Origin of the sequence: Nonomuraea sp. JJY05 (assembly GCF_043496855.1) — a bacterium.
Classification (GTDB): Bacteria; Actinomycetota; Actinomycetes; order Streptosporangiales; family Streptosporangiaceae; genus Nonomuraea.
Genome location: NZ_JBIEIS010000066.1, coordinates 1 through 55,124, shown reverse-complemented (window position 1 = coordinate 55,124; position 55,124 = coordinate 1). Strand labels below are relative to the sequence as shown.

At 68.6% G+C, this 55,124-nt stretch carries 61 protein-coding genes and 1 pseudogene; 27 read left to right on the top strand and 35 right to left on the bottom strand.

The features are described from left to right. Positions 1–142: 142 nt before the first annotated feature. Together ACFKCF_RS56205 and ACFKCF_RS56200 are read right to left on the bottom strand one after the other, a co-directional pair. The gene (locus ACFKCF_RS56205) at positions 143–727 is read right to left on the bottom strand and encodes a dihydrofolate reductase family protein (protein ID WP_394505022.1); all 585 of its coding nucleotides are present in this window, start codon (positions 725–727) and stop codon (positions 143–145) included. Between the two features lie 46 nt (positions 728–773). Beyond that, positions 774–995, bottom strand: coding sequence for a family 1 glycosylhydrolase (locus ACFKCF_RS56200; protein WP_394505032.1), 222 nt, complete (start codon positions 993–995; stop codon positions 774–776). A gap of 29 nt (positions 996–1,024) precedes the next feature. On the opposite strand from ACFKCF_RS56200, the gene ACFKCF_RS56195 reads away from it, so the two are divergent. Further along, positions 1,025–1,312 (top strand): hypothetical protein, encoded by a 288-nt coding sequence (locus ACFKCF_RS56195; RefSeq protein WP_394505020.1) that lies wholly within the window; start codon positions 1,025–1,027, stop codon positions 1,310–1,312. A 21-nt stretch (positions 1,313–1,333) separates the two neighbouring features. On the opposite strand, the gene ACFKCF_RS56190 is transcribed toward ACFKCF_RS56195, so the two are convergent. Further along, positions 1,334–1,954 carry a TetR/AcrR family transcriptional regulator gene (locus tag ACFKCF_RS56190; RefSeq protein WP_394505019.1) on the bottom strand — a complete coding sequence of 207 codons (621 nt, stop codon included), beginning with the start codon at positions 1,952–1,954 and terminating at the stop codon, positions 1,334–1,336. 194 nt (positions 1,955–2,148) lie between these two features. On the opposite strand from ACFKCF_RS56190, the gene ACFKCF_RS56185 reads away from it, so the two are divergent. The 4 genes from ACFKCF_RS56185 (at position 2,149) to ACFKCF_RS56170 (ending at position 5,528) form a co-directional block, all read left to right on the top strand. Next, a complete protein-coding gene (locus ACFKCF_RS56185) occupies positions 2,149–2,346 on the top strand; it encodes a ferredoxin (protein ID WP_355207470.1) in 198 nt (65 codons plus the stop codon). Then, positions 2,343–3,545, top strand: coding sequence for an NAD(P)/FAD-dependent oxidoreductase (locus ACFKCF_RS56180; RefSeq protein WP_394505017.1), 1,203 nt, complete (start codon positions 2,343–2,345; stop codon positions 3,543–3,545). Before ACFKCF_RS56185 ends, ACFKCF_RS56180 begins: the two co-directional genes overlap by 4 nt. 136 nt (positions 3,546–3,681) lie before the next feature. Next, a complete protein-coding gene (locus ACFKCF_RS56175; RefSeq protein ID WP_394505015.1) occupies positions 3,682–4,893 on the top strand; it encodes a cytochrome P450 in 1,212 nt (403 codons plus the stop codon). A 206-nt stretch (positions 4,894–5,099) separates the two neighbouring features. Beyond that, positions 5,100–5,528 (top strand): alpha/beta hydrolase fold domain-containing protein, encoded by a 429-nt coding sequence (locus tag ACFKCF_RS56170; protein WP_394505031.1) that lies wholly within the window; start codon positions 5,100–5,102, stop codon positions 5,526–5,528. 618 nt (positions 5,529–6,146) lie between these two features. Here the strand turns inward: ACFKCF_RS56170 and ACFKCF_RS56165 are convergent. The 8 genes from ACFKCF_RS56165 to ACFKCF_RS56130 all read right to left on the bottom strand — a co-directional run bounded on the left by ACFKCF_RS56165 (position 6,147) and on the right by ACFKCF_RS56130 (position 13,114). Beyond that, complete coding sequence (locus ACFKCF_RS56165) at positions 6,147–6,428, bottom strand: YciI family protein (protein WP_185072663.1); 282 nt, start codon at positions 6,426–6,428, stop codon at positions 6,147–6,149. A 105-nt stretch (positions 6,429–6,533) separates the two neighbouring features. Then, a complete protein-coding gene (locus tag ACFKCF_RS56160) occupies positions 6,534–7,442 on the bottom strand; it encodes an amidohydrolase family protein (RefSeq protein WP_394505013.1) in 909 nt (302 codons plus the stop codon). Between the two features lie 5 nt (positions 7,443–7,447). Beyond that, the gene (locus ACFKCF_RS56155) at positions 7,448–8,563 is read right to left on the bottom strand and encodes a VWA domain-containing protein (RefSeq protein WP_394505011.1); all 1,116 of its coding nucleotides are present in this window, start codon (positions 8,561–8,563) and stop codon (positions 7,448–7,450) included. After that, positions 8,556–9,440, bottom strand: coding sequence for an AAA family ATPase (locus ACFKCF_RS56150; protein WP_394505009.1), 885 nt, complete (start codon positions 9,438–9,440; stop codon positions 8,556–8,558). The genes ACFKCF_RS56155 and ACFKCF_RS56150 overlap by 8 nt, the downstream gene beginning before the upstream one ends. Continuing rightward, positions 9,403–10,419, bottom strand: a complete 1,017-nt coding sequence (locus tag ACFKCF_RS56145) for a xanthine dehydrogenase family protein molybdopterin-binding subunit (protein WP_394505007.1) — start codon at positions 10,417–10,419, stop codon at positions 9,403–9,405. The genes ACFKCF_RS56150 and ACFKCF_RS56145 overlap by 38 nt, the downstream gene beginning before the upstream one ends. A 3-nt stretch (positions 10,420–10,422) precedes the next feature. Beyond that, positions 10,423–11,802, bottom strand: coding sequence for a xanthine dehydrogenase family protein molybdopterin-binding subunit (locus ACFKCF_RS56140; RefSeq protein WP_394505006.1), 1,380 nt, complete (start codon positions 11,800–11,802; stop codon positions 10,423–10,425). After that, complete coding sequence (locus tag ACFKCF_RS56135; RefSeq protein WP_394505004.1) at positions 11,802–12,305, bottom strand: (2Fe-2S)-binding protein; 504 nt, start codon at positions 12,303–12,305, stop codon at positions 11,802–11,804. The genes ACFKCF_RS56140 and ACFKCF_RS56135 overlap by 1 nt, the downstream gene beginning before the upstream one ends. Positions 12,306–12,316: 11 nt before the next feature. Further along, complete coding sequence (locus ACFKCF_RS56130) at positions 12,317–13,114, bottom strand: FAD binding domain-containing protein (RefSeq protein WP_394505002.1); 798 nt, start codon at positions 13,112–13,114, stop codon at positions 12,317–12,319. A 90-nt stretch (positions 13,115–13,204) separates the two neighbouring features. Here ACFKCF_RS56130 and ACFKCF_RS56125 point away from each other — a divergent pair, with 90 nt between their 5' ends. Together ACFKCF_RS56125 and ACFKCF_RS56120 are read left to right on the top strand one after the other, a co-directional pair. Beyond that, positions 13,205–13,876: a GntR family transcriptional regulator gene (locus ACFKCF_RS56125; RefSeq protein ID WP_394505000.1), complete on the top strand. Its 672-nt coding sequence runs from the start codon at positions 13,205–13,207 to the stop codon at positions 13,874–13,876. Between the two features lie 367 nt (positions 13,877–14,243). Beyond that, positions 14,244–14,390 carry a hypothetical protein gene (locus ACFKCF_RS56120; RefSeq protein WP_394504998.1) on the top strand — a complete coding sequence of 49 codons (147 nt, stop codon included), beginning with the start codon at positions 14,244–14,246 and terminating at the stop codon, positions 14,388–14,390. A gap of 337 nt (positions 14,391–14,727) precedes the next feature. Here ACFKCF_RS56120 and ACFKCF_RS56115 read toward each other — a convergent pair whose 3' ends face one another. Then, on the bottom strand, positions 14,728–15,099 hold the full coding sequence (locus ACFKCF_RS56115) for a carboxymuconolactone decarboxylase family protein (protein ID WP_394504997.1): 372 nt from the start codon (positions 15,097–15,099) through the stop codon (positions 14,728–14,730). A gap of 141 nt (positions 15,100–15,240) precedes the next feature. Between ACFKCF_RS56115 and ACFKCF_RS56110 the strand changes: the two genes are divergently transcribed. Further along, entirely contained in the window at positions 15,241–16,134 is an 894-nt protein-coding gene (locus ACFKCF_RS56110) for a LysR family transcriptional regulator (protein WP_394504995.1), read from the top strand. Positions 16,135–16,262: 128 nt separating this feature from the next. Here the strand turns inward: ACFKCF_RS56110 and ACFKCF_RS56105 are convergent, their stop codons facing one another. After that, positions 16,263–17,216: an aldo/keto reductase gene (locus ACFKCF_RS56105; protein WP_394504993.1), complete on the bottom strand. Its 954-nt coding sequence runs from the start codon at positions 17,214–17,216 to the stop codon at positions 16,263–16,265. 172 nt (positions 17,217–17,388) lie between these two features. On the opposite strand from ACFKCF_RS56105, the gene ACFKCF_RS56100 reads away from it, so the two are divergent. From ACFKCF_RS56100 to ACFKCF_RS56090, 3 genes and pseudogenes are all read left to right on the top strand, one after another. Further along, entirely contained in the window at positions 17,389–18,288 is a 900-nt protein-coding gene (locus tag ACFKCF_RS56100) for a helix-turn-helix transcriptional regulator (RefSeq protein ID WP_394504991.1), read from the top strand. Positions 18,289–18,933: 645 nt separating this feature from the next. Next, positions 18,934–19,233, top strand: a pseudogene (locus ACFKCF_RS56095) (transposase); the annotation flags it as partial. A gap of 127 nt (positions 19,234–19,360) precedes the next feature. Beyond that, complete coding sequence (locus ACFKCF_RS56090) at positions 19,361–19,849, top strand: YhjD/YihY/BrkB family envelope integrity protein (protein WP_394504989.1); 489 nt, start codon at positions 19,361–19,363, stop codon at positions 19,847–19,849. A 546-nt stretch (positions 19,850–20,395) separates the two neighbouring features. On the opposite strand, the gene ACFKCF_RS56085 is transcribed toward ACFKCF_RS56090, so the two are convergent. From ACFKCF_RS56085 to ACFKCF_RS56075, 3 genes are all read right to left on the bottom strand, one after another. Continuing rightward, positions 20,396–21,214, bottom strand: coding sequence for an alpha/beta fold hydrolase (locus ACFKCF_RS56085; protein ID WP_394505030.1), 819 nt, complete (start codon positions 21,212–21,214; stop codon positions 20,396–20,398). Between the two features lie 22 nt (positions 21,215–21,236). Then, complete coding sequence (locus ACFKCF_RS56080; RefSeq protein WP_138666282.1) at positions 21,237–21,806, bottom strand: DJ-1/PfpI family protein; 570 nt, start codon at positions 21,804–21,806, stop codon at positions 21,237–21,239. 87 nt (positions 21,807–21,893) lie between these two features. Then, positions 21,894–22,637, bottom strand: a complete 744-nt coding sequence (locus tag ACFKCF_RS56075; RefSeq protein WP_394504987.1) for a GntR family transcriptional regulator — start codon at positions 22,635–22,637, stop codon at positions 21,894–21,896. Positions 22,638–23,078: 441 nt separating this feature from the next. Here ACFKCF_RS56075 and ACFKCF_RS56070 point away from each other — a divergent pair, with 441 nt between their 5' ends. The 9 genes from ACFKCF_RS56070 to ACFKCF_RS56030 all read left to right on the top strand — a co-directional run bounded on the left by ACFKCF_RS56070 (position 23,079) and on the right by ACFKCF_RS56030 (position 31,911). Then, positions 23,079–24,446 carry an extracellular solute-binding protein gene (locus tag ACFKCF_RS56070; RefSeq protein WP_394504984.1) on the top strand — a complete coding sequence of 456 codons (1,368 nt, stop codon included), beginning with the start codon at positions 23,079–23,081 and terminating at the stop codon, positions 24,444–24,446. A gap of 80 nt (positions 24,447–24,526) precedes the next feature. Then, complete coding sequence (locus ACFKCF_RS56065; RefSeq protein WP_349453489.1) at positions 24,527–25,393, top strand: sugar ABC transporter permease; 867 nt, start codon at positions 24,527–24,529, stop codon at positions 25,391–25,393. After that, positions 25,393–26,304: a carbohydrate ABC transporter permease gene (locus ACFKCF_RS56060; RefSeq protein ID WP_394504983.1), complete on the top strand. Its 912-nt coding sequence runs from the start codon at positions 25,393–25,395 to the stop codon at positions 26,302–26,304. Before ACFKCF_RS56065 ends, ACFKCF_RS56060 begins: the two co-directional genes overlap by 1 nt. Next, positions 26,304–27,371 (top strand): ABC transporter ATP-binding protein, encoded by a 1,068-nt coding sequence (locus ACFKCF_RS56055; protein ID WP_394504981.1) that lies wholly within the window; start codon positions 26,304–26,306, stop codon positions 27,369–27,371. The genes ACFKCF_RS56060 and ACFKCF_RS56055 overlap by 1 nt, the downstream gene beginning before the upstream one ends. Further along, entirely contained in the window at positions 27,371–28,447 is a 1,077-nt protein-coding gene (locus ACFKCF_RS56050; RefSeq protein WP_394504978.1) for an ABC transporter ATP-binding protein, read from the top strand. The genes ACFKCF_RS56055 and ACFKCF_RS56050 overlap by 1 nt, the downstream gene beginning before the upstream one ends. A gap of 35 nt (positions 28,448–28,482) precedes the next feature. Further along, positions 28,483–28,647: a hypothetical protein gene (locus tag ACFKCF_RS56045; RefSeq protein ID WP_394504977.1), complete on the top strand. Its 165-nt coding sequence runs from the start codon at positions 28,483–28,485 to the stop codon at positions 28,645–28,647. Between the two features lie 76 nt (positions 28,648–28,723). Beyond that, the gene (locus ACFKCF_RS56040; protein WP_394504975.1) at positions 28,724–30,184 is read left to right on the top strand and encodes an NAD-dependent succinate-semialdehyde dehydrogenase; all 1,461 of its coding nucleotides are present in this window, start codon (positions 28,724–28,726) and stop codon (positions 30,182–30,184) included. Beyond that, a complete protein-coding gene (locus ACFKCF_RS56035) occupies positions 30,181–30,621 on the top strand; it encodes an Ldh family oxidoreductase (RefSeq protein ID WP_394504972.1) in 441 nt (146 codons plus the stop codon). The genes ACFKCF_RS56040 and ACFKCF_RS56035 overlap by 4 nt, the downstream gene beginning before the upstream one ends. Before the next feature lie 51 nt (positions 30,622–30,672). Further along, on the top strand, positions 30,673–31,911 hold the full coding sequence (locus ACFKCF_RS56030) for an iron-containing alcohol dehydrogenase (protein WP_394504970.1): 1,239 nt from the start codon (positions 30,673–30,675) through the stop codon (positions 31,909–31,911). 280 nt (positions 31,912–32,191) lie between these two features. Here the strand turns inward: ACFKCF_RS56030 and ACFKCF_RS56025 are convergent, their stop codons facing one another. The 9 genes from ACFKCF_RS56025 to ACFKCF_RS55985 all read right to left on the bottom strand — a co-directional run bounded on the left by ACFKCF_RS56025 (position 32,192) and on the right by ACFKCF_RS55985 (position 39,155). Continuing rightward, on the bottom strand, positions 32,192–32,455 hold the full coding sequence (locus ACFKCF_RS56025) for a GNAT family N-acetyltransferase (RefSeq protein ID WP_394505029.1): 264 nt from the start codon (positions 32,453–32,455) through the stop codon (positions 32,192–32,194). 220 nt (positions 32,456–32,675) lie between these two features. Next, positions 32,676–33,575 carry a metal ABC transporter permease gene (locus tag ACFKCF_RS56020; protein ID WP_394504967.1) on the bottom strand — a complete coding sequence of 300 codons (900 nt, stop codon included), beginning with the start codon at positions 33,573–33,575 and terminating at the stop codon, positions 32,676–32,678. Beyond that, complete coding sequence (locus ACFKCF_RS56015) at positions 33,572–34,414, bottom strand: metal ABC transporter ATP-binding protein (RefSeq protein ID WP_394504964.1); 843 nt, start codon at positions 34,412–34,414, stop codon at positions 33,572–33,574. The genes ACFKCF_RS56020 and ACFKCF_RS56015 overlap by 4 nt, the downstream gene beginning before the upstream one ends. Beyond that, the gene (locus tag ACFKCF_RS56010; RefSeq protein WP_394504962.1) at positions 34,411–35,208 is read right to left on the bottom strand and encodes a metal ABC transporter solute-binding protein, Zn/Mn family; all 798 of its coding nucleotides are present in this window, start codon (positions 35,206–35,208) and stop codon (positions 34,411–34,413) included. The genes ACFKCF_RS56015 and ACFKCF_RS56010 overlap by 4 nt, the downstream gene beginning before the upstream one ends. 392 nt (positions 35,209–35,600) lie before the next feature. Next, on the bottom strand, positions 35,601–35,915 hold the full coding sequence (locus ACFKCF_RS56005; protein WP_394504959.1) for a hypothetical protein: 315 nt from the start codon (positions 35,913–35,915) through the stop codon (positions 35,601–35,603). Between the two features lie 82 nt (positions 35,916–35,997). After that, positions 35,998–36,693: a TIGR03943 family putative permease subunit gene (locus tag ACFKCF_RS56000; RefSeq protein ID WP_394504956.1), complete on the bottom strand. Its 696-nt coding sequence runs from the start codon at positions 36,691–36,693 to the stop codon at positions 35,998–36,000. Next, the gene (locus ACFKCF_RS55995) at positions 36,690–37,697 is read right to left on the bottom strand and encodes a permease (RefSeq protein WP_394504955.1); all 1,008 of its coding nucleotides are present in this window, start codon (positions 37,695–37,697) and stop codon (positions 36,690–36,692) included. The genes ACFKCF_RS56000 and ACFKCF_RS55995 overlap by 4 nt, the downstream gene beginning before the upstream one ends. Before the next feature lie 91 nt (positions 37,698–37,788). Next, positions 37,789–38,016 (bottom strand): 30S ribosomal protein S18, encoded by a 228-nt coding sequence (gene rpsR / locus ACFKCF_RS55990; RefSeq protein ID WP_185074864.1) that lies wholly within the window; start codon positions 38,014–38,016, stop codon positions 37,789–37,791. After that, positions 38,013–39,155, bottom strand: a complete 1,143-nt coding sequence (locus tag ACFKCF_RS55985; RefSeq protein WP_394504952.1) for a CobW family GTP-binding protein — start codon at positions 39,153–39,155, stop codon at positions 38,013–38,015. The genes rpsR and ACFKCF_RS55985 overlap by 4 nt, the downstream gene beginning before the upstream one ends. A 74-nt stretch (positions 39,156–39,229) precedes the next feature. On the opposite strand from ACFKCF_RS55985, the gene rpmG reads away from it, so the two are divergent. From rpmG to rpmF, 5 genes are read left to right on the top strand one after another with little or no spacing between them, the layout of a single operon-like run. Beyond that, positions 39,230–39,394 (top strand): 50S ribosomal protein L33, encoded by a 165-nt coding sequence (gene rpmG / locus ACFKCF_RS55980; RefSeq protein WP_132630004.1) that lies wholly within the window; start codon positions 39,230–39,232, stop codon positions 39,392–39,394. After that, positions 39,391–39,636: a type B 50S ribosomal protein L31 gene (locus ACFKCF_RS55975; RefSeq protein WP_394504950.1), complete on the top strand. Its 246-nt coding sequence runs from the start codon at positions 39,391–39,393 to the stop codon at positions 39,634–39,636. Before rpmG ends, ACFKCF_RS55975 begins: the two co-directional genes overlap by 4 nt. Beyond that, positions 39,636–39,872 (top strand): 50S ribosomal protein L28, encoded by a 237-nt coding sequence (gene rpmB, locus ACFKCF_RS55970; RefSeq protein WP_364760581.1) that lies wholly within the window; start codon positions 39,636–39,638, stop codon positions 39,870–39,872. Before ACFKCF_RS55975 ends, rpmB begins: the two co-directional genes overlap by 1 nt. Next, positions 39,872–40,171: a 30S ribosomal protein S14 gene (rpsN, locus tag ACFKCF_RS55965; RefSeq protein WP_394504948.1), complete on the top strand. Its 300-nt coding sequence runs from the start codon at positions 39,872–39,874 to the stop codon at positions 40,169–40,171. The genes rpmB and rpsN overlap by 1 nt, the downstream gene beginning before the upstream one ends. Positions 40,172–40,173: 2 nt before the next feature. Beyond that, entirely contained in the window at positions 40,174–40,341 is a 168-nt protein-coding gene (gene rpmF, locus ACFKCF_RS55960; protein WP_185074868.1) for a 50S ribosomal protein L32, read from the top strand. Positions 40,342–40,397: 56 nt separating this feature from the next. Here rpmF and ACFKCF_RS55955 read toward each other — a convergent pair whose 3' ends face one another. Next, positions 40,398–40,856, bottom strand: coding sequence for a Fur family transcriptional regulator (locus ACFKCF_RS55955; protein WP_394504945.1), 459 nt, complete (start codon positions 40,854–40,856; stop codon positions 40,398–40,400). 198 nt (positions 40,857–41,054) lie between these two features. Here ACFKCF_RS55955 and ACFKCF_RS55950 point away from each other — a divergent pair, with 198 nt between their 5' ends. After that, the gene (locus ACFKCF_RS55950; RefSeq protein WP_394505028.1) at positions 41,055–41,516 is read left to right on the top strand and encodes a serine hydrolase domain-containing protein; all 462 of its coding nucleotides are present in this window, start codon (positions 41,055–41,057) and stop codon (positions 41,514–41,516) included. 8 nt (positions 41,517–41,524) lie between these two features. Here ACFKCF_RS55950 and ACFKCF_RS55945 read toward each other — a convergent pair whose 3' ends face one another. Next, the gene (locus ACFKCF_RS55945) at positions 41,525–41,815 is read right to left on the bottom strand and encodes a hypothetical protein (protein ID WP_394504943.1); all 291 of its coding nucleotides are present in this window, start codon (positions 41,813–41,815) and stop codon (positions 41,525–41,527) included. A 224-nt stretch (positions 41,816–42,039) separates the two neighbouring features. Here ACFKCF_RS55945 and ACFKCF_RS55940 point away from each other — a divergent pair, with 224 nt between their 5' ends. Beyond that, positions 42,040–43,488, top strand: a complete 1,449-nt coding sequence (locus ACFKCF_RS55940) for an MFS transporter (RefSeq protein ID WP_394504940.1) — start codon at positions 42,040–42,042, stop codon at positions 43,486–43,488. 66 nt (positions 43,489–43,554) lie between these two features. Here ACFKCF_RS55940 and ACFKCF_RS55935 read toward each other — a convergent pair whose 3' ends face one another. From ACFKCF_RS55935 to ACFKCF_RS55900, 8 genes are all read right to left on the bottom strand, one after another. Further along, the gene (locus ACFKCF_RS55935) at positions 43,555–45,369 is read right to left on the bottom strand and encodes a CocE/NonD family hydrolase (RefSeq protein WP_394504938.1); all 1,815 of its coding nucleotides are present in this window, start codon (positions 45,367–45,369) and stop codon (positions 43,555–43,557) included. A 147-nt stretch (positions 45,370–45,516) separates the two neighbouring features. Further along, entirely contained in the window at positions 45,517–48,033 is a 2,517-nt protein-coding gene (locus tag ACFKCF_RS55930) for a S8 family serine peptidase (RefSeq protein ID WP_394504936.1), read from the bottom strand. A 416-nt stretch (positions 48,034–48,449) separates the two neighbouring features. Continuing rightward, positions 48,450–49,235 (bottom strand): ABC transporter permease, encoded by a 786-nt coding sequence (locus ACFKCF_RS55925; protein WP_394504934.1) that lies wholly within the window; start codon positions 49,233–49,235, stop codon positions 48,450–48,452. Continuing rightward, positions 49,232–50,158, bottom strand: coding sequence for an ABC transporter permease (locus tag ACFKCF_RS55920; RefSeq protein WP_394504932.1), 927 nt, complete (start codon positions 50,156–50,158; stop codon positions 49,232–49,234). Before ACFKCF_RS55920 ends, ACFKCF_RS55925 begins: the two co-directional genes overlap by 4 nt. Then, entirely contained in the window at positions 50,155–51,702 is a 1,548-nt protein-coding gene (locus tag ACFKCF_RS55915; protein ID WP_394504929.1) for an ABC transporter substrate-binding protein, read from the bottom strand. The genes ACFKCF_RS55920 and ACFKCF_RS55915 overlap by 4 nt, the downstream gene beginning before the upstream one ends. Before the next feature lie 98 nt (positions 51,703–51,800). After that, a complete protein-coding gene (locus ACFKCF_RS55910; protein WP_394504927.1) occupies positions 51,801–52,532 on the bottom strand; it encodes a class I SAM-dependent methyltransferase in 732 nt (243 codons plus the stop codon). A gap of 221 nt (positions 52,533–52,753) precedes the next feature. Then, positions 52,754–52,900, bottom strand: coding sequence for a hypothetical protein (locus ACFKCF_RS55905; protein WP_394504924.1), 147 nt, complete (start codon positions 52,898–52,900; stop codon positions 52,754–52,756). Between the two features lie 732 nt (positions 52,901–53,632). Then, entirely contained in the window at positions 53,633–54,205 is a 573-nt protein-coding gene (locus ACFKCF_RS55900; RefSeq protein WP_394504922.1) for a hypothetical protein, read from the bottom strand. Positions 54,206–55,124 lie beyond the last annotated feature (919 nt).

The window sequence follows — 55,124 nt, the reverse complement described above, 5'->3', positions numbered from 1 at the left end:
ACCAGCGGCACTGACAAGTTCTACTCCAGCCAACACGGCCACCGCATGATCCATCGCACCTGAATGATCACAGCGGTGGCCCCTTCTATGGGCTCATGGCGCTTCAGCGCTGAGAGGTTGGAACCACGGTGTCCAGGAACTGTCAGCGGCGGTCGTAGTGGGCGACGATGACACCCTTCGTGGTCGTGACACTGCTGGTGAGGCGGTACTGCGTCAACGGCGCCGATCCCTCGAACATCCGGGTCCCCGAGCCCAGGGTGAGCGGGTGAACCACCAACGTGTAATGGTCGATCAGACCGGCCGCATGCAGGCTGCGCACCAGCGCGGAGCTGCCGACGATGCCCAGGTCGTTGCCCGCCTGCGCCTTCAGCTCCGCGACCGTCTGCGTGGCGTCGCCGCGCAGCAGCACCGAGTTCTGCCAGGCACTCGCGTCGTCGAGCGTGGCCGAGGCGACGTACTTGGTGACGGCGTTCATACGGGTGGTGTACGGGTTGCCGTCCTCGCGATGCGCCCAGGCGCTGATGAAGTCCTGCCAGGTGCGGCGGCCGAGCAGCATGTCGCCGGAACCGCTCATGCCCTTGGCCATCTCCTGGGCCAAGACCTGGTCCTGGTGCCAGGCCCCCCAGCCACCGTGCGCGAAGCCTCCCCGGGTGTCCTCATCGTGACGACCCGGGCCCTGCACGACGCCATCCAGGCTGATGTTCATGGTGACGGTGATCGAACGCACCTGAATGCCTCCTCCGCTTCTGCGGACCGCCCCAGTGACGGCCCGATCACCCTCTACACGAGCGCCGACCGCCCGAATCGACATCGTTGAACGACAAACTTCTGCTTTCTGTCCCGAGCCATTCAAGGCTTGGTTTCGGGCTTCGCTCGAAGGTGGTTCGGCCGACTGACACGAGGCCGAAAGTGGGGCCCCAGTGCCCCCATTCGTAGTTGTCGAGCAAGCTCCAGTGCAGGTATCCGCGTACGCTGGCGGCTCGCGCCGGCGTCACCGAGGCCACGGTCCTCTAGGTTCGAGGAGATGATCGCGACAGCGGTCCAACGCGGCACCGGGCGTCCCAACATACTCCGGCTCTTCATGTCGCTGATCGCCGACGCGTACGACCCGGAGCACCCCGCCCACGCCTACATCGAGCGCTACCAGGGGGAGGTGGCCGCCTACTTCGCGGAAATCCTGCGCCGGCAGCAGGCCGCCGGACTGGCTCATCCCGACATTGATCCGGAGCCGTTCGGCAGGCAGATGATCGCGGTCTGGGAGGGGTTGCAGGCGCAGTGGCTTGTCCGGCACCGCCGGTCACGCGACGCATGACGCTTCCTCAAGCGTGGCGTGTCAAAGGAGCCAGTTGTCCGGCTGCTGTAGCGGCACCGCGGCCGGCAAAGGGGTGGCTGCGTCGGGACTAAGGGCGTCGAGGATGAGGGCGAGGTAGCGCCGCCAGCCGTCGCTGTGGGGGTCCATGGTCCACATCAGTCCCACGAGCATGACCATGATGCGGGGCATGTCGTCGGGCACGAGGTCGGCGCGGATGAGGCCGGCCTGCTGTGCCCGGCGGGCCAGCAGGGTGAGCGACTCGATGGAGCGGGTCCCGGCCTCGCGGGTGATGGCGCCGGAGTCCCTCGCGGCGGCCACGGTGTTGTGTTCGCGGGCCGCCACGGACAGCGTCGCCTCGAGCACGGTGACCAGGCCACGCTTGGGGTCGTCGTCGCTCATGGCCTGCTCGATGGCAGGCGCGATGTTCTCGTTGAAGCTCTGGTCGAGAGCGTTCCGGGCGAGCACCGCCTTGTCCGGGAAGCGGCGGTAAAGGGTGGCGATGCCCACCCCCGCGCGGCGGGCGATCTCTTCGAGGGGTGCGTCAGGCCCTTGTTCGGCCCAGACCTGCCGGGCGGCTCGCAGAAGCTTCTCGCTGTTGCGTACGGCGTCGGCACGCAGCGGCCGTGAGCTGTCGGTGGTCACCGGACAAGGATAGCAACCGATAGTTGGCTATCGATTGCCGTTGACTTCTCTCGGTGCAACAAGTAATAGTTGGCTATCGATTACCGGCCGCCGTCTCGGCGGAACTTCCCGTGATGACAGGTCTACTGCCGTTGCCTGCTGCGAGGAGCGCGCCGCCGGAGCGACACGGGGCCAGCTCAACCAAGGAGAGTCAGATGAAGGTGGCAGTCGAGGCCGACAAATGTGTGGCCGCCGGGCAGTGCGTGTTGATCGCGCCCGAGGTGTTCGACCAGCGTGACGAGGACGGCATCGTGGTGCTGCTGGACGAGACGCCCGCGCCTGAGGTGCACGGCGCGGTCCGCGAGTCGGCCGCGGTCTGCCCCGCGGCCGCCATCCATCTGGCCGAGTCGTGAACCGGATCGTGATCGTCGGTGGGTCGGCGGGCGGGCTGGCCACCGCGGAGGCGCTACGCAGGGCCGGGTACGGGGGAGCGATCACTCTCGTCGGCGAGGAACCGCGGCTGCCGTACGACCGCCCGCCCCTGTCGAAACAGGTCTTGACCGGCGCGTGGGAGCCGGACCGGCTCGCCCTGCGCGGCAAGGCGGAGATGGACGCGCTGGGCCTGGAACTGCTTCTGGGCGTGCCCGCGATCGGGCTGGACCTGAGCGGCAGGAGGGTGGTGCTGGCCGATGGCGCCGAAGTGTCCTACGACGCTCTGGTCGTCGCGACCGGCGTGGGTCCCCGGCAGCTGCCGGGCAGCGAGGTCGTGGCGGGAGTGCACACCCTGCGCACCCTGGACGACGCCGTATCGCTGAAGGCGCGGCTGGGCCGGGGACGGCGGCTGGTGGTCGTCGGCGCCGGGTTCGTGGGCGCCGAGGTGGCCGCCGTCGCGAGCGGGCTGGGGGTGCAGGTGACGCTGTTGGAGGCGGGCCCGCTTCCGCTGGCGCAGGCCATCGGCGAGCAGGCCGGCCGAGTGCTGGCCCGGACCCACCGCGACCATGGCGTCGACCTGCGCACGCACGCCGCCGTCGCCGGGATCGTCAGCGCGGACGGGGCGGTCACGGGGGTGCGGCTGGCCGATGAGACGGTCCTGCCGGCGGACGACGTGCTGGTGGCCATCGGCTCGGTGCCGAACACCGCATGGCTGGACGGCAGCGGGCTGACCCTGGGTGACGGGCTGGTGTGTGACGAGTTCAGCGCCGCCGCGCCCGGCGTTTACGGGGTCGGGGATGTGGCCCGCTGGCACAACCCGCTGTTCGGCACGGCGATGCGCATCGAGCACCGTACCAATGCGGCCGAGCAGGGCCTGGCCGTGGCCCACAACCTGCTCCACCCGCAGGCGCGGCGGCCGTTCGCGCCGGTGCCGTACTTCTGGTCCGACCAGTACGGCATGAAGATCCAGGCTTACGGTCACCTGTGTGACCACGACGAAGCACTCGTCCTGGACGGCGACGTCTCGCAACGGCGTCTCCTGATCGCCTACCGCACCGGCGACCGGCTGGCCGGGGTGCTCGCCGCCGGTCTGTCACCCAAGACCCTGCGCGCCTGGCGCGCCCTCATCGCGGCCCGGACCCCATGGGCCGGCGCCATCGCCGGCACCACAGCCGCGTAACTCGTACCGCCGGCGTCGCCGACGCCCGCGACAGGCGCGTAATTCGCACCGGCGGTGTCTCCACGCCGGCACGACAGCCGCGTAACTCGCACCGTGGCGTCGCCGACCCGTACACGACACCCTTCTGGAGTTCCGCATGAGCATCACGACCGACACCCACGACAACGCCGGCCTTCCGGTCTTCCCCGGCATCCGCTCCCAGCGCTGCCCCATGGACCCGCCCGCCGAATACGCCGACTGGCGCCAGGCCGACGGCCTGCAGCAGGTGCGGATGTGGAACGGCCACACCGCCTGGGTGGTGACCCGGTACGAGGACGTCCGCGCGGTCTTGAGCGACCCGCGCCTCAGCGCCGACGCCCAGCGCTACCCCTCCGTGCTCCCGCACACGCAGGTCCCGGCGTTCCCGCGGATGGACGACCCCGACCACGCCCGGCTGCGCCGTATGCTCACCGCCGACTTCACGGTCAAGCGCGTGGAGGCGATGCGTCCGCAGATCCACGAGATGGCCGAGCGGTTCCTCGACGAAATGATCAGCAACGGGCAGCCGGCGGACCTGGTTCGCGAGTACGCGCTGCCCCTCCCGTCCTTGGTGATCTCGCTCCTGCTCGGAGTGCCGTACGACGATCACGCGTTCTTCCAGCAGCACAGCGCCACCATGAACCACGCCGACGCCGCGCCGCAGGACAAGGCGCAGGCCAGCGGGGCGCTGTTCGGCTACCTGCTCGGCCTGGTGGAGCAGAAGGAACGCGAGCCGGGAGACGACCTCATCAGCCGCCTGCTCACCGAGCGGGTCGCCACGGGCGAGCTCAGCCGCGAAGAAGCCGCCATGAACGGCATGATCCTGCTGTTCGCCGGGCACGAGACCACGGCCAACATGATCGGCCTGGGCACGCTGGCGCTGCTGCAGCATCCCGATCAAGCCGCCCGGATCCGCGACACCGACGACCCCGCCGTGGTGGCGAACGCCGTCGAGGAACTGCTGCGTTATCTGTCCATCGCCCAGGACATGATCGTACGGGTGGCCACCGAGGACCTCACCATCGGCGGGCAACTCGTCCGGGCCGGCGAAGCGGTGACCGTCAACCTGCCCGCCGCCAACCGGGACACGGCGTTCCTCGACCAGCCCGACACCGTGGACCTCGGCCGCAACACCCGCGGGCATCTGGCCTTCGGCTACGGCATCCACCAGTGCCTGGGGCAGAACCTGGCGCGGGTGGAACTGCAGGTCGCGCTGCCCGCGCTGCTGCGCCGGCTGCCGGGGCTGCGCCTGGCCGTGCCGCTGGAGGAGGTGAAGTTCCGGCATGACATGTCCGCCTACGGCGTCCACGAACTGCCGGTCGCCTGGTGACAACCCCGCTACCGGCAGGAAGTCAGAACCGATGGACGCACTGAACGGCAAGGTCGTCGTCGTGACGGACGCGGGCACAGTCCTGGGACGAGCCATCGCCGTCCGGGCTGCGGAAGCAGGAGCCGGAGTCCTGGCGAACAGGCTCGCGCCCGGCACCGTCGCGCAGATCGAAGAGGACGGCGGGGCACTGGTAGCAGGGCGGGCCGCTGATCGCCCTGCAGGTGCTGCACTACCCGCCGCTGGACCTGGCGACGCCGGCCAGGGACAAGCGCTCGGTCATCGCCAAGCCGATGATCACCCCATGGATGGGCGAGGTCTTCGACAACGCGTACGTGCCGGACCCCGGCATGCGTACCGACCGCCTGGCGTCCCCCGCCAACCCGGCCGACACCGCGGACCTCGCCGGCATCGCCCCCGCACTGGTCATCACAGCCGAACTCGACCGCCTGCACGCCGAGGGCAATCGATACGCACAGCGACTCCGTAAGGCCGGCGCGCTCGTCGAGTACTACGACGTGCCGCAGGCCGACCACGCCTACGACATGAACGACGCCGAGAAGGCTCGCGAGACATACGCGCTGATCGCCCGCTACCTCGGGCAGGCCACGCAGCCATCGACACCTGCCCCCGACTAACGCCCTTGGCGGTGAGGCCGCCAAGCCTTCCTGCTCACACAACTCCGGGTCAGGAGGATCACGGGGTGAACTTCCGTGTCGTCAGCTGAAGGGCGCCGGGGGCGAGGGAACGCACAGCGATCGCTCCGCCGGCGAGCCCAGCGCCGATCGTGACCTACGGATTATGAGTCGGTTCGATCACTGCCGCTGAGTGTCGCGGGAAGACGTTCTGTACCGTTCCGTCCGCGATCATGCCCATCATTGTGCCGGGAAGTGGCGATGAATGCCGCGCCGTATCACGTACACGCGAGCAACCACCGAGCAACCATGCGTTCTTGACCGTCGCCATTATGTGCCATTTGTTCCCCTATCTTGACACCACTGTGTTGGGTCAGGATTTCGTGGCGAGGCCCCGGCCCCGCGGCAGATCGAACGTGTACGAGCAACCCCCCACCAGCCGCGGCTTTCGACGCCGCCTTCTCCTCCGAATGACCCATCACGCCGCCCACCTCCCGGTGAACGATCGCGAGAGGAGACACCAGCGACGCCCTTCCCGGCATGGGAGAGCTGGTCTTCGGCGGCCAGGACATCTCCTGGATCCCGCTGGACAGGAAGGCCGCGGTGCAGAAGGGGCGAACTCTAGCCGGAGCCGAGCGAGCCGACCGTCACGCGCCACTGGCGCAGCTGGCGATCCCTGGTGACCTGTAGTCGGGTGTATGGGTCCTGGTCGACGAGCGCCTGCGCCGCGGTCTCGTCCTCGGCCTGTAGGACGATCATGCCGGCCGTCAGGTCCGTGTAAGGGCCGGCCGCGACGAGGCTGCCCTCCTCAAAGAGCTTGTTCAGGTGTGCGAGATGGTCGTCGCGGCGCTCCGCTCTCAGCGGGGTGTCGTTGTAGCCGTAGGTCAGGACGAAAAGTGCCATGCCGAGATACTCCTTTTCACGTCAATTCCGTTGGCGACCGGGACCGTCTGACGTTGCCGGTCGAAGCCCTCCGAGCCCCGCGGCCCGAGTCCCAGCAGTTTCAGGTCAGCCCTCCAGCCCGTACACCCGTCGTGCGTTGCCGGCGAAGATGTCGTGTTGGTCGGCGGGTGGGAGATGAGTCAGTGCGTTCTTCCACGCGTCGACCAGGTGCGGCATCGTGGTCCAGATCTTCTCGACCGGGAAGTTGGTGCCGAACATGGCTCGGCCGGCACCGAACCAGCCGATCACCTCGTCTGCGACGAAGGAGATGAGGTCGGGATCCACCCGGTGGACGAAGGTGCCCTGCCCGGTGAGCTTGACGACGATGTTCTGCCGCTCGGCCAGCGCGGCCATCCCGTCCCGCCACGACTCCAGGTACTCGAGCCCGATGAGCATGCCCGCGTGCACCAGGACGAAGGTGACGTCAGGGAAGGCCGCCGCCAGCTCGACCGCATCCGGCATCTGTTCGGGAAAGACTTGCAGCTCGAACAGCCAGCCGTGGTCGGCGAGCGCGCCGATGTTCTTACGGAAGACCGGATCCTTCATACGATCGGGCGCAGTGGCGAACCGGAACTCCAGGCGCTCGTGCCAGTGCAGTTGCTGACGGATCCCCCGGATCAGCGGCGTGAGCGCGGCCTGTCGTCGCATGGTGTCCGGAGCGCTCTCGTCGAACATGTCGGCCGATCCGATGACGGCCATCGGCCGGCCTGCCTCCTGATGAACCTCGTGAAGCCAGCGCACCTCGTCCACAACCCGATCGAGCGGCCAGTTCGTCTGAACGTAGACCGACTCGCTGATGCCTGAGGCCGTGGCGTCGGCGATGTACTCGTCGATCAGGTAGTCCCGCCTGATCGGCTCGTACGGGCCGAAGATCCGCGGCACCATCGGTCCGGACAGCCAGGGCAGGTCCCCGGCCCGCCAGATGTGGTGGTGCGAGTCGACGATGTCGCCCGAGTAGCGGGTCGCCTCCGGCATGACGATCACTCCCTGGTCCAGGTCTGTACCTGCTCGTACGCCGTACGCAGGTCGCGCACGCCCGCGAGCGCGTCCACGCTGCCGAGCACGGCCGACATGCCGCGGGTGAGCGGCCGGTACGCCGGGTCGCAAGCGAGCGGCGACCACCACAGCAACCGGTGGCTCAGCAGCGACAACCGCCGTACGGCCGCCTGCATGGGCCGGCAGTCGCCGCGTTCCAGGCCGTCGGAGAGCACGATCACCAGGGCGCCGCGCGCCACGGTGACATGCCGGGCGTTGGCGAGGAACTCCTGGAGCGAAGCGCCGATCCGCGTCCCGCCCTCGGCGTCCAGGACGACGGCGCTCAGCGAGCCGACGGCCGCGTCGACGTGCCGTGCGCGCAGTAGTTCGGTGACGCGGGTCAGCCGGGTTCCGAAGGTGAACACCTCGACGCGGTCGAGCCGGCCGACCACGGCGTGGGCGAAGCGGAGGTAGTGGGCGCTGTGCTGCTTCATCGACCCGGACCCGTCGATGAGCAGCAGCACACGGCGCTGGCGCCGCGGACGGTTGCGCCGGCGCAACGTCACGATCTCCCCGTGGCTGCGCCTGGACTCACGGCAGATCCTGGCGAGGTCGATCCACGGACCTCGCCGGGCAGGCCGCCGACGTCGCGACCGGATCGTCGGCACCGCTCCGGGTAGTTCCCGCCGCAGCAGCGAGAGCACCGCCCGGTCGTCCTCGCTCGCCGGGCCGAACACCGGGCGTCTCTCGCGCTCCGAGGAGCCGGCCTTCAGGCCCGCCTCCCCGCCCAACGTCGCCGTGAGAGGAGCCTCGTCCCCCTTTCCGCGCGGCGCGGGGGCCTCGTCATCGGGGAACTCGTCATCGGGGATGCGCCGTGCCGTAGCCTCCCCGAACCAGTGCTCGAACGTGGGGGAGTACACCCCCAGGTCTTCGTGGGAGGTGGTGAGCGTGGCCACCCCGATCCAGTAGAGGTGCGTGGCGTCGCGCGGGCCGACGGCCTCGATCGCCTGAAGGAAGACCCGCTGTTTGGGCACCGGTACGGGCAGGCCCCGATCGTGCAGGTCCCGCAGGAACCCGCGCACATGATCGCCGATGCGTACGAGGAGGGACTGCTCAGTCACCGAACACCTCCCCGGTGTGGCGGCCGAGGAGCGCGAGGTCCTCCTCGTGCTTGACGAGCAGCCCCGCGGACCGGCGCATCGCCTCCAGCCAGCTTGAACCCTCGCGGGTCAGCGTCTGCACGCCACGGGCCCAGGAGACCGACTCGGCGATGCCCGGGCGTTTCAGCAGAGCCAGCCCGCGGATGCGATGCACGGCGGCCACGAGGCGGGCCGCGCTTCTCTCGTCCAGGCCCGGCGCCTGCGCCCGGATGATCGCTCGCTCCCGTTCGGCGTCGGGAAAGGGGATCCAGTGGTAGAGGCACCGGCGCTTGAGCGCGTCGTGCAGTTCGCGGGTCCGGTTCGAGGTGAGGACGACGAACGGGACGCTCGCCGCCGTGATGGTGCCGATCTCCGGGATGGTGATCTGGAAGTCGCCGAGGAACTCCAGAAGGAAGGCCTCGAACTCGCTGTCCGCCCGGTCGATCTCGTCGATCAGCAGCACCGCGCCGGATGCCGCCCGCAGCGACCGCAGTAACGGCCGCTGCAGCAGGAACTCCTCGCGGTACAGGTCGCCGACGCCACGCCTGTCCACCTCGGCGGCCCGCAGGGACAGCAACTGTTTGGGGTAGTCCCACTCGTACAGGGCCTGGGAGGCGTCCAGCCCTTCGTAGCACTGCAGCCGGATCAGCTCGCGGCCGAGCACCCGGGCCAGGACGTTCGCGACCTCGGTCTTGCCGACCCCCGGCTCGCCCTCCAGCAGCAGCGGGAGCCCGAGCGTGCCTGCCAGGTGGAGGGCGGTGAGCAGACCCTCGTCGGCGAGGTAGCCCTCCGCGCCCAGCCGCCGGCCCAGCGTGTCCTGATCAACCAGCACGGCCGGCCCGCAACTCGTCGAGTCCACGCAGCACCTTCTCCGGGGTGAAGGGCATGCTCGTCAGCCGTACGCCGACCGCGTCGTACACGGCGTTGGCGATCGCGGGGATCGGCGCGTTCGCCGTCATCTCGCCGATCCCCTTGGCCCCGAACGGCCCGTTGCCGGCGGGCCGTTCGAGGAACACGCTGGTCTGCGCCGGGATGTCGGCCGGCCCGGGCATCAGGTATTCCGTGAAATCGACCGGGCCGTGCTCGCGCGAGTGCGGATAGTACGGTTCGGTCGATTCGAACAACGCGTGCGACAGGCCCATCCAGGCGCCGCCCTCGACCTGCTGCGTCGCGAGGGCCGGGTTGAGCGCCCGGCCGATCTCGTAGGTGTTGAAGAGCCGCAGCACCTCGATCACGCCGGTCTCGTCGTCGACCGCGACCTCAGCCACCGTGCACGCGTGCGCCTGGCAGGAGTCCGGGTCCATCTCGCCGGTCTCCGGCACCGGGGAGCTCGGCTCCTTGAGGTAGATGCCCCGGCCGGAGATGGTCCGGCCCTGCCGGAAGTGCGCGGCGAGCGCGACGTCGCTGATGTGGATCTTCTTTTCCGACGATCCCTTGAGGCGGATGAAGCCCGTGCCGTCGGTCTCCAGGTCCTCCGCGTCGACCTCCAGTTCGTCGGCGGCGACCTGGAGCATGACCTCCCTGGCCTCGCGCGCCGCCATGATCACGGCATTGCCGACGCGGTGGGTGCCGCGGCTGGCGAACGTTCCCATGCAGTGCGGGCCGGTGTCGGTGTCGGCGGTGTCGACGATGATGTTCTCGATCGGGATGCCGAGTGTCTCGGCCGCGCATTGGGCGATGACCGTCCGCAGCCCCTGGCCGAGATCCACCGAGGAGAGCGTGACGACGAATCCGCCCATCGTGGTGGCGTGGACGAGTGCCTGCGACGGGTCGCCGCCGAGGTTCATGCCGGTCGGGTAGTTGACCGCCGCGTATCCGCGGCCGTGCCGTAACGCCATCGCTCAGCCCTCCGGTCGTTCGGTCGAGGACATCGCCCGGTACTCCGGCGGAAGGTCGTGCCTCACCAGGTCGGCGGCGCTCTGGATCACCTCGACCAACGCCGTGCCGGACGCGATCTTGCGATGAGCTTTCATGTCGCCGTCCCGGTAGGCATTCTTGAGCCGGAGCCGCAGCGGGTCCATGTTCAGCTCCCGGGCGATGCGGTCCATGTGCGACTCCAGCGCGAAGTCGCCGATCGTGACGCCGAACCCGCGCATGGCGCTGGACGGCGTGCGGTTGGTGTAGACGCAGTACGCGTCGACATGGACGTTCGGGATCGTGTATGGGCCGGGCATGTGCGCCGCCGCCTTGGTGGTGCCGTACGGGCTGTGCCGGGAGTACGCGCCCGCGTCCACGTAGAGCGTGATCTTGCGGGCGACGATCCGGCCGTCGTCCATGACGCCGTCCTTGATGGAGATGCGCTCGGCCGCTCGGGGGGACGACACCTGCATCTCCTCGGCGCGGCTGTAGACGTACTTGGCCGGCCTGCCGGTGAGCATGGCTGCGATGCACGCGAGTGGCTCGACGATGACATCGACCTTGCCGCCGAAGCCGCCTCCCACGGTGCCCCCGACGACGCGCAGCTTGGTAGGCGGGACGCCGAGAATGAGCGCGGTGTTGTCGAGGGTGAAGAAGGCGGCCTGGGTGTTGGTGTGTATGCGCAGCCGGCCGTCGCCCTGAGGGACGACGATGCAGCCGGTCGGCTCGGTCGGCGCGTGTTCGATGGGGGAGGAGCTGTAGCGGCCCTCGATGATGCGGTCCGCCTCGGCGAAACCTCGCTCGACGTCGCCGAAGCGGATCCGGCGGCAGTGATGTCCCTCGTACGCGAAGTGGTTGGCGCCCGCCTGTTTGATGATCGGGGCGCCGTCGGCCAGCGCCTCCTCGACGTCGAAGACGGCGGGCAGGTCGGTGTAGTCGACCGTGACCCGGGCCGCGCCCTCGCGGGCGGCGTCCTCGGTCTCGGCGACGACGGCGACGATCGGCTCGCCGCGGTAGAGGACCCGATCCTCGGCCAGCACCGGCTCGTCGTCAGGTCCCACGCCGATCAGGCGCAGCACGGTGTACCAGTTGTTCGGCACGTCCTGGTGGGTGATGACCCGAAGCACGCCCGGGACTCCGAGGGCGCCGGAGACGTCGACCCGGTTGATGAGGGCGTGGTGCCGCGTGGACCGGTGGATCTTGACGTGCGTCATCTCCGGCGGCGCCATGTCCTCGAAGAAGACCGTGCGGCCGGTGACGTGAGCGCGGGCGTCCGAGCGCGGGACGGCGGAGCCGATGACGGCGAAGTCGCCCGCGCGCTCGCCCTTGAAGTACGCGGTGTCGATCGGGGTGAGGCGTGCCATCAGACCTCGGCCTCCGCGTTCGTGAGCGGGGCGCCGCGGCGGCGTTGCGCGGCGGCGAGGACGGCGGCGATGATCGGCTCGTATCCCGTGCAGCGGCAGACGTTCCCGCAGATCGCCTCGGTGACATCTTGGCGGGTCGGATCCGGCTTCCGGCTGAGCAGGGCCGTGGCGGACATGATCATCCCCGGGGTGCAGAACCCGCATTGCGTCGCGAAGAGGTCGACGAACGCCTGCTGTACGTCGCCGAGCCGGTCGCCCTCGGCCAGGCCCTCGATAGTCTCCACGGCAGAGCCGTCGATCGTCACGACGGGGATCAGGCACGAGACCACGGGCCGGCCGTCCAGCAGCACCGTGCAGCTGCCGCAGCCCCCTTGCGCGCAGCCGCGCTTGGCCCCCATCAGGCCCAATGTGTCGCGCAGTGCGCTCAGCAGCGTCGTCGACGGCCGGGCGATGAGCTCCCGCTCGGTGCCGTTCACCTTGAGCGTGACGATTGTCGAGGGCATGCGATCCCCTTTCAGGCCCCCAGCAGGGCGCGACGCAGGTGGACGGGGTAGACCCGAGCGCGGTACCAGGCGGAGGCGTAGGCGTCATCGAACGGCTCGATGACGTCGGCTCCGGCTGCCTGGGCGACGACCTGGGCGTTCAGCGGCGTGCCCAGCAGAACGCGCTCAGCGCCGACCGCGCGTACCAAGCGCCGCGCCAGGCCGCCGAGCACGAGACGGATGTCACCGACCAGGCCGTCCTCGATCGTCATCCGGGCCGCCACCGTCACGATGGATCCCGAGTTGAGCTGCCGCCGGCTCGCCTTGTAGAACCGGAGCGCGTCCTCGGCCGGAGCGGTGAACCGGACGCGGGTCACCAGGTCGCCCGACCGCAGGCCATCGGTGACGACCCGCTCGAGCGGCTCGCGGCGGGCGCCGTCGGCGCCGAGCACGTCCAGCTCCGCGTCCAGGGCCAGAAGAGCCGCCGCCAGGTCGCCGTACGGTTGTGGCACGAAAAGGTTGCCGGCCACGGTGGCGAGGCTGCGGACCGGCGGCGCGGCGATCGACCGCACACAGCCGGACAGGTAGCTCAACCGATCGTCGTCCTCGATGTCGGCGAGAGTGGTGGCCGCGCCCAGGGTCACCGTGTCGCCTTCGACGTCGATGCCGGACAATCCCGCCCGGCGCAGGCTGACCAGCCGCAGGTCGCGGCCGGCCTGATCGTCCAGGCGGGCCAGCAGGTAGGTGCCGCCGCCGAGAGGCACGGCCCCTGCCTGAAGCGCCGCATGAGCCGCTTCGGGACTCTCGGGTGTCTGAACGGAGGTCAGCATGTGCACTCCACTTATCGATATCGATAATTAACTTACGTGGCATGATCGAAGAGTCAAGGGCCCTCTGGGCCCTCAACGTCAGGAGGTTTCTTGTCGGAACCCACGGGGAGCCCGCGCTCCGCGCGACCGACGCTGAGCCGGCAGATCCGCGACGGTCTGCTGCAACGGATCGTCTCGGGCGAACTCGGCGAGGGCGACCGGCTCATCGAGACGAAGATCGCCATCGAGTTCGGAACGAGTCAGGCCCCGGTCCGGGAGGCGCTTCGGCAGCTTGAGGGCCTCGGCCTCATCGACGGCCGGCCTCGTCACGGCAGCCGGGTGCTTCCCTTCGCCGAGCAGACCATCCGCGAGGCGTACATCGTGCGGGCGGCCCTCGAGGAGACCGCGACGCGGCTCGCCATGCTGGCCGGAACCCTCCCCTTCGACCGGCTGGGGGAGGCGGTCGAGGAGATGTACCGCAGCGCCCGGGACAGCGACGCGCACGGCATCGGCCTGGCCAGCGCGCGATTTCACCGGCACGTCGTGCAGGCCGGCGGCAACGTGCTGCTGACCCGCGCCTGGGAGGCGCTGCAGATCGAGGCGCGCACGGCCATCGCTCTCATGGTCACCAGGCCGAAACTCGAGCGGGTCGCCGGCGAGCACCGCGAGCTGCTGGACGTCATGCGCGCCGGGGACGTCGAAGTGGCCTGCCGTCACGCCCGTGACCATCAGTGGGCCTACGCCGACACGCCGCACGACCCTTACGGAACGCCGAAACATTAGGGGTCAGCACCTTTCTCGACGCTGGCCGGTGTTCCCCGCTACCGTGCGCGACCGCCGCCGTTGATCAGCGCTGAGGGCCGCCAAGAGAGGCAGACGTGTGCGGCATGATGATCGGCCGTGCTCCTCCGCCTGGCCTGCCTCACCATCACCGACACATTCGCCGCGCTGCGGTTACCGCCCATGAGCGATCGGGACAAGGACGTGGAGATTCTTGCCCCGCGCCACCAGATCACCGTCCTTGAACGTCAACTCGGCGCTGACACCAAAGTGAGATTCGCGCCCGAGGACCGGGCCCTCCCGTACCTGCCGGCAGAAGCGACGGGGACGTCCACCCACGGTCCGCTCCATCCGTGCCCTCATTCTGCGCGTGGTTCGGGAGAACCCCGGCGGGGGCTGTCGGCGGGTCCATGGAGAGCTCATCACGCTCGGCATCGAGATCGCACCGTCCACGGTATGGGAGATCCTCAAGCAGGCAGGTCTTGATCCGGCGCCCGAGCGGGCGTCCACCACGTGATTTCATCGAGACCGTCACCCTCAACGGGCAGCGCCGGTACATCCTGGCCGTCATCGAGCATGCCACCAGGCGCGTCCGCGTGCTCGGCACCACCGGCTTCTCGACCGCTGCCTGCTGTGGAACGAACTTGAACTGCGTGGATGGAGCTTCCGGCAGGAGCAGAGCCAGCAGTGTCGAAGGCCCTATCGCCATGTCCATCGACGACTCGATGTCCGTCACGCAGCGCATCCCAGCCGCACCCGGCCTGCAGGTCCCCGGCGCCGACACCATCAGCCAGTCTCACGGGAAGTCACAGGCGCCGCGTCCGGTGAGTGCACATGAGCGCCTCCCAGTGTCGTCAGCCGACGTTGGTGATTGGCAGTAGGTCGCGCTCGGCGAAAACCTTCTTGGCCACGAGGGTCGCGTTGATGGCGCGGGGCACGCCACAGTACACGGCCGAGTGCAGCAGCGCCTCGGAGATCTCCGCGGGGGTCAGTCCGACGTTGAGCGCGGCGTTGACGTGCACCTCCAGTTCGATCTCGCATCCGCCGAGGGCGGTCAGCACACCGAGGGTGACCAGCTGCCGGTCGTGGGGCGGCAGTTCGGGGCGGGCGTACATGTCGCCGAAGGCCCAGGCCACGACCTGGTGGCCGAGTTCGGGGGAGACCTCGGCGAGGGAGTCCACGACCCGCTGGCCGGCCTCGCCGTCGATCTGCTCCAGTACCTTCATGCCGTATTCGTAACGCTCTTGGCGGTTCATCATTTTTCTCCGATTTCATGCGGTTTTGATGGCTTCATCCTGCTCTCTTTCCGTCCTACCTCTGCCTCACTTCACTGGTTCCGTATACTCGCCATGCCTGGGAGGTATGGGATGGAGTTGCGGCTGCTCACGTACGTGGTCACGATCGAGGAGGAGGGAAGTCTCAGCGCCGCGTCGCGGCGACTGCACCTGACGCAGCCGACCCTCAGTCGCCAGCTGCGCGAACTCGAACGACAGGTGGGCGTCGCGCTCTTCGAACGCGGCGGCCGCGGGCTGACACCGACCGCGGCGGGCCAGGCCCTTGTACGGCGGGCACGTACCGTGCTGGCCGAGGCGGAGGCCGCCATCGACGACGCGCGACTGGCCGGGCAGGGGCTGTCGGGGCAGTTCACCGTCACGTTCGCCGGCTCGGGCATCAACGGGCCGCTCGGGGCCGCGCTGGGCCGGCTGCGCCGCGAACTGCCCCGCGTGGACCTGCGACTGCAGGAGAGCTTCAGCGACGCCGAGATGTCGGACGCCGTGCTGAGCGGCCGGTGCGATCTCGCCGTCCAGAGGCTGCCCGCTCGCGATCCGCGCCTGGCCACGCAGATCTGGTGGCGTGAGCCGCTCACCCTGTTCCTGCCCGCCGGGCATCCGCTGACGTACGGGGCCGAGCCCGCGCCGCTGTCAGCGCTGGGCCAGATCCCCCTGGTCATCTGGCCCCGCGACGTCTCTACGCGCTCCTACGACGAGATCATCGCCCTGTGCCACCAGGCCGGAGTCGTCCCGCGGATCGGTGCCTACGGCCGCAGCAGTCAAACCATGCTGGCTCTGGTCGCGGCCGGGTTCGGCGCGGCGGTGCTGGCCGACTCGCACCGCGTGCTGCGTCGCATCGGTGTCACCCCGCGCCCGCTGGCCGGCACCACGACCACGCTGTACCTGGTGTGGCGCGACGACGACACCAGCCCCCTGCTGCGGCGAGTCCGCGACGCCCTCGGCGAGCCGGCGCAGTCGACCACCTCGTAAGAGACTGGGCAGGCCCGATGGTCGCGCTTTCTTCGGCGTGGCTTCCGGTTGAGGCCGCACAGGGTATGGCGGTGGCTGAGTCGGAGGAGTTCAAGCGGGGCGTTCGCCGGTATGTCGGGCCGTCCGCCCTACATCTCGTGCTCCCAGCTGCCGCGCGTGTCGACGTCCGCATCGTCCGCCAACGCTTCCAGCTCCGCGATCTCCTCGTCGGCGAGATCGATGCCGCGAGCTCGGACCAATCCGTCGATGTAACTGGCCTTCGTTACCCCGACGATTGGGGTGGTCCCCTTGGCGATGGCCCAGGCGGTGGCGACATCGGCGGCGGACCCGCCTCGGTCCTCGCCGATCTCCCCCATCCTGTCGGTCAGCGCCTCCAGCTGGGGCAGGATGCCGTTGTACGCCGCCGCCCGGCTACTGCCTTCAGGCAACGGGTTGGCCGGGCTGTACCTGCCGGTCAGCGCGCCTTGTTCGAGGACCATGTAGGAGAGGAACCGCACGTCGTGCTCGCGGCAGTAGTTGAGGATGCCCGCGCGCTCAGAGCTCCGGTACAGGAGGCTGTAGTGGTTCTGGACCGCCTCCACGCGGAAGCCGGCCTCGCCGAGGATCTGATCGGCAAGAGCGATCTCCTCGATGTTGTGGTTCGAGACGCCCACATGCTTGATCTTGCCGCTCTTCAGCAACGGGATCAGAAGCGGCGTCCATCGTGCCACGTCGGCAGGGTTGTGGATCCAGTAGAGATCCACATAGTCCGTACCGATTCGGTCGAGGCTCTGCTCCAGCATGTCCGCGACCGGATCGTCGCCGTCGCCCGCGATCTGCGGGGTGAACTTCGTCGACAGCTGGTACTCGCTGCGGTCGTAGCCCTGCAGCGCCTGGGCGAGGACCGCCTCCGAGCGGCCCATGCCGTAGACCACGGCGGTGTCCCACAGGGTGAAGCCGTTGGAATGCGCCTTCTCAACGACCCTTCGCAGGCCGGACTCGGTCAGCTGGCTGCCGAAATAGCCGTCGCCGACCTCGCCGCTGTCTCCCCAGGCCCACGTGCCCAGCGCCACCGGCGGCACTGCCAGTGTCTTGCTCGTCATGTCATACCTCCATGGCTTGTTCGGCCATCTCCGTATCGGAGGGTTGGGTCCAACATGCTGATCCCAGGAAACCCGCCTGGCCGCGGGCGAGGCAGAGCGCTTTTATAGGGGGGACAAGCTCAACCCCCTTACCGCTGCCGCGTGCGCGAACCCTGCGGCTACCGTGGAGGGCATGGACCATCGGCCCGACCACCGCGCCCAGATCCGGGACTTCCTGGCCACCCGGCGTGCCAAGCTCGCCCCGGAGCGGGTCGGGCTGCCCACCAGCGGCCGGCGCCGGGTTCCCGGCCTGCGTCGCGAGGAGGTCGCGGTGCTGGCCGGTGTGAGTACCGAGTGGTACACCCGGTTGGAGAAGGGTCACATCAGCGGCGTGTCGGAAGAGGTGCTCCTCGCGGTGGCCCAGGCCCTGCGCCTGGACCAGGATGAACGCACCTACCTGTTCGACCTGGCCCACGCCGCCCGGCCCGCCCGCCGCGCGCCCTCGCGCCGCAAGGACGTCCAGGTCCCGCCGAGGGTCCAGTGGCTGCTGGACTCCATGACGATGTCGGGGGCGTTCGTGCGCAACGGCCGCCAGGACTTCGTTGCCTGCAATGCGCTGGCCCGGGCCCTGTTCGCGCCGGTCTTCGACAGCCCCGCCACCACGCAGTACGGCCGCGCCAACATCGCCCGCTACGTCTTCCTCGACCCGGGCTCCCAGGAGTTCTTCGTCGACTGGGACGAGGCCGCCGTTGTCAGCGCCGCGCTGCTGCGCGCCGAGGCCGGACGCGAGCCCCATGACCGGGCCCTGCGCGACCTCGTCGGTGAGCTGTCCACGCTCAGCACCGAGTTCCGCAGCCAGTGGGCCGTCCACGATGTGCGTATCCGCCACGACGGCAGCAAGCGGCTGTGGCACCCGCAGGTCGGCGACCTGGAGCTGACCTACCAGTCTCTCGACCTGCCCATGTCCAGCCGGACGGTGTACGGCCTCACCATCTACACTGCCGAACCGGGCAGCACCTCAGAAGAGCGGCTCAGCCTCCTGGCCAGCCTGGCAGCCACCCAGCCGGCACACCCCACCAGCCAGCCGCGTTGAACCGCGCCGACCTGCTCACCAGCACGGTCAGACGGACACTACGAACGATTGGCCGTGCCCCGGGGGATCACGCCCCCCTCGTCCACGCCCCGCCGTCGGGGGACAGCGGGAATATCGGGTATCTTGCCGAGCTTCCGCAGGCCCGCGGCCGGGGCTGAGGAGGAGATGGAGTGGCTACCCAGGACGTTGAGGTGGGCGTGGCCGAGCGGAGAGCCGGGCGGTGTCGGAGGTCCTTGACCGGAATGCCTTGGGCGCGCAGCTGGTCGACTGCGGCACAGGTACGGGAACCACAGCGCTGATCGTCCAGGAGAAGCTGCAAGCCACCGAAGTGCTCACGGTGGTAGCGCATTTCCACGAAACCAGCCGGTCATCGTGGGCAACAGACGTGCCGAGGCAAACCCTGGACGGGCAAGTCTGCCCGCCTACCAGCGTGTGGCCCTGCGCCACCTCCTCGCCTGGATCAGGCTCAGCGACCCGGAGGCGACGGGCTGCGGTGCCTGCGTGCCGCCCCAGGGTTACGTCCCGTCGGGTGGTGTAGATCCGGCCTCGAACGGCGCGTCGTCTTCAACGACAGCGGGCCATCGCGTGAGTCTCTGCGTGAAACCGCCAAGTGACACGTAGAGGAGGAGCACACGATGGCCCTGGACCGGCTCGTTCTACCCCAGCCTGTTGGAACGCCGCCGCAGGGTCGACCAGGCGCTGTTCGCCGTGGTGATGGAGGCCTACCTGCACGGGGTGTCCACCCGCAAGGTCGACGACCTGGTCAAAGCCCTCGGCGCCGACACCGGCAGCTCCAAGAGCGAGGTCTCACGCATCTGCGCCGACCTGGACACCGAAGTCGCCGCCTTCTGCGACCGCTCCCTGGCCGGCCAGGCGTTCCCCTACCTGTTCCTGGACACCACCTACCGCAAAGCCCGGGTGAACCGGCGGGTGGTCTCCCAGGCCGCCACATGGGCCGACTTACTGCGCTCCCAAGGCGAGGCTCTACCCTGCGCGAGTACGAACAGCTCTACAACCGGCACCGAGCCCACCAAGCCCTCGCCCAGGCGGTCCCGCTGCGTCCCGTCCCAAAATGATCACTAATCCAGAGCGAATCGCGAGCTTGACCATCCTCCGACGAGACCGGCTCGGCGGAGTCCTCCACGAGTACTCACTGCCGCTTGAACTGCATGGATGGAATTTTCAGCAGGCACAGAGACAGGGCTGGCGATCTGAACATCGCCAGTGGCCCGTGCTGCTGGTCATCGTCATCGTCGTGCTCGCGCTGCTGTACTGGTCCGCACCTAACGTCAGGCACCCGGGCTTCCGGTGGATCACTCCGGGCAGCACAGTCGCGGTGATCGGCTGGCTCGCCGGCGTCATCGCGTTCCTGGTGTGGTTGTGGATCACCAACATCGCGGTGCTGCTGGGTGTGGAGTTCGACGCCGAGATCGACCGTGGTCGGGCGCTCGCCGCCGGCCATCCGGCCGACCAGGAGTCGTACGTCGAGCCGAGGGACACCTGCAAGATGTCTGCGGACGAAAAGAAGCGGATCTTGTGGAGCGCAAGTTTGGCCGCGTGACGGTGCTTCATCCGGGCAAATTGTTGGCACAGGTGGTGGGGCGCCAGGGATTCGAACCCTGAACCTACGGATTCAAGTTGGCAGCCGGGGTGCCATCCGGTGTCGTGCCGTACTGAATCATATTGTTCTGCCCACTGTTGTCCCTGGGTGTGACGGTGTCTGACGTGCCGTGCCGCGTACACGTGAGCAACCATTGGCGCTGACCGGCTGCTGATCTACGGTGAAGTTCATCTCCGCCGGGTGCTGCAGAGATACGGAAGGCATTACAACCGGCACCGTCCGCATCGCTCACGGGATCGTCGGCCGCTCAACCGTCACATGCCCCGGCTACACCCACCGATCTCGATCAGGTCCGCCTGCAACGCCGACCGGTACTCGACGGCCTGATCAACCAGTACCGGCGGGCCGCCTAGGCGGAGTGAATAACCGCAGTTCAGAGGCCGTATCCAGGTTTTCTCACCCCACAAGGGCGCCCGGGGCTCGAACCCGTAACCTACGGATTAAAGGTCCGTAGCTTGAGCACGGGCTGCGGACCTGTCGCAGCAATCAGGGACCTCGTTCCCGGCCGAGGAAGCACGACAAAAGTCGCCTGAAGTCGTGCGGGTGTTCGAGCGCCGGCACGTGCCCGCATCGGCCGAGCACGTGCAGACGGACATCGGCCAGGTGTTCGAGCAGGGGCAGGGCTGCCGTCCCGAGCGGGGTGACTCGGTCCTCGGCGCCGTGGACGAGCAGCACGGGCGCGCGGACCCCTGCCAGCGTTTGCGCCGAGAGGGTGAGGTCGTCGGCCCAACGTTCCCTAGGTGGAGGGAACAACGACGCGAATGCGGCCGCCCCCGCTCGCATCGCAGCTGCACGGGCAGCGACGGCCGACTCGGTCACGAGCGCTTGGTCGAGGACGAGGCGACTCAACATGTCTCGTGCCCCGAGCGGGCCGGCGGGGGCGGCCCAGACCGCGTCGAGCTCGGCGGACAGTGGCGCCCCGGGGGCGCCCATCGTCGAGACCGCCACGACACGGGTGACCTGCTGGGGACGCGCGGCCGCCAGCGCCAGCGCCACGGCACCGCCCATGGAGTGGCCCACCACGGCGTAGCGCTCGACACCGAGAGCATCCATCAGGCCCGCGGCTTGCTCCGTCCACAGCCGGAGCCCACCCCTGGAGCCCGCCGGGATTGGTGTACGGCCGAACCCCGCCTGGTCAGGAGCCACCAGGTGCCAGGACGTGCCCAGCGCCTGGGTCGTCGTCGCCCAGGCGCCGGATCCGGTCGTACCGGGTCCGGAGCCGTGCAGCATCAGCACCGCGGGCCCGGTGCCGCTCTCCAGGACGTGGACGGGAGAGCCGTCGACTATGACGGTCCGAAGTGCCATCACCGGGACAGGTCAGGTGTGCTCATGCCGATGCGGAGTTGATGGACTTCGAAAAGACCTCCATCATCGCCCTGCCGAATTGCGGCATGTCGGGCCACCCCCGGCAGGAGACGAGGTTGCCGTCCACGACGTCGGGAGCGTCGATGACCGTCGCGCCCGCGTTCTCCATGTCACCGGTGATGGGGGGGAAGCACGCCGTCTTTCGACCCTTCAGCAGCCCGTACACAGCCGGTACCTGCGCGCCGTGGCACACCAGCGCGATCGGGAGGTTGCGCGCGAAGAAGTGCTCGGTGATGCGCCTGACGTCGGCGTCGACCCGGATCCACTCGGGGGCGCGTCCCCCAGGGATGATGAGGGCGTCATAGCGCTCGACGTCGACCTCGGCCCAGGGCACGTCGACCGGCAACTTTCGGCCGTTCTTCTCCACGTAGGCGTCGGAGTTGGGGTCGAACTCGTGGATGACCAGCTGAACGTCACGCATCGTCCGTGACGAGACGTCAACGTCCCAGCCGCCCTCCTGCACGCGATAGTAGGGATACATGGTGTCGAGCTCCTCGGCGGCGTCGCCGGTCAGGAGCAGCGCTCTGGGCACCTGCTTCTCCTCGCATCTGAGGCGGGTGAGGTGGATCCGATCCGATCCGATCCGATTGCGTCAGCATTCCTCGACCCAGCCCGCCCGTCAAGCCTTTACCGCCATTCCGTCCGCATCCTTGACGTCGTCGAACAATCGTCGGAACCGCTCGCCGGACAGCAGAATGTGCCGACGCATGGCGTAGGCGGCGGCGTCGGGGTCACGCGCGGCGATCGCGGCCAGAACTTCTTCGTGCTCGGCCATGGCCAAGTGAGTGACCTGGGTGTCGTGGAGAAGCCGGAACAGGTGCACGTGCGTGTGCAGGCGAGCGAGCGCTTCGCGGATGACCTCGTTCTCCGCGCTCAGGGCGACGAGATCGTGAAAGGCGGCGTCGCGCAGCCCGAAGGCGCCATAGGCCATGAGCCCGTCGCCCCCCTCCAGCTCCGCCATCTCCTCCAGCAGTCGTCGCAGACCGGCCACCTGCTTCGGGGATGCGCGTTCGGCGGATCTGCGCGCCGCTGCCGGCTCGAGGAGCAGGCGGACCTCAAGCATGTCCTCGAATCGGTGACGGGTGATTTGGGGGGGAATGTGATAGCCGGCATGGGGCACACGCACGACCAGGCCCTCGGCCTCCATGCGGTTCAGAGCGTCTCGGATCGGCGTCTGCGAGACCCCCAGCTCTCGCGCCAGGGCGTCGATCGTGACGCGGGAGCCAGGCTCGATCCGTAGCGACATCAGCTGTCCGAGCAGCGTGTCGTACACCTCGTCGGCAAGCCGGCCGCGAGATCTTTCCGGTGGCATTCCGGCCGTCATGGCCCCACGGCGCCGCGCGATCATCGCCTCGTCGTCCATCGTGACATGAGGTCCTTTCTTGCGTTTTCGGGAACCTGTTGACATCGGTCGCAACGCTGCGGGATGTTGACGCTCCCACTCGGATCGTATAGGAAAGGTGACGGATGCCAGCCATCCTTCACCCATCGGGGAACCGCCCGCCATCGCTCCGCTTCGATCAGTTGGAGCTCCCATGAGCATGCTCGACGTCCTTCTCGGTTCGCCACCGGGCCGCACAAGGGCCGAAGGACTGCTCGACTGCCTGAAGCCCCATGACGTCGTGGCGTACTCGTGACGCCGGTCTGCGGGTCAGCCCCTGCGACAGCCGGCAACACGCCTGAACACCCCCAGCAACTGCTCGGCGAAGCACGCAGCAGGGCTCCAGAAGTCCCCACCCAGAAAGCAGGCAAGAAGATGCGGTATCCAAAGCGATTAGGACGACTGTCCGTTCCCGGTCGAAAGGTGCAGCTGGCGACGGCGGCCATGTTACTGGCCACGACCGTGGCGGCTTGCGGCGGCCAGGAGGGCAGCGCCCCCAAGGCGCCGGCGACCATCCCGGAGCTCACCAAGGATCCGCTGACCCTCAGCTTCATCTGGTTTGACTGGCCCCCCGCCCACGCGCTGGAAGCCTTCGCGAACGCCGAGTACACCAAGGAGCGGTCGAACGTGACCATCAAGGTCAAGACCGTGCCGAACGCGAACTGGCACGACGCGATGTTCACCCAGTTCGCCGCGCACAAGACCGACTTCGACATCCCGATCCTGGACTCGCAACACATCGGCGAGGCCGTGACGAACGGCAACATCCTCGACATCACCGACTTCGTCAAGAAGAACATCGACGTCAAGGCCTACAACCCGTACCTCCTGGCGGCCTACGGCCAGTTCCCCCAGGCGGAGACCGGGAAGCGCGACGAAAACGCCCCCCTGTACGGACTGCCGCTGCTCGGCGACACCTGGACGATGATCTACCGCAAGGACCTGATCGGCGACAAGCCACCGCAGACCTGGGACGAGATGATCTCAGTCGCCGAGAAGTGCCAGGCGGACCACCCTGGCGTCAGCGGGCTGGCTTTCCACCAGGCCAACGGTTCCGACGCCGCGGCCGTAACCTACAACACGGTCAACGGCGTCTACGGCGGCAACCTCTGGGACTCCAAGAAGCGCAAGATCCAGGGCGTCCTCAACGACACTGCGGGCCAGGAGGCGATGGACGTCCTGGTCAACAAGATGAAGCCGCTGACCGCCAAGGGCTCCGGCAACTGGTTCATCGACGAGGTGAACGCGGCGGTCGCCCAGGGCAAGGCATGCATCGCGTTCAACTGGATCGCCGCGAGCGGCGGCCTGCTCGACCCGAAGCAGTCGACCCTCGGCACCACGCGGGAGCAGATTCTCGACAAGCTGGGTTTCGCCCCTCTGCCGAGCCAGAAGACGAACCTGGTGCCTCTCGGCGGCATGGGGATGCACGTGTCGGCCTACTCCCCCAAGACGAACCAGGCGGAGGCCCTGAACTTCATGAAGTGGTTCGAGCGGGCTGACATCCAGAAGAAGTGGGCCGCGGCCGGTGGCGTGCCATCGCGGACGGACGCCCTGCAGTCGCCCGAGTTCCTCAATGCCCAGCCGTTCAACAAGGTGTACGCCGACTCGGTTCCGCGGATGCGGGACATGTGGAACGTGCCCGAGTACGCGCGCCTCGTCGACATTGAGAACACCAACGTGAACGCGGCTCTCAACGGCGCGAAGAAGCCGAAGGATGCGCTCGACGACATCGCCAAGGAGCAGCAGGGCGTGCTCGACTCCAGCAGCCGCAAGGGCGGCGGCGGACTGTGAGTGACCCCGCCCCTCTGACGACCGACCACCCCGGGCAGGTGGCGTCCGCGACGCCGCCTGCACCGGGTCGGTCCCGCCGCTTGAGCGACCGCTGGCTCGCCGTCGCCTTCATCTCCCCCGCGTTGCTGCTGTTGCTCGCAATGTCGGTGTTCCCGTTGCTGTGGGCGTTGTACCTGTCTTTCACCGACTACTCGGCCACCCGCGGGGGGCCCGCCCATTTCATCTGGTTCGAGAACTTCACCGCCATCCTGACTTCGGCGCAGGTCCACCTGAGGGCCTTGACGACGTTGATCTACGTGATCGGCGCGGTCACCCTGCAGACCGTGCTCGGTTTCGCCATCGCCTACCTGATCTCACGGCGTACGCACGGGCGAGGACTGCTGACCACACTGTTCCTGGTTCCGATGATGCTGTCGCCCGTCGTGGTCGGGCTGTTCTGGCGATTCATGCTCGACGCGCAATTCGGCGTGATCAACAGCATGCTCGGCTCGCTCGGCCTGGGGCAGGTGGAGTGGCTCACCCGGCAGCGAACGGCATTGATTTCCCTGATCGTGGTCGACACCTGGCAATGGACGCCGTTCATCATGCTCATCGCGCTCGCGGGCCTTACCGCGGTCCCCAAGTACTTGTACGAGGCCGCCTCGATCGACCGGGCGTCCGAGTGGTTCCGGTTCCGCACCATCACTCTTCCGCTGGTGTGGCCGCTGCTCCTCATTGCCGTGTTGTTCAGGGCCATCGAGGCCTTCCGGCTGTTCGACCTCGTCTACATCCTCACCAGCGGAGGTCCGGGGGTCTCCACCGAGACGTTGTCGTTCCACGTCTACAAGGTCGCGTTCCTGGGCTTCAACACCGGAACCGCCTCGGCGTACGGGATCCTCATGGTCCTCGTCGTCATGGTCCTCACGCAGCTCTACCTGCGCTACTTGAACAAGCTCAAGGAGGACTGATGGCCGTCTCCGTCGACGAGGCCGTGTCCACAGGTCCTGCCCGGGATCACACGCCCCCCGCGCGCCGCTTCGGCGGCCGGGGCCGCTCCGTGCTGGAGGTCGCGCTGCTGACCGTGCTGGCCGTCGTGATGCTCTTTCCGGCGCTGTGGATGATCGAGACATCCATCAAGGAGAACCGGGACGTCTACGCCATCCCGGCCAAGTTCTTCGACTTCAAGGTCACTATGGACCATTTCAAGGACGTGTTCGTCGCCTCCGGCGGCGGTCGTTCGACCTTGTCCGGCTCGTTCCTCAACTCCGTCGTGGTCGCCGGGGTCTCCACGGCGCTGGCCACCGTGCTGGGGGTCCCGGCGGCCTGGGCCTACTCACGCTTCGCCGTGAAGGCCAAGAAGGACCAACTGTTCTTCATCCTGTCCACCCGCTTCATGCCGCCCGTGGTGGTCGTGATCCCGATCTTCCTCATGTACCGCCAAGTCGGACTCATCGACACCAAGCTCGGCCTGATCCTCATCTACGCCGCGTTCAACGTCCCGTTCACGATCTGGATGATGAAGGGGTTCGTCGACGAGGTGCCCGCAGAGTACGAGGATGCCGCCATGCTCGACGGCTACACCCGCTTGCAGGCGTTCTGGCGATTTACCCTTCCCCTGCTCCTGCCCGGCATCGCCGCGACGGCGGTCTTCGCACTCATCTTCTCGTGGAACGAGTTCGTGTTCGCCATCTTCCTTACCTCCAGCGACAACGTGCGGACGGCCCCACCTGCCATCGCCGGCCTCATCGGTGGAACCACGGTGGACTGGGGTCTCGTGGCCGCCGCCTCCGTAGTGTTCGCCCTACCGGTGCTCGTCTTCGCCTACCTGGTGCGCAAGCACCTCGTCGCCGGTGTGACGCTCGGGGCGGTGCGACGCTGATGGCGGGCATCGAGGTGACCGCCCTGCACAAGCGCTACCCGGACGGGACGGTCGCAGTTGATCACGTGGACCTGTCCATCGGCGACGGCGAGCTGTTCGTGATGCTCGGCCCTTCGGGTTGCGGCAAGACGACCACGTTGCGGGCCATAGCCGGCCTGGAGAGGCAGACGACGGGCGACATCCGCATCGGCAACACGCTGGTCAACGACCTGCCGCCCGCCGAGCGCGACATCGCCATGGTGTTCCAGTTCTACGCTCTCTACCCGCATCTGAGAACCCGCGACAACCTGGCGTTCCCACTGCGGGCCGAGGGACTGCCCAAGGCGGAGGTGCGCGAGCGGGTCGACGAGGCCGCCCGGCTGATGCGGCTCGGTCCGCTCCTGGACCGGCGACCGCGCCGGCTGTCCGGCGGGGAGCAGCAGCGCGTCGCGCTTGCTCGCGCCCTGGTGCGACGACCGCGCGCATTCCTCATGGACGAACCTCTCACCAATCTGGACGCGGAGCTGAGGGCGGACATGCGCACGGAGATCAAGCACCTACAGGGGGAGCTGGGGACGACGATGGTCTACGTCACCCACGACCAAGTCGAGGCGATGTCGCTCGGTCACAGAATCGCCATCCTCAACAAGGGCCGCGTCGAGCAGATCGGCACGCCGCTGGAAGTCTACGACCGTCCGGCGAGTCTTTTCTGCGCCGCATTCATCGGCTCCCCGCCGATGAACCTGATTGAGGTGGAGGTGGCCGACGGGAAGCTGCGCAGTCAGGGCGGACTGGCCCTCACGCCGCCGCCAGGCCTGCCGCGCGACCGTTGCCTGGTCGCAGGCGTCCGGCCGGAGGCGCTGGAAGTCACAGAACCAGGGGCGGAACGTTCGGTCCCGGCCCGCGTGGTCTCGGCGGAGTGGCTGGGCGACGAAATCATCTACGTGGTTGACCACGGCGGCCAGCGCGACGTACGTGTTCGGATGCCACCGACTGTCCGTTTCGCCGCTGACGCACCGGTCGGGCTGCGGCACACCGGCGGGACCCCGGCGGTCTACGACGTGAGCACGGAAGAGCTGGTGGCCTGATGGGAACCGTGGCAGTGCACGGGCTGTGCAAGTCCTTCGGTAAAGTCCAGGCCCTGGACGGGGTGACGCTGGACGTGCCGGACGGATCGTTCTTCGTCGTGCTCGGACCCTCGGGGGCAGGCAAGACGACGACCCTGCGAGCGATCGCCGGCCTTGAGAAACTTGACGCCGGGTCGGTGCATCTGGACGGGAGGGACGCGACCGGTGACGCCCCGGCCGCACGCGACCTGGCCATGGTCTTCCAGAACTACGCCCTCTACCCGCGGCACACGGCGTACGAGAACATCGCTTCGCCGCTGCGGGCACGCCGCTGTTCTTCGAGCGATATCGCCGCTGCCGTCGAGCAGATCTCGAGCCTGCTGCACATCGAACGTCTGCTGCAGCGTCGTCCGGCGCAGTTGTCGGGCGGTGAGATGCAGCGTGTCGCCCTGGCCCGGGCGCTGGTCCGTCGCCCGCGCGCGTTTCTCATGGACGAGCCGCTGACGAACCTCGACCTCAAGCTCCGCGTCGAGATGCGCACCGAGCTCACCCGCATCCACCGAAGCCTCGGAGCAACCTTCGTCTACGTGACCAACGACCAGGTCGAGGCCCTGTCCATGGCCGACCAGGTCGCGGTCCTCAAGGAGGGGAAGGTGCAACAGGTCGGAACGCCGACCGAGGTGTACGAGCGTCCAGCCAACCAGTGGGTCGCGGGATTCGTCGGGAGCCCGCCGATCGGCCTGCTCGCCTGCCACGCCGAGGGAGATCGTCTGGTCGGGGCGGAAGGCTGGACGCTGCCGCGGCCCCGCTGGACCACGGCTGAGGACGGTCGTCCGCTGCTGCTGGGCCTGCGCGCGGAGGACCTGTCCGTCGAGCAGCGCGGGGACGCGTCGTTGTCGGGTGAGCTCTACGGGCTTGAGCCGCTCGGTGACCGAACGGTGGTCGACGTCCGAGTGGGGACGGAGATCCTCAAGGTCAAGGCACGAACCACCGTCACCGGTACGCCGGGCGAGCGGCTGCTTGTCACGGTCGACCTGGACCGTGCGCACCTGTTCGATGCGGGCACCGGGCTGGCGCTGTCCGAGGCCGGGAGGTAACCGCGCAGGGCTGCGACGTCGACATGCGCCCGCACGTGGCAATCGAGCCTCGGCGGACCGTCACCGGTGAGCACGGCCTGTCGACGCTGAAGCAGCCATGGCCCGAGAAGGCGATCGGTGGCGCGGGGCGTCGCCCTCCAGCCAGGGCCAAGGCCACGTTCGGCCCGCTCGGCAACCTCGACCCCGACGAGGTCGTGTGACCCGTTCGTCAACGCGCGTGGCGCGATCGCTGAGGTCACGCTGGACATCACCAAGAACATCACAGGAGGCGACGCAATGAGCGACCCGATGAACGTCCTGGCCCCCGAGCATCGGCGGCTCCGGATCGGCGGCGCCTGGCGCGACGCCGCCAGCGGAGCCACCTTTGGCGTCGAGGACCCGGCCACCGGCAAGACCATCGCCGAGGTGGCGGACGCCGACGTCGTTGACGGGCTCGCCGCTCTGGACGTGGCGAGCAAGGCAATGGCGGAGTGGGCGGCGACCCCGCCGCGAAAACGGTCAGAGTTGTTGACCGCGACGTACCGGGCACTGACCGAGCGATCCGAGGAGGTCGCCCGGCTGATAACGCTCGAGATGGGAAAGCCGCTCGCCGAGGCCCGGGGAGAGGTGGCCTACGGCGCCGAGTTCTTCCGTTGGTTCGCCGAGGAGGCGGTGCGCGTCGAGGGGCGCTACAACACCGCTCCCGCTGGTGGATATCGCATCCTCACCGTGCCGAAGCCGGTCGGACCGTGCGTCTTCGTGACGCCCTGGAACTTTCCGTTGGCCATGGGCGCCCGCAAGATCGCTCCTGCGCTGGCGGCGGGCTGCACGACGATCACCAAGCCGGCAGCCCAGACGCCCCTCACCATGCTGTTGCTGGCCCGCATCATGGAGGAGGTCGGCGTTCCCCCGGGCGTCGTCAACGTCGTGACAACCAAGCGTGCCGGCGAGGTGGTCTCAGCACTGCTGGCCGACCGTCGGACCCGCAAGCTTTCGTTCACCGGGTCGACCGAGGTCGGGCGCGTGCTGCTACGACAGGCGGCGGACAACGTGCTGCGCACCTCCATGGAACTGGGCGGCAACGCGGCTCTGATCGTGTGCGCCGACGCGGACCTGGACGTCGCGCTCGACGGTGCCATGGTGGCCAAGATGCGCAACATCGGGGAGTCCTGCATCGCGGCCAACCGAATCTACGTCGAGGAGCCGGTGCGCGAGGAGTTCACGGCGCGCTTCGCCGAGCGGATGGGCGCGCTCTCGGTGGGCCATGGTCTCGACGACGGCGTGGACGTCGGGGCGTTGATCGACGAGGCCTCGGTAACCAAGATCGACGAGCTCGTCGCCGACGCGGTCAATCGCGGCGCCCGTGTCCTGGTGGGCGGCGAGCGTCCGGATGGGCCGGGCCACTTCTACCCGCCTACGGTCCTCGTCGACGTGCCCGAGGACGCGCGGATGCTGGAGGCGGAAATCTTCGGCCCGGTGGCGCCGATCATCTCGTTCACGTCCGACGACGAGGTGATGGCGAAGGCCAACGACACCGAGCACGGCCTGGTCGCATACGTCTTCACCCGTGACCTCCAACGGGCGCTCCGGTTCACCGAGGGGCTGGAGACGGGGATGCTCGGTATCAACCGTGGTCTGATCTCGGACCCGTCGGCTCCGTTCGGAGGCGTGAAGCAGTCCGGGATCGGCAAGGAGGGGTCGCACGAGGGCATCCTTGAGTATCTCGACGTCACCTACGCGGCGATCGACCTACCGTGACCGGCCTGCTGCTCCGGGAGCCCGCCGAGGATCACCGCGCCCTGTGCGCACATGACCTGACCGGCCTCCACCCGTGGGGCGCGACCCGGGCCATGGTCGGCACGAATCCGCCGGCACCCGGGGGCGCCGTCGACTCCGCCGGTGTGCGCGCCACAGACCCGGCCGCGGCGGTGGATGGGGCGATCAGCCCTTTCGACGGTCCCAAAGGCTACGCACTCGGGCTCATGATCGAGGTGCTGGTCGCGACCTTGACTCATACCGCCCTTGGCGACGATGTCCGCGGGACCCTCGACCCGACCGACCCGCCCACCAAGGGCGACGTCTTCATCGCGACGGACCCGAGGGCGCCCGGGCACGATCGAGTCTGGGGGCCCGGCGCGCACGCCTGCGCCACCCGGCAGCCAACCTTGCCGACGCCGTCCCGGTCTAGCAGGTGACCTGGACGTCCGCCCAGCAAATCACCGCCGACGTTCCAGAGAGGCACTGACATGCTTGAGACCGTCCGCGGACCACGCCAGCTGATAGTGGGCGAAGGGGTCGCGCAGAACATCCCACGAGTGGTGGCCGAGTGTGGCTCGCGAGTCCTCATCGTGACCGACCGGGTTCTTCTGGGGCAGCCGGGCGTGGCCGAGATCGTGGCCGCCGTGCGGGAGAAGGTCGAAGTCGTCGGGGTGTTTGCCGACGCGACTCCGGACGTGCCGCTCGCCGATGTCGCCCTGGCCGTCTCGGTCGCCGCAGAGGTGGACGCCGACGTGATCCTCGCCATCGGGGGTGGCACTGTGATCGACCTCGCCAAAATCGTCGGCGTCATCCGGTGCCACGGTGGGACGCCGCGCGACTTCTACGGCGAGTCGAAGGTGCCGGGGCCGACGATTCCTCTCGTCGCGGTCCCGACGACGTCAGGCACCGGCTCCGAGCTCACGCCCGTCTCGGTGTTGACCGACCCCGACCGCGAGCTGAAGGTGGGGGTCTCCAGCGTCCACATCGTGCCCGACTTCGCCATCGTCGACCCCGAGCTCACCTACACCTGCCCTGCGACCGTCACTGCCCACTCCGGCATCGACGCGTTCTGTCACGCGGTGGAGAGCTACACCGCGCGACCCCGGGCCCACGGACCGCGCGACCCGGTGGAGCAGGTCTTCCTCGGCCGCAACCCGATCACCGATCACTACGCGCTCCTGGCCGCGGAGCGGATCGCCCGCAGCTTGCCCCATGTCGTCAGGGACGGAGGCGACAAGGACGCGCGCGCGGACATGTCCTATGGGTCCGTGCTGGCCGGGCTCGCGTTTTCCCACGCAGGCAACGCGGCTCCGCACGCCCTCCAATACCCCATCGGCGCAGCCACCCACACCCCGCACGGCCTGGGCGTCGGGCTGCTGCTGCCCTACGCGCTGGACGCGGCCAGGGATGCCATCGGCGACCGGTTGGCCATCCTTGCCGGGGTGTGCGGGCTCGACGTGACCGACGCCTCGGATGCCGAGGCCGCAGATACGTTCCTCATCTGGCTCGACGGGCTCCTTGCCGACATCGGCATCCCTACCACCTTGGCGGACATCGGCGTGGCACGCGCCGACCTCCCGCGCTTCGCGGAGATGGCCAGTGGCGTCACCCGCTTGATCCAGAACCATCCAGGCCCGACCGACACCGCCAGCCTGACCGCGATCCTCGAAGCGGCCTGGCTCGGGGACCGGACCCGACACGTCCTGACTCCGGAGCAGAGACAGTGACGGGCCTTTCACATGACGACGAGTTCGCTGCCCCACCCTGGGTATCGGAATTGTCGGCTACGCCTTAATGGAAGCCTGGGGGTGCCCGAAACTCGGCTGTTGACCTGGGGGTTTGGCGTTTCAGCGTTGGCAGGCATGATCGCGTCCATGGCGCTACGGCTGGTTTATCTCATCTTCGTTGGGCAGAGCAAGGCCGGGAGTCGGTGACGGCCTGCCGCCAGGCTCTGGTCATGGGGTGCCGGATCGCGATCTATATCCGAGGCGGCTCCAGGGCACGGGCTCAGAGCGGGACCTCGAAGTGGACGGTCCGGAAGCGGGACGGATCGCCGTCCCGGTCGTCGTGGATCGGGACGGCGACCGACCTCCAGAAGAGCTCGGCGCCCTCGACACGGCCATCGGTGTGCAGGTAGAGGCGGGTGTAGCCGGGAGTAGATGCGACGTGTGCGCATGCCCGCTTCACCAGTTTGCGGGCGAGGCCCTGGCGGCGGTGCGCCGGTCGTACGTAAGCCCGGAACAGCTGGGCGGTGCTGCCCGCCGCCGCCAGGCGGGGTGCTGCGCCAGCGGGCGGTCACCGGGAGGCTCGGGGGTACGGCGGCGCCGCAGCCGCTGGGCGACGCGGTGGGACCCGCGCCGCCGCCAGCACGGTGCGGTGGCACGTGATGCCGGCGCTGCTGATCGTCGTGGCCGCAGCAGAGGTAAGCGTCTTGACGATGGTGTTGGTGAGCGTGGGTTGGACGGTGACGACCGGGCCGTTTCGGTGTCCGTCAGACCGTCGCCGATACCGCCGATCTGTCGCCCCAGCCGGCGCGCATACGCAGGGCGCCGATGGCGCGGCAGGCCAGATAGAACGTGAACGAGATGGTGGTGACGTAGGGGCTGATCGGGATGCTGCTGCCCAGGGCGAGCAGGATGCCGCCGACCATGGAGGTGACGGCGAAGGCGACGCTGAGCAGCGGCACCAGGCGGGGTGAGGCGGTGACGCGCATGGCGGCCGCGGCCGGGGTGACGAGCAAGGCCAGCACGAGCAGCGCTCCTACGACCTGGATGGAGACGGAGACGGCCAAGCCCAGGATGAGGGTGAAGGCGGGCGACAGCGCGCGTACCGGCACGCCGCGCGCGGCGGCGACTTCGGGGTCGACGCTGGCGAAGGCGAGAGGCCGCCAGACGACGGCGAGCGCGACGAGCGTGATGGCGCTGGTGCCGAGCAGCCAGGTCATCTGCGGAGTGTCCACGGCGACGATCTGCCCGGTGAGCAGGCCGAACTTGTTGGCCGCCCGGCCCTTGTACAGCGCCAGGAACAGCACGCCCAGCCCCAGGCCGAAGGGCATCAGAACGCCGATGACCGAGTTGCGGTCGCGGGCGCGGATCCCGAGGGCACCGATCACCAGGGCGGCGAGGATCGACCCGGCCAGCGATCCGGCGGCGACGTTGACGCCGACCAGTAACGCGGCCGAGGCGCCGGCGAACGACAGCTCGGCGATGCCGTGCACGGCGAAGGCCAGGTCCCGCATCATCACCACGACGCTGATGAGCCCACCCACGATGCCGAGCACCGCGCCGGCGATGAGGGAGTTGGTGACCAGCGCCAGCAGCTCGCCGTAGTTGTCATGGTTGAAGATCTGGCCCCAGATGCCGGGGTCATCGGCGACCACGTGGACGATCACGATGTCTCGCCGCCATGATCATAGGAACCGGGGGCGCCGACCACCACGAATCTGTCCCGCGCCCGGATCACCTCGACAGGGCTGCCGTACAGCTCGGACAGGACGGCCGAGGTCATGACCTCCGCGGGTGGTCCGATCCGGAAGCGTCCCCCGGCCAGGTAGAGCACCCGGTCGACATAGCCCAGGATCGGATTGATCTCGTGGGTGACGAACAGCACCGCGGTGCCGTGTTCCCGCCGCCGCTGGTCTACCAGGGCGGCCACCGCCTGCTGGTGGTTGAGGTCCAGCGACAGTAGTGGTTCGTCGCAGAGCAGGAGGATCGGGTCGGTTGCCAGGGCCTGGGCGATGCGCACGCGCTGTTGTTCGCCGCCCGACAGCAGGCTCAGCGGTAGATCGGCGTACGGCGCGGCGCCCACTGCGGTGAGCAGTTCCTCCACGCGTCGCCGGAGGCGCCCGCCGCCGAGCGGCAGTCCCCAACGGTGCCCGTCGATGCCCAGCCGCACCAGGTCGCGCGCCCGCAATGGGGTGTGCGCGGCCACTGACCGGTGCTGGGGGATGTACCCGATCAGATTGCTTCCTCGACGGGGCGGTCGGCCGTCGATCAGCAACTTGCCCGCCGAGAGCGTTTGCTGACCGAGCAGGGCGCGCAGGAGGCTGGTCTTGCCGGAGCCGTTCGGGCCGAGCACCGCGATGAACTCTCCGGGTCGCACATCGAGGTCGAGGTCCTGCCAGAGGACGCGCTGCCCGTACGCGAGCATCGCGCCCTGGAGGCTGAGGACGGTTGCGCCGGATGCCTTGAGCCCCGGTTCGATGGGTGACACGGCGGTGTGCTCGGTCATCGGCCCAGAGCCTTGTCGAGGGTGTCGAGGTTGCCGGTCATCCAGCCGACGTAGTCCTTGCCGGCCGGCAGGGTCTCGGTGACAGGCACCACCGGGATGCCGTTGTCGGTGGCGGCCTGCACGACCTTCTCGGTCTGCGGTCCCGCCGTTTGCTCGTTGTAGACCAGGGCCTGGACCTTCTTGCCGCTGAACAGGGCGAGGGTCTCAGCCAGGACCTTGGGGGAGACGTCGTCGCCCTCCTCGATCGCCTCGGCGAACTCTTCGGGCGTGGCGTTCACCAGGCCACAGGCCTCCAGCAGGTAGCCGGGTACTGGCTCGGTGATGGCCACGGCCGTGCCCTTGGCGGTCTTGGCGACGTCTGCTTCCTGGCCCTGGAGGGTCGCGAGCTTCTGCTTGAAGGCTTCGGCGTTGGCCGTGAAGGCGGCGGCGTCAGCGGTGTCGGCCTTGCCCAGTGCGGTGGAGATCTGGTCGGCCAGTTTTGCCATGGAAGGGAAGTCGTACCAGACGTGTTCGTTGAGTTCGCCGCCGGTCGGGGCGGTCTTGCCGGAGATGGTGACGGCGTTGAGGAGTTGGGCCGAGGGGTTGTTCGCGGCTTTGAGCATGGTGTCGACGAAGTCGTCGTATCCGCCGCCGTTCTCGATGACGAGCTTGGCCTTGGACAGGGCGAGCTGGTTCTGCGTGTTGGCCTCGTAGGAGTGCGGATCCTGCTCGGGGTCGGTGATGATCGAGGTCACCTGGACCTTGTCGCCGCCGATCTGCTTGGCGATATCGCCGTACACGTTGGTCGAAGCCACGACCGTGATCGGCGCAGACATCGTTGCGGAGGCATCAGCGCTGGGTGTCGAAGGGGGCGAGGAGGATCCGCAAGCCGCCAGGACCAACGAAGCCAAGCCGGCCAGGGCGAACAGTGACGGGCGGCTTAGAGGAAGGTACATACCGATCCTAAGGGGAAATGATAATGATTTTCAGTTTAATCTAGCACTGGTCCTGGAAGCAGCGCCAGAGTTTGGATATCCATGGACAAGGTGGCCTTGGGGACACGTGATGCTCGGGGCATGCGCAGTGGGGGACCGTAGGCGGTCGATCGTCGCGTCGCCCTGCGCGGTGGTGCGGGTGACCATGCCGCCGGTGCCGGCCGCGATCGCCACCGCGGGCCGCCGGCGGATTCATGCCGGCGTCCGTTCGTCTACTCGTACGGCTCGGCGGGCGCAGCTATCGGATCGACCTTGGGGACGGGTTCGCGTCCGATCAGCCGTGCCAGGTGCGCCTCCTCGACGATGCGGGCGCGCGTGAGCTCCGCTTGGCGCGCTATGCGGATGCCCCTCAAGCGGTCTTGCGCCAGGGTGGCCACCGCCAGGATGACCAGCACCACGCCCGATGTGATCAGCAGGGGCCGGAACCCCGGCTTGACGTAGTTGGCAAAGTCCGTGGAGAAGGCGGAGATCTTCAACAGCGCCCCGCCGAGCAGGAGGAGAAGCAGGCTCTGCGATACCCGTTTCACTGGCTGCGCCTTCCTGCGCTGAAGGCGCGATCTTGGAGGCGGAGGGGGACCCGTATGACGATGGCCGGTTGGTCGAGCCGACTCATTCGTAGGGTTCCGCCGGTTGCTGGACGGCGGTCACAGTTGCAGCGGTCATCGCGGGGGCCGCGTAATCGTGGGGGATGCCGTGCTTCCAGGGGATCCACGTGCCCGTGACCTCCACCCAGGAGTTCTCCTTGGGCGCGGGAGCGCCTTCCACGGCGACCTTCATGGCGAATGCGTCCGCGGCGCAGCAGCTGATCCGCATCCTGGTGACGTACCAGTGCCTGCCGGTCCTCGGCAGCGTGACGAAGCCGGTCAGCCGGACGCCCGTGCCCGCCAGGGACAGGCCCGACGGTGTGTACGCGCGCCCGATGAACTCGCTCAGCGTCAGCCCGGTCACCTGGCCGCCGGTGAGCGGGCGATAGGCGGCGGTCCGCAGCGGTGCTGGGGCGCCGTCATCACGCCCGGCCGCAAAGGAGCCGAGCGCGGGAGGGGCGATCAGGACCAGGGCGAACACCGGCACGGCGAGCAGCCAGGCCACGCGATGGCCGTGCCCGGTCCCGTGCGCGTCGGCCCGGCCGAGCCATTCCTGGGCGACGGACAGCAGCCCGAGGGCTGCAAGCACCACGCCGGCCGCGATGATGAGCGGTCGGAAGCCGGGTCTGACGTAGTTGACGTACGTCGCGGAGAAGGCGGAGATGCTCAGCAACGTCGCGCCGAGCGTCAGCAGCAGGGCCCCCTGCGTCTGACGCCTCACAGCAGCGCCCAGCCCGCGACGAAACTGACGCCGATCGCCAGCCCGAGCGTGAGAGGAGCGAAGCGCCAGGCGAACGCGCGGCCGAAGGTACCCGCCTGGAGCGCGATGAGCTTCAGGTCGACCATCGGCCCCACCACGAGGAACGCCAGCTTGGCCGTCGGGGAGAACGCGGTGAGCGAGGCGGCCACGAACGCGTCGGCCTCCGAGCAGATCGACAGCAGCACCGCCAGGAACGCCAGCACCAGCACCGACACCACCGGCACCCCGGCCACCGCGGTCAGCCATGCGCGGGGGATCGCCACGTTCAGCGTCGCCGCCGCCAGGGCGCCGACGACCAGGAACCCGCCGGCATGCATCAGGTCGTGCCGCATCGCGTCCAGGAAGGCGCTCCACCTGCCCTGCCCGTGCGAGACCCGGCGGCGAGGGGCCGGGAGCCACGCGGCCCGCCCGAACCGGGCCCAGATCCACCCGGCCAGCACGGCCACCGTCAGCGAAGCGCCGAACCGCGCGACCACCATCGCGGGGTCGTCGGGGAAGGCCACCGCGGTGGCCACCAGCACCACCGGGTTGATCGCCGGCGAGGCCAGCAGGAACGCCAGCGCCGCGGGCGGCGCCACACCCCGAGCCATCAGCCCCGAGGCCACCGGCACCGACGCGCACTCGCAACCTGGCAGCACCGCACCGGCCACTCCGGCCACCGGCACCGCCGCGTAGGTGCGGCGGGGCAGTGCCCGGGTCCAGAACGACGCGGGCACGAACGCGGTGATGGCCGCCGACAGCGCCACCCCGAACACCAGGAACGGCAGCGCCTGCACGCACACCGCCACGAACACGGTCGCCCAGGTCTGTAGCGCCGGAGCCGTCAGATATGGCGCAAGCAGGAACCGGCCCGCCGCCAGCAAGGCCACCAGGACGATGAACGCCCACGGCAGCCGGATCCCGCCGGTGTCCCGGCCCTGCCCGGAATGGGGCGCGAGGTGGTCGGTCGTGCTTGTCTCGGTCATCGCTCTCCCCGCCCGTGCTGGCAGCAGAGTAGCGGTTCACGCTGCGACGACAGGGCAGTGTCGACTGCTTTTGGTGGGTTCGGCGATCGGGTCAGGCGTCGGGCCGGGAAGTGTAGGGGAGCAGGGCCATCTCCCGAGCGTTCTTGATGGCCTTGGCGATCTGGCGCTGCTGCTGCACGGTGACGCCGGTGACGCGGCGGCTGCGGATCTTGCCCCGGTCGGAGACGAACTTGCGCAGCAGGTTGGTGTCCTTGTAGTCGATGCGGTCGACGTACAGGAGTGGGTTGGGCTTCTTGCGCGGGGTGCGGCGGTTCTTCATGCGTTCTCCTTGATGGTGAGGATGGGGGCGAACGGGTCGTCGTAGCCGGCCCAGGCGTCCGGGCCTGCTGCTTCCTCCGCCTCGGTGAGCAGGCAGGAGTCGAGCAGGGCGCGGAAGCGGGCGGGATCGAGGTCGGGGCCGGTGAAGACGAGGTGCTGGACGCGGTCGCCGCGCTCGGGGTGCCAGTCCAGGGCGGCGGCGAGGCGGCGGGCGGGGGAGACCAGGTCCCAGGCGGCTTCGGGCAGAGCGGCCAGCCAGGGGCCGGCGTCCTCGACCGAGACGATGCCGGCGACGGCGTCCCAGGCCAGCAGTTGGCCGGGCCGGGTGGCCAGCCAGAAGCGGCCGCGTGAGCGTACGGACTCGGTGACCAGCTCGTCGACGGCCTCGAACAGGCGGGCCGGATGCAGCGGGCGGCGGCTGCGCCAGACGGCGGTGACGATCTCGTCGGTCTGGGTGTCGCAGGGCAGTTGGGCGGTGGCCGGGTCGACACGTTCGGCCAGCTCGCCGGTGCACACGGCGGCGCCGGTGACCGGCGGCAGGCAGGACACGGTGTGGATCGGGGTGACGGGGGCGAGGTGGGCGAGGACCGCGCGGGACAGTTCGTGGTCGTCTTCGTCGCCGCCGTGCAGGACCAGGCCGGTGGGGTATTCGAGCTGGCGGGCCAGGACCTCGGCGAGGTAGCGCTGGTCACCGGCGGCCGCGGGTTTGCCTACCTCGATGAGGCGTTCGCCGCTGGTGATGTCGTCGGGCATGGCCTCGGCGTCCAGCGCGGTGAGTACGGCGGTGAGCCGCAGGATGTCGTGGGCTTCGGCGGAGTCTACGGCCTCGGCCACCGATCGGGGCTCCACCGAGTCCCACAGGTCAGCGATCAGCAAAGGTGCGCCGGGCGCCAGCAGGACGAGCTGGGGCAGGAGGTCCTCGCGCACGGTGCAGGTGACGCAGCCGTGCGCGAGCCGTATGTCGGCGGTGTCCAGCACGCGTGTCGCGTCGCGGACGGTGCGGCGGACGCATCCCCGGGCGACGTCGCTCAGGTCGTGGTGGACGGCGAGCGATCCCTGGTGCTCGGCGAGCAGCCGTTCGACGGTGGCGGCGCGGGCCGTGCCGTGCAGGCCCGCGACGAGGACGACGGGGGTGGACACTGACGCCTCCAGGAGTTGAAGTGAAAACCGTTTTCGTTATCATTGCATGGCTTCGCCAGTGGAAAGGAACCGCTTTGGCCAGAAATGAGGTGCGCCCCGTGATCAAGCTGCGATCCACGGCAGGCACCGGATACACCTACGTGACCAGGAAAAGCCGCAGGAACACCCCCGACCGGCTCACCCTGCGCAAGTACGACCCGACCATCCGACAGCACGTGCTGTTCCGGGAGGAGCGATGAAGAAGGGCATCCACCCCGACTACCGCCCGGTTGTCTTCCGCGACCCCGGGGCGGACTTCGCGTTCCTCACCCGGTCCACGATCACGAGCGACAAGACGATCGAGTGGACTGACGGCAACACCTACCCGGTCGTGGACGTCGACGTGTCCTCGGCCAGCCACCCCTTCTACACCGGCCGCAACCGCGTCCTGGACACCGCGGGCCGCGTCGAGCGGTTCAACCAGCGCTACGGAAGGACCTGATGTCCGCGCACTGTCAGCTCACCGGCGTCAAGCCGGTCTTCGGCAACAACGTCTCCCACTCCCACCGCCGCACCCGGCGGCGCTGGGATCCCAACATTCAGCAGCGCCGCTACTGGCTGCCCGGCGAGGGCCGCTACGTCCGGCTCACGCTCAGCGCCCGGGCGATCAAGACGATCGACCGGATCGGCATCGACAGGGCGATCGCGCAGATCCGGGCCCGGGGAGAGAAGATCTGATGGCCAAGAAGAGCAAGATCGCCGCCAACGAGCGGCGCAAGGCCGTGGTCCAGCGCTACGCCGCACGCCGGGCGGAGCTGAAGGAGCTCATCCGTACCGGCACTCCGCAGGAGCGGGCGCAGGCCGTACGGGAGCTCAACCGACAGCCGCGCGACGCCAGCGCCACCCGCGTGCGCAACCGCGACTCCGTCGACGGCCGTCCCCGCGGGCACCTCACCAAGTTCGGGCTCTCCCGCGTCCGCTTCCGCGAGATGGCCCACCGCGGCGAACTGCCCGGCATCACGAAGGCGAGCTGGTAGCCATGGCCGTGCCCAAGCGCAGAACCTCGCGCAGCAACACCCGGCACCGCCGCAGCCAGTGGAAGGCCGCCGTGCCCGACCTCGTCCCGATCATCGTGAACGGGCGGGAGCTGCGCGTCCCCCGCCGCCTCGTCCGCGCCTACCAGCGGGGACTGATCACGATCGACTGAAACCATGCGGCCACCGGGCACGACGACGTGCCCGGTGGCCAGCGCATGTCGTCGTCTCATTGGGTGGGTGGCGCGATCGTGCCAGGCTCTCCGGCGAGACGGCAGGTGCCGCAGGTGCCGTAGACCTCAAAGTGGTGACGTTCGGCCTGAAAGCCGTGCTCGGTGTCCAGGCGTTGTAGCCACCGACCTAGTTCGGGCACTGGAGGCCCCTCGATCACCGTGCCGCAGGACTGACAGACCAGATGATGATGGTGGTTTGGCCCGCACAATCGATAGGTCGTTTCTCCGTGATCTTCGAAGACGTGCGCGAGGCCGTTCTCTGCCAGGGCGTTGAGTGTCCGGTAGACCGTCGTCAAGCCGAGACGCGCGCCGTTTGCCTGAAGTTCCTCATGCAGCGCTTGCGCGCTCACGGGCCGTTCCAGCCCGATGAGCCGCTCTACGACGACGCGCCGCTGACGTGTAGGACTCAGGCCGACGTTCTTGAGCAGCGCCGTCGCGGTGGACGAAGGGGTCACCGGCTCAAACTATGACAAGAGAGGTGAATCTGACAATCATTTTCATTCGTTGCGATTAACACAGTCCGTGTCCATGGCACTCGTACGGACGCCGCTCAGCGAGGTGTCTTCTGGTTTTCCGCAGTTGGTCGTACGGTCGCCCGCATGGTCCGGCACTTCCGGCGTTCCTAGCGTTGCCTCCATGATCCTTATGAAGACCTGCGCCCGCTCGGCCTCACGCACACGCTTCTGCCAGGCCACGCGAAGGCGATGCCCAGCCCGCACGCGCACGGCTACGCCTCATACAACGGCAAGATCGTGGACGCCACGCGGATGAACCCGTCGCTGGAGTTCGGCGCGGGCGAGATGATCTCAACGACGGCCGACCTGGCCCGCTTCTTCGACGCCCTCCTGGGAGGCAAGCTCGTCAGTCGATCCGCGCTCGAGCAGATGCGGGCCACGAAGCCTGCAGGCGCGGGCATGGGGTACGGGCTCGGCCTCCAGGAGTTCAAGCTGATCTGCGGCAAGAGCGTGTACGGGCACAGCGGCGGCACCTTCGGCTATCTCACCGACGCCCTCAGATCCGACTCGGGCCGCACGCTCGTGATCTCCGCGAACCCGTACACGGGCGACGCCCCGGCCGACATCCTGCAGAAGGCTCTGACCGCGACGTTCTGCTGACCAGCGGGTCAGGTTTCGAGCAGCGCGCGGCAGATGCGCGTGACCTCGTCGAGCAGCCGCCGTTGATCGTCCGGCGCGTGCAGGATGTGATCGGCGGTCCCGTGCATGGCGTGGTAGAGCACGATGGCAGTCGCTCCGGGGTCGGGGAGTGTCGCGGTCTCTTCGAGGAGGTTGCGCTGCGCGTCGATCGCCAGGTTGGGGCGAGGTGGCTCGCCCGGCCGGGAGGCGTGGGAGTTGTGCCGGAACAGGACGTCGTGCAGGTCGCTGCGCCGCTGCTCGCTGGGTTTGGTCCTGGCCACCTGCCTCCTTCCGGCTGCTGTCGACCTTAGCGGATCTCCGCATCCATCCTCTTGTCAATGAAAATCGTTTCCGTTATGGTCCGACTGACTGTCAGTCATTTTGGTGGCCTCGCCGGTTAGCCGCTCCTCATCGCGGCCTCCGTGCTGCTCTCCCTGGCCGGGACCGCCGTGGCCGTGCTCTGGGCCCGGCGGCACACGTACTCGAATCTCGCACCACAGAGGGGATGACCTTGTCCACCACCCAGCGACGCAGGGGAACGCTGATCGCCGCGTTCTCCGCCACCTTCATCGCCCTGCTCGACCTCACCATCGTCGCCGTCGCGCTCCCCGCCATGCAGACTGACCTGCACACCACCATCACGGGGAGCCAGTGGATCGTCGACGCCTTCTCCATCTGCCTGGCCGCCTGCATGTTGTCCGGCGGCTCGCTGGGAGACCGGTACGGCAGGAAGCGCTGGTTCCTCATCGGCATGGCGCTCTTCCTGGCCGCCTCCCTCCTCTGCGCCCTGGCGCCGACGCTGGGCTACCTGGTCGCCGGTCGCGCCGTGCAAGGGATGGCTGCGGCTCTCCTCGTCCCGGGCGCCCTGTCGATCATCGGGCAGGCCGAGCCGGACCCAGTGCGCCGAGCCCGCCTCCTCGGCTACTGGGGCATGTGCGCCAGCGCCGCCGTCCTCGCCGGGCCGATCATCGGCGGCCTCCTCGTGGACGGCTTCGGCTGGCCCGCGATCTTCCTGGTCAACCTGCCAATCGGAGCCGCCGCCATCCTGCTTGGTCGACGGACGATCGACGAGAGCGCCGACCCCGACCACGCCGCGCTCGACCCGGCCGGCCAAGCGCTCGGCATCGCCACCCTGGCGATCCTGATCTACGTCATCATCGAGACCCGCGCCAACGGCTGGGGCTCGCTGATCACGATCATCCTGCTGGCGCTGGCCGTGGCAGCGGGGACGGCGTTCGTCATCGTCGAGTGGCGGCAGGCCACGCCGATGCTGCCCGTCCGCCTCCTCGCCGACCGCCGCTTCGCGAGCGTGAACGCCGCCTCCGTCCTGCTCGGCTTCGGCGCCAACGGCGCCTTCACCCTCCTGTCGCTCTACCTCCAGCAGGCTCAGGGGCGCAGCGCACTGGCCACCGGGCTGCTCCTGGCGCCCATGACGGTCGCCATCATGCCCGCTTCCGTCCTGGCCGGGCGGCTGACCGCATCCCGTGGCCCGCGCCTGCCCATGCTGCTCGGGTACGCACTCATCAGCGCGAGCCTGCTGGGCCTCGCCACGCTCGACATCGGCCGGTCCCTTCTCGCGACAGGTGCGCTCTTCGTGCTCTGCGGCATCGGCCAGGGCCTGGCCATCACCCCCGCCGTCGCCGCCGCTCTCCAACTCGTGCCACGCCAAAGATCCGGTGTCGCCTCCGCCACCGTGAACACCGCACGCCAGGCAGGCAGCGCCCTGGGCATCGCCGTGCTCGGAACGATCCTCTCCCAGAGCCTCGCCAACGCGGATCCCACGACCTTTCAGCGGTCGTACGGCACCGGCATGCGCGACGTCATGCTGACGGCAGGCACCGCCGTACTCGCCGGCGCCCTGCTGCTGGCCCTGCAGCGTGGCTGGCGACCCGCGACTGCGGACACGCACGAGCCACAGGCCAGGCAGAAGGATCGCATCCGCCACACACCTTGACCATCCCGGAACATCGAAGTGAGCTTGACCGGTACCCGCTGTTGCGGGTACCGGTCAGCCGGTCGGTCAGCCTTGCCAGACCCTCAGTGGGAAGGTGCCGGGACCGATGTTGCTGAGCGTGGTGGTGTTCGCCGCGAGGTACTGGTCCAGGTACGGGGAGCGGTCACCCTGTGTCGGCACGTCGAATCTCGGGGCCTGCACGTCCAGGGTCAGCCGTGCGTCGGAGACTTTGATCGTGTTGCCGGACGGCACGTCCAGCCAGCGGCCGGAGTCGATGGTCCCGATCTGGACCCCCAGGCGGTGCCCCCGCTCGAAGGTCCAGTCGGTCGACTTCAGGTCGAACGAGATCGGCCCTCTGCGTTCCAGCAGGGCGACGTTCTCGTCGAACATCGTCGCCGTGCCGTCCGGGGCGACGTCCCACAGGCGAACCATCACGTTCCCGGTCGTGCTCGCGTTGAGCCTGATCCGCGGCGTGGCGGTCATCCGCAGTTTCTGCGGCGCGGGCGTGGACCAGGTCCAGAAGCTGGTGGCCGCGGTGTCGCCTTGCCTGGCTGCGCTCTTCTCGGTGCTGGACAGCGGCTCGATCCGCGGCGCGTGCTCCATGTCCCAGCGGCCGCCATCCGCTCGGGCGGCAGCCGCCGGGCCGCCGCCGTCGTCGAGGTACCGGCCGGCGGAGAGTCGTGCGTCGTACGACGTCGTGGCCACGGGCCAGGTCGGCTGGGCGCGCCATTTGCCGAGGCCGTCCTCGATGGCGTACGCCGGGTCGGTCACCGACGGGGCGATGCCGCGAAGGTACTGGTCGTAGAAGCGCATCACCTCGTCGAACCAGCCGGCACGACCCTGCAGCAGCCGGCCGTCGGCGTCGGTGTCGTTGCCGCGCACGTGCTCCCACTGGCCGAGCCAGCCGCGCTCCCGGCCCCGATGGTTGCCCAGGTACTCCTCCATGTCCTCAGGCTTGGTGTTGGGCTCGATGAACCCCTGGGTCACGAACAACGGCGTCCTGGTGCCGGCCGCCTGGGCGGCCAGGTCGCGGGCGCTCCAGTACGCCGAGCGCGGGTCCGGATTGTTGTTGTTGGTGAGGTTGTCGCTCAGGCACTGCGGATGGCTCGCCTCGTAGGCCGCGTTCGCCTTGTACCGGTCGCTGTCGTCGGCCATCGCGGGGATCGTCGCGATCGAGTTGTACGCGTTCGGCGTGCCCGTGACGTTGGGGCGCGGGACCTTGTTGCTGAACAGGTAGTTGTACATGTCCCAGACCGGCTCTTGGGCGACGACCGCCTTCAGGCTGTCCAGCTTGAGGTTGTTGCCCACCAGCCCGGTGACGGCGTCGTACGACTTGCCGTACATGCCGACCTTGCCGGTCGACCAGGGCTGCCCGGCCGCCCACTCGATGGCGGCCCGCACGTCGGCCTGCTCGCCCGGGCCGACCCAGTCCAGGCACCCGGTGCTGCCGCCGAAGCCGCGCAGGTCGACCATCACGAAGGTGTAGCCGCGCGCCATCAGGCCGGCACCGTCGACGAAGTCCTGGAAACGCGCCGACGGCCCGACCCGGTCCCACCCTTCGGGACCGGTCTGACCCGCGTGCGCGAAGTAGGGGCCCACTGAGAGGATCACGGGCGTCTTCACCCCGGCCGCCAGGTGCGCCGGGCGCAGCACGTCGGCGTGCAGCTCGACACCGCTGCCGTCCGAGGACGGGAAGTACGCCTCCGTCCACGCGGCGCCCTTGGGAACCCGCGGGTTCTCCTCATGCGTGACCGGGCCTCCGGCGGCCGCGTTCCCCGCGCCGGCCTGGGCGGCTGCGGGTAATCCGCCCGAGGCGAGGGTGGTGATGGTGAGCAGCGCACCGGCCGCCGCGGCGGTCGAGGCCTTCCCGCGAATGTTCATGGACACTCCCCGTGATCAATGGCTGCCATGGGAAAGTAACGATTTTCTCGGAATTTGTCGCCACTTGACATTTGGAGTGGATCAGCTCCGAAGAGGTCGAGCGGTGCGGCGGCCGCGGGCGCGGAACCGCCCACGGCCGCCGTCGGGTCACTGGACGGTGATCTTGTCCACTTCGACCGTGATCCCTCTCACCTGCGGTGTCGAGGTGGCCGTCGTCACCTTGCCGGCCCCCGTACTGACGCCCTTGACCTTCATCGAGTACGTCAGGGTGCCGCCGGGAACGGCCGGTGTGCTCTTGACGACCAGGTCCTCGGTGGGCGGCCCGGTGATCTGGTCACCCCCGGTGCCCTCCGCGTTCTCGGCGCCCACGGTCAGGCCCGCGGCGGCGGGAGGGGCGCCGGGCAGGTTGCCCGGGTCGTAGGCGTAGCTGATGTCCTCGGCGCCGTTGACCCCGATCCACTGCTGGAACACCTTGAGGTCGGTGGTGCCGAAGACGTTGACCCGCCACTCCACCACCACCCAGCGGTTGACCCCGTCCGTCAGGACCGTGGCGAAGACGCCGGGGGCGCCGGTGCCGTCGAGGTCGGTCCAGTAGGAGGCGAGCACGTTGTTCGGGCGTGCCGGGTCGGGCAGCGTCTGCGGCTGGAAGGTGATGTCGTCGCCGCCCGCGGTGCCGCCCGCGACGCTGTAGCCGTTGGAGGTCACCCCGAGCCTGGTGTAGGTCTGGCCCGCGAAGGTGAAGGCGGGCACGGTGAAGTTGAGCGCCTGTTCGTCACCGATCGGGGTCGGGGTGACGCCGAAGGCGTCCAGCGGCAGGTATCCGGCCGGTCCCGCGCCGGGCGCGACCGTCGGCCGGGCGGGCTGCGTGGCGGCCAGCGTCGCCTTGGTGGTCGCGATCTGGCTGCCGATCTTGGTGGCCCCCGTGACGCTGTTGAGGCGCAGGCGGCCGTCGAGCGTGGTGAGCGCGGTCACTTCCGCGTCTTCGGGCGTGTTGTTCTGCACGGTGACCGTGCAGGTGGACTCGCCGGTGTTCCTGGGGATGGTGGACGGCGCGCAGGTCTGGTCGACCGGCACCGCGCCTTCCTGGCGGAAGAACGCGACCGGCAGGTGCAGTGCGCGCGGGCCGCCGACCTGCTTGAGGTTCACCTGGCCGAAGTACTGCCCGTCGGGCAGCTCCGGCGCGGTGATGACCACGCTCAGCCTGGCGCTCTTGCCCGGCGCGACCGTGAAGCGCGGCGGCAGCACGGTGATGTCCGCCCCGCTGGCGGTGGTGGCCGAGGCGGAGAAGGTGAGCGACTTGCCCGTGGTGTTGGTGACGGTGCGCTTGGCGGTGATGATGCCCGGCATGGTCGGCGCGTTCACGGAGGGCAGGTTGAGGTCGATCCGGTCGAGCGGGTCGGCGGCCGAGGCGACGAAGTTGGCCGCGCTCTCGTCCAGGGTCAGCCCGGGATCACCGGCCTTGGTCAGGTCGATGCGCCCCCCGCCCATGTCGAACGGGTCCGCCGGCGTGGTGCGGTCCGGCTTGGTGACCGCGGTCCTGGCCGTGGTCTCCAGCGCCGACTTCACCTGTCCCGGCGTCCAGGCCGGGTGCAGTGCGAACACCAGCGCGGCCGCGCCCGTCACCTGCGGCGCCGACATCGAGGTGCCCTGGATGACCTGGTAGAGGTTGCCCGGCGGCCCCTCCAGCGGCGATTCGGGGGTCGGGGTCATGCCCGCCAGGATGTGCAGGCCGGGCGCGGTGACGTCCGGCTTGAGGAAGTCCCCGCCGGGACCGCGCGAGGAGAAGTACGTCATCAGGTCGCCCTGCCAAGCGGCCTTGGCGCTCTGGGTGAACGACGCGGTCGCGCCCGGGTGGGCGGCCAGGAAGGCCATCAGCGTGTCGGTCTCGGGCTTGTCGATGTGCACGGACGGAACCCAGTGCGCGTCGGTGAAGACGTCGAACGGGAAGCTGTTGTAGAGGATCATCCCGGCCGCGCCGCCCTGCCTGACGTTGAAGCTCTTCAGCACCCGGTTCGGGCCGCGCTCGCAGGCGACGATCTTCCCGGTGAAGATCCCGGCGGGCGCGGGGACGTCACACAGCGGGCGCGAGTACGGTGGCGCCGACGCCAGAACGACGGGCAGCGGCGAGGCGAGACCCGCGGTGACGGAAGCCCCCTTGATCGTCGCCGTGGCGCCGCCGCCGGACAGCGTGATCGTGGACTGGAACGTCCTGGTCTGCGTGGAAGCGGCCACCGTGGTCACCCAGGGACTGCGGTGGTCCGTGGTGTTGGCTCCGGGCCCGGAGTTGCCCGCGGACGCCGAGACCAGCACACCCGCCGCGTACGCGTCCAGGAAGGCCAGCTCGACCGGGTCGCTGTACGGGTCCGAACCGCCCGAGATCGAGAAGTTGATGACGCGTACGCCGTCCAGGATGGCCCGGGCGACGGCCTGCGCCGAGTCGGAGGGGAAGCAGCCCTCCGCGCCGCACACCTTGTAGACCGAGACCTGGGCGGCGGGTGCGATGCCGTGGATCGGGCCCCGGCTGATGCCCATGGGGTTGGCGTCGGCCACCGCGCCGCCCGCGGAGGTGGTGGCGGTGTGGGTGCCGTGCCCGTTGGAGTCGCGGGCGCTGTCGGGGTAGACCTCGCCGCCGATGACCGCGTTGTACGACGCCGGAGAGATCACTGACCCTCCCCGGTGGGTGACGAGCTGGACCGCCGCCCCGGTAAGGGGGGATCGGTCCGAACGGGAGTGTAATCAGCGATGATCCAGCCGAGAACGTACCGACTTGCCAGAATCAGGCCGACAATCCGGCACTTCTCGTGATCGAAATACGACGCCTCCGATGCTCTTCACGCCGTCGCCGGTGCCGCCGACCATGGACGTGACGGCGAAGGCGACGCTGAGCAGCGGCACCGAACGGGGGGCGGTGACACGCATGGCGGCCGCGGCTGGGGTACGACCAGCGGCACACTGCGCGCGGCGGCCACCTCGGGATCGACGCCGGCGAAGACCAGGGGACGCCGTACAACGGCCGGCCCGAGCAACACGACGGTACTGATACCGATGGTGGCCGCCGCCGCGAAGTCGCGGGTCACGCTTCAGGCGTGGGACAACTTTCGGCGGGTGTCCACTATGAGCGCGACCGCCAGGCCGGTGACGGCGAGGGCGAGGGCGGGCACGACCGCGAGGCGAGGTACGGCGACCAGCAGCGGCGTGGCTTCGCTCACCATGCCGCCCCAGTCGGTGTCGGGTGGCGGCAGGCCGATGCCGAGGAAGCTCAGCGAGGTGACGGCGATCAGCGTCCTGGCGAAGTCCGCGGTGGCGACGGTCAGAACGGGTCCGGCGATATGAGGGGCGATGGTGCGCCGGAGCAGGTAGAGCGGCGACGCGCCGATGGCCCGCACGGCCAGCACATAGTCGGCGGAGGCCACGCGCCGGGTGGCCGTACGGGCGACGAGGCCGCAGTTCACCCAGCCGAGCGGCACGAGGGCGGTCAGGACGGTCGCGTACCCGGGCCGCAGCACACCCGCCAGCGCGAGCGCCAGCGTTAGACCCGGCAACGCGAGCGCCACGGTGGCGGCGAAGCGCAGCAGCCGGTCGGGCAGTCCACCGGCCAGCCCCGCCGCGGCGCCGAACACCGTACCGAGAGCCGTGGTCGCCACCGTGACGGCCAGCGCGAACAGCAGGGACGTGCGGCCGGCCGCGGCCGTCCTGGTGAGGAGGTCACGGCCGAGCTGGTCGGTGCCGAGCCAGTGTTCCGCGCCGGGCGGCAGCAGAGCGCGCTCCAGGTCGGGGACGTGCGGATCGTACGCCGACGCCACCGGCGTGAGCAGGCAGAACAGCACGACCGAGGCGAACACCGCGATGCCGGCGCGGCCCCTCACCGGCGCACCCGCGGGTCGACGGCCGCCAAGCAGAGCTCGACCAGAGCCAGGACCAGGACGGTCGCGACAGCCGTGACCAGCACGTATGCCTGCACGACGGGCAGGTCGCGCTGCCTGATCGCCGACACCGCGAGCTGCCCCACCCCCGGCCAGGAGAACAGCGTCTCCACCACCACCGCGCCGGCCAGCAGGTCCGCGAGCACCATACCGGTGGCCGTGATGGCGTTCGGCGCGGCCACGCGCAGGGCGTGAACCATGACCGCGCGCCGGGGCCGCAGTCCCTTGGCGGCCGCGAGCTTGATGAACGGTAGCCGTAAGGACTGGGCGAGGTCGGCCCGCAGCAGCCGCAGCAGCGTCGCGGCGCCGGCCAGGCCGAGGGTGAGAGCGGGCAGCACCACCGCGCCGGGGCTGCCGTCTCCGCCTGTGGGCAGTGCGCGCAGGCCGACCGCCACTATGCTGATCAGCAGGATCCCCACGATGTAGGGCGGAACGCCGGTCATCGCCACCGTCACGAGCGCGACGGCGCGACTACCGGGCGCGCGCGGCCTGAACGCGGCCCTGACCGAGACGAGCGCGGCGAGCGTGACCGAGATCAGCGCCGCCGCTCCTGCCAGCCGGAGTGTCGCCGGGACACGCGAGAGGATCTCGGCGGCGACGGGGGAGCGGTCGGTGTAGGAGTGTCCGAAGTCGCCGCGGAGCACGGCGAGCAGCCACCGCAGGTACTGGGTGAACAGCGGCTGGTCCAGGCCGAGTTCGGCGCGCAGGACCGCGACGCTGCGCGCCGACGGCTGGATGCCACCGCGGCGCAGGATCTCCTCCGCCGGATCCCCCGGCGCCAGCGAGGTCAGCAGGAAGACCAGCACCGACACGACCAGCAACGTGAGCAGGAGCTCCGCCGCACGTCGCAGCAGGACGGCGGTCACTTCAGGGGTACCAGCTTGCCCAGGTCGACCACATACGCCGCGTTCTGCGTCACCCCGTTGACCTTGCCGGTCGTCACGATGGGATTGTCCTGGTAGGCCAGCGGGATCATCGGGCGGTCGGTGGCGAGCAGACGCTGGATCCGGTGGTACAGGTCGCGACGGATGGCTGGGTTCGTCTGCGCCGCGGCATGGTCGACAAGTTTGTCGAACTCGGTGTTCCGGTAGCCGAGCTTCCGGTCGACGTTCCAGGACGCGTCCGAGCGCAGGAACCGGCGGAACAGGTAGTCGGCGTCGCCGTTGGGCACGCTGTAGGCGCTTAAGAAGATGTCGTAGTCCCCGGCCTCCATCACGGACTTGGTGGCCTCGGCCACGGTCACCTTCGCGGGCAGGCCCGCCTGCTCGAAGGCCGCGCGCAGCACCTCGGCGATGTCGGCGTAGGGGAACTGGCCGGTCTCGGCAGAGGAGATGAGGATGTTCACGGGCTTGGCAGGCGGCCCCGCGGCGGCGATCAGCTCGCGGGCCTTGCCGGGGTCGTGGCCTGCGGTGATGCCAGGGTCGGCGAGGTCACCGAAGACCGGTGACAGGAACCCCGCCCCCGCCTTGGCCGTGCCCGCGAGCAGTCTGCCGGCGATGGCCTGACGGTCGATCGCCAGGTCGGCCGCCTGGCGCAGGCGGGCGTCGGAGAACGGCGCGCGCGAGGCGTTGAACGTCAGGTAATGCGTCAGCACCGACGGGCTGCGCACGACCCGGAAGCCGCTGTCACCGGCCACCGCGGCGACCTGCCCCGGCAGCAGCGCGCCCTTGTCGATCAGCCCGTCCACCTCACCGGCGCGCAACGCCGCGACCCGTGCGTTGGCGTCCGGAATCACCCTGACCACGATCTTCTTGTAGACGGGGGCGGCGCCGTAGTAGTGCGGGTTCGCGGCCAGCACGGCCTGCTGTCCCTTGGTCCAGTCGACCAGCGTGTACGGCCCCGTGCCCACCGGCTTGCCGGCGAAGTCGCCCGAGGAGGCGAACGCCTTCGGCGACTGCACCATGCTGTAGAAGCCCGCCAGCCTGCTCGGCAAGTCGGCCACGGGCTCGTTCAGCACGAACGCCACCTTGCCGTTCTCGGCGCGGACGTCGCCGAGCTTGCCGTACGCCACCTCCATGCCGGCGTCGAGGCTGAAGAACGCCGACTGGCGGGGCGCGATCCGCAGGAACCGCTTGATGTTGGCGACCACCGACTCGGCGGTCAGCGGTGTCCCGTCGCTGAACCGTACGCCGTCGCGCAGCGTGAACGTCCAGCGCCGCCCCCCGTCCGTGGCAGCCCAGGAGACGGCCAGTGCCGGGACGGGCCATAACCTGTCGTCCACTGTCACCAAGGGCTCCCACACCCGCAACGTCTGGTGCGTGTAGTACGGATCCTCGGGGCCGGCGACCAGATCACGCGGGGCCGCCAGGGTGAGCTGCTTCCCATCCTGTGCGTCGGGTTCCTGACCGCCGCATCCCGACAGGACCGCTCCCAACAGCGCCACCAGCATGATCGCGGCCCGTCTTCGCACCTGAGCTCCCATCAAAGACCGAACCAATCTCATGCGAACGGTAACCGTGTTCAAACTGCTTGAGGAGAGCATTCGCCCGGTCACGATCACCTCGTATCTCACGCACCTGCTCTGTCGATGAGATACATGCCGAGCCCGGCCGGACCGGTAGAGGTCGGCGTGAGGCCGTGCCCGCCGAGCTCCGCCCTGAGCTGCCGCTCGTCGAGCACCCACCAGGCGTAGGCCACCTCCAGCTCGTCCACGAGCTGATCATCGTGGTAGGTGTGATATGTCATGTGCCAGGTGATCCGGTCGGGGCCTGCGGGCTCGGCGCGACCCCATCCCTCGTACCTGCGCCGCCCGACCCGCACGTCGGCGAACCGGGACTCCGGCACCGTCATCGGCTCGGTGGGCGGCTGCAGGTCCAGCACCGCCCGGCCGCCGGGGACGAGGCGCTCGGTGAGCAGGCTCCAGATCCGTTGCCGTCCGGCCGGGTCGAAGTGGCCGATGACGTTCATGGCGACGACGGCGCCCAGCTGCTTCGGCAGCGCCGCATCGAGGAAACCCTCCGGCAACACGGTCACCCGGTCACGCAGCTCCGCACTCTCGTTCACCCGCGCCAGCAGGACGGACCGCAGCGCCGCCGACGGCTCGACGGCCACGATCTCGGCCTCGGGCACCGCCTCCGCGATCATGCGGGTGCCCTGCCCTCCTCCGGCGCCCACATCGACGATCGGACCGGTGACGCCGCGCAGCGCCTGCGACAGCGGCGGTGCCAGGGCCGCCCAGTGCGACGCGATCATCACGTCCACGAACTCCGCCGATCGCTTGTATTGGTCTGCCACTTCCACGCCCTCGACAGGATTGATAATCATTTCCGCTTTGCGAGGTTAGAGATGAGACGACGCGACCGTCAAGAGCGTGGCGGTCGTCGCTCTGGCTCTCCAGTCAGGGGAGGTCGGGGCCTTCACCGGAGAGGGCCAGGGTAAAGGTCTTGCCATCTCCAACAGCGGGTATCGACTCGTCGATATCGCGCTTCCTGGCGTAGCGCTATTTGGGAAGCCTCCCCCGCCTAAAGGATCATCGGTGACGAATCCATGGGGGTCTGGACATGACAGTCGCCGCCGAACACCGCCAGCATGCTGATCACACTCACGGGCACGGGCCTGGGTGTGGGCACGTCGCGGTTCCGCATGCCGATCATGTCGACTACGTTCACGACGGATGCCTCCATCGCCTCCACGAGGGGCGCGTGGACGAGTGCGAGCCGCAGGCGCGCCCATCGGGCCACCGCTGACCGGCGGCGCTGTGCAGACCTTCTGGCTTGATCTTCTGATGGGCGTCACCGGGGTCTGAACTGACGATGGCTGTCTAAACGATCTACCGCCGAACACGACCGTACACAAGAGCAACCACCGAGCAACCGACCATGATCAACAATGTGATCCGAGGCCGCCGAGAATCGAGAAACCCCAGGTCGAGCGCGGTATTGGTAAGTAGGGTGGGTGGGACTTGAACCCACGACCCACGGATTATGAGGCGCAGAATGATCTTTTCTATCACTCTGTCCATGATCGTCCCGACCGTCGTATCGGGAGGTGGCGATGGAGGCCGAACGGTATTGCGTACGCGCGAGCAACCGCCGAACAGCCATGTGTTCTTGACTATTGCCATGATGTGACACTTGCGCCGAATTCAGTACAGCGATATAGGAACAGGATCCGTGACGTGGCCCCCGTCCAATGGCAGATTGAACGGTACGAGCAACCGTCGAGCAGCCATTGGCCGACGTGGCGCCCACGAGTCCGCGCGACGTCTTCTTGGCCGCCCTATTCGTCGCCGAATCCGCCGGGTTCTGGCTCGGCTCCTCATCTCTGCTACCAATTCCGTCGACCATGTGCTGCTTTCTGGCCCTTCACCCAACCAGCCTGTGTGTACGGGTGGGAAAGGCTCACCAGCGAGGCCAGGCGCCCTTCGGAATGCGGTAGAGGGCCCGCTGCGCCGCGAACCAGTCCCGGTCAAGGAAACGACCCGTGATCCGCCCTGCGAGTATGAGGTAATTCTCCACCTCCTCCTGAAAGCTGGTGTACGAGTCCAGATCGCGCGCGTATTCCTGGAACCCCTGCACCCCGATTATGCCCATGAACTCTCCATCGTGGTAATAGGTCATTCCCTCATCGCCGGTCTCGCCCAGTTCGGCCATGTGCCAATAACTGATGATGAGCCTTCCTTGCGAGCTCGCCCCCTCCCGGAGTGTGAAACTGCCGTCCATGGTGATCGCGACGGACCAGCCCGGGGAGTGCGTCCCGATCCACACGAGACTGTCTTGCTGGTTCTCGTAGGCCAGTTGGAATGCTGTGCTGAGATCGCAAGGGATTCCGGAGCTCGGATCTGCACGGAAACGCCCGGCGATCTCCTCGACGTCCTCCGTGTCGATCCATGCCGCATCGAAGCGGGCATTCAAGGCGTACTCGTCCAGCAGATCCCACTGGCTCTCAGTGGGCAGTGCCCGCGTCGTGTCCATCGTCTTGCTCCTTTGGCTTTCTCAACGGCATGGGGTGGGGACGATCATTCGATCATCCCCACCCCGCAGACTTGACTAGCTCACGACTTTGGCCCAGAACTCTTCCTCGGGCACGACCCGGTAGTCGGAATAGGATCTATTGAGAGCGTCCCCGTGGAGGAGATTGTCATCTTTAGCAACCGCTTGAATGGAGTAGTTGCCGTCCTGCTTGCCAGCGCCTTCCTTGGTCGACGCGAACGGTTATTAAGGCGGAACTGGCGAGGAGGCGGCGACGGCTCATGCGTCTTGACATGGGGGGTTCCCTCCGTTGACCCGGCGGAACTCTCTAAGGGCGCTAACACTGTCGGCTCCGCCAAGTGATGCGGGACTTGACTCGCAGAATGCCGCCACGCATTACTAATGTCAACAAAAATATGACTACTTTACTGAATAGTGTGGTCTGTTGATGCGGCAGGGTGCTCCGTAAGCGGGGTTGACCTGGTCACGCCACCCCGTCCGCCGCCGCCCCAGCTCACCGGCGTACCGTAAGACCGTCGCCGGCATCGCCTCACGACTGGCTCGCCGCCAGGTCGACCAACCTGATTTGCTGCCGCGGCCTGTCCCAACGAACAGGCCTGGAGCAGCCACGCTATTACTGCGACGTGGCACCGATAGAGCACGCTTCCCTATTCGAGCAGGACCTCCTGCACCAACTCGCCCCCAGGAGTGCCTGTCACGACGAACTTCACGGTGCCCGACGCCAAGGCATGACATGCCGCGCCGCCGGTCACTTGCTTCTCACCATTCGGCGAAGGAGCTGGAGTTGCCCCGGTTCGATAGACACATCAGGGCTTGCGACTACGCGGCAGCATAGTCGAGGTCTTGGGCGTTCTTGAGCGCGTGTCGGCGTTCGTATTCGGCGGGGCTGAGCTGGCCGTTG

Bases quoted from the DNA above. Each gene is read 5' to 3' on its own strand.
- ACFKCF_RS56195 (WP_394505020.1), top strand. From the start codon at position 1,025: ATGATCGCGACAGCGGTCCAACGCGGCACCGGGCGTCCCAACATACTC.
- ACFKCF_RS56185 (WP_355207470.1), top strand. From the start codon at position 2,149: ATGAAGGTGGCAGTCGAGGCCGACAAATGTGTGGCCGCCGGGCAGTGC.
- ACFKCF_RS56175 (WP_394505015.1), top strand. From the start codon at position 3,682: ATGAGCATCACGACCGACACCCACGACAACGCCGGCCTTCCGGTCTTC.
- ACFKCF_RS56165 (WP_185072663.1), bottom strand. From the start codon at position 6,428: ATGGCACTTTTCGTCCTGACCTACGGCTACAACGACACCCCGCTGAGA.
- ACFKCF_RS56160 (WP_394505013.1), bottom strand. From the start codon at position 7,442: ATGCCGGAGGCGACCCGCTACTCGGGCGACATCGTCGACTCGCACCAC.
- ACFKCF_RS56145 (WP_394505007.1), bottom strand. From the start codon at position 10,419: ATGGCGTTACGGCACGGCCGCGGATACGCGGCGGTCAACTACCCGACC.
- ACFKCF_RS56140 (WP_394505006.1), bottom strand. From the start codon at position 11,802: ATGGCACGCCTCACCCCGATCGACACCGCGTACTTCAAGGGCGAGCGC.
- ACFKCF_RS56135 (WP_394505004.1), bottom strand. From the start codon at position 12,305: ATGCCCTCGACAATCGTCACGCTCAAGGTGAACGGCACCGAGCGGGAG.
- ACFKCF_RS56130 (WP_394505002.1), bottom strand. From the start codon at position 13,114: ATGCTGACCTCCGTTCAGACACCCGAGAGTCCCGAAGCGGCTCATGCG.
- ACFKCF_RS56115 (WP_394504997.1), bottom strand. From the start codon at position 15,099: ATGAAGGTACTGGAGCAGATCGACGGCGAGGCCGGCCAGCGGGTCGTG.
- ACFKCF_RS56110 (WP_394504995.1), top strand. From the start codon at position 15,241: ATGGAGTTGCGGCTGCTCACGTACGTGGTCACGATCGAGGAGGAGGGA.
- ACFKCF_RS56105 (WP_394504993.1), bottom strand. From the start codon at position 17,216: ATGACGAGCAAGACACTGGCAGTGCCGCCGGTGGCGCTGGGCACGTGG.
- ACFKCF_RS56100 (WP_394504991.1), top strand. From the start codon at position 17,389: ATGGACCATCGGCCCGACCACCGCGCCCAGATCCGGGACTTCCTGGCC.
- ACFKCF_RS56090 (WP_394504989.1), top strand. From the start codon at position 19,361: ATGATCACTAATCCAGAGCGAATCGCGAGCTTGACCATCCTCCGACGA.
- ACFKCF_RS56085 (WP_394505030.1), bottom strand. From the start codon at position 21,214: ATGGCACTTCGGACCGTCATAGTCGACGGCTCTCCCGTCCACGTCCTG.
- ACFKCF_RS56075 (WP_394504987.1), bottom strand. From the start codon at position 22,637: ATGGACGACGAGGCGATGATCGCGCGGCGCCGTGGGGCCATGACGGCC.
- ACFKCF_RS56060 (WP_394504983.1), top strand. From the start codon at position 25,393: ATGGCCGTCTCCGTCGACGAGGCCGTGTCCACAGGTCCTGCCCGGGAT.
- ACFKCF_RS56055 (WP_394504981.1), top strand. From the start codon at position 26,304: ATGGCGGGCATCGAGGTGACCGCCCTGCACAAGCGCTACCCGGACGGG.
- ACFKCF_RS56050 (WP_394504978.1), top strand. From the start codon at position 27,371: ATGGGAACCGTGGCAGTGCACGGGCTGTGCAAGTCCTTCGGTAAAGTC.
- ACFKCF_RS56040 (WP_394504975.1), top strand. From the start codon at position 28,724: ATGAGCGACCCGATGAACGTCCTGGCCCCCGAGCATCGGCGGCTCCGG.
- ACFKCF_RS56030 (WP_394504970.1), top strand. From the start codon at position 30,673: ATGCTTGAGACCGTCCGCGGACCACGCCAGCTGATAGTGGGCGAAGGG.
- ACFKCF_RS56015 (WP_394504964.1), bottom strand. From the start codon at position 34,414: ATGACCGAGCACACCGCCGTGTCACCCATCGAACCGGGGCTCAAGGCA.
- ACFKCF_RS55995 (WP_394504955.1), bottom strand. From the start codon at position 37,697: ATGACCGAGACAAGCACGACCGACCACCTCGCGCCCCATTCCGGGCAG.
- rpsR (WP_185074864.1), bottom strand. From the start codon at position 38,016: ATGAAGAACCGCCGCACCCCGCGCAAGAAGCCCAACCCACTCCTGTAC.
- ACFKCF_RS55975 (WP_394504950.1), top strand. From the start codon at position 39,391: ATGAAGAAGGGCATCCACCCCGACTACCGCCCGGTTGTCTTCCGCGAC.
- rpmB (WP_364760581.1), top strand. From the start codon at position 39,636: ATGTCCGCGCACTGTCAGCTCACCGGCGTCAAGCCGGTCTTCGGCAAC.
- rpsN (WP_394504948.1), top strand. From the start codon at position 39,872: ATGGCCAAGAAGAGCAAGATCGCCGCCAACGAGCGGCGCAAGGCCGTG.
- rpmF (WP_185074868.1), top strand. From the start codon at position 40,174: ATGGCCGTGCCCAAGCGCAGAACCTCGCGCAGCAACACCCGGCACCGC.
- ACFKCF_RS55940 (WP_394504940.1), top strand. From the start codon at position 42,040: ATGACCTTGTCCACCACCCAGCGACGCAGGGGAACGCTGATCGCCGCG.
- ACFKCF_RS55935 (WP_394504938.1), bottom strand. From the start codon at position 45,369: ATGAACATTCGCGGGAAGGCCTCGACCGCCGCGGCGGCCGGTGCGCTG.
- ACFKCF_RS55900 (WP_394504922.1), bottom strand. From the start codon at position 54,205: ATGGACACGACGCGGGCACTGCCCACTGAGAGCCAGTGGGATCTGCTG.